The organism is Hymenobacter sp. BT559, assembly GCF_017571525.1.
Classification (GTDB): domain Bacteria; phylum Bacteroidota; class Bacteroidia; order Cytophagales; family Hymenobacteraceae; genus Hymenobacter; species Hymenobacter ginsengisoli.
This window is the reverse complement of sequence record NZ_JAGETY010000009.1, coordinates 115344-173014: the sequence shown is the minus strand read 5'-3', so window position 1 is coordinate 173014 and position 57671 is coordinate 115344. Positions and strand designations below refer to the sequence as shown.

The window sequence follows — 57671 nt, the reverse complement described above, 5'->3', positions numbered from 1 at the left end:
CGGGCTTACTGGGCCGAGCTGTGGCAAGTGGGCTGGAACACCCAGGCCCGTGGCGAGCTGCCGCTGCAAAATGGCAACGATGGCGCCCTGCGCCCTTTTTCGGTGTCGATGAATGTGCTCACATTCAGCGGCACACCCACGCTGGCTGTGCTGCTGGCCGATATGTCGGCACGCAAGGAAATTTCGGCCATCCGCTCGGTGGTAGTGAGGCAAAATGAGCTGCTCGACCGTAAAAACGAGGAGCTGGTGCGCCAGCTGGCCGCCCGCCAGGCCGTGGAGCGCACCGCTGCCGAGGCAAACCGCGTGCTCGAAGGCATTCCGCAGATAGCCTGGACGGCCGACACGACGGGCACAACTACTTACCTCAACCACCGTTGGTTTGACTACGTCGGCGAGCGGGCTATTACGGCCGAGCAGATAGCCAACCGTATTCACCCCGACGACTTTGCGGCCTGTATGCAGAGTTGGGAGCGTAGCCTGTCCACCCAAGAGTCTCTGGAACTGGAGTGCCGCATCTTGAATAGCGAGGGGGAGTATCGCTGGATGCTGGGCCGAGCGCTGCCTTCGCGCAATGAGCAGGGCGAAATAGTGCAATGGATTGGCACCTACACCGATATTCACGAGCACAAGCTGGCCCAGGAGCGCATCAGCCAGGCCCAGCGCCTACTGCGCGACAATAACGAGGAGCTGACCCGTGTGAACGTAGACCTCGATAACTTCATCTACACGGCCTCGCACGACCTCAAAGGCCCGATTACCAATATCGAAGGCCTGCTAGGGGCGCTCACCGACGAGCTGCCCATCGAGGCCCGGCAGCGCCCGCCGGTCAATGACATTCTGGGCATGCTCACCAAGTCGGTCGAGCGCTTTCAGCGCACTATCGGGCAGCTCAGCGACGTGGCCAAGCTGCACCGCGAGCACGGCCTGCCCAGCGCCCCCGTGCTGCTAGCCCCCATGGTACACGATGTGTGCCTCGACCTGGCCCCCCTGATACGCAGTACCGGTGCCCAGCTCGACCTTGAGGTGGCCGACGACGTAGCGGTAAATTTTCTGGAAAAGAACCTGCGTAGCCTCGTGTATAATCTGCTCAGCAACGCCCTCAAGTACCGCGCCCCCGACCGGCTGCCGTGCGTGGCCGTGCGGGCGCGGCCCGAGGGCCGGTACGTGCGCCTGCTGGTGCAAGACAATGGCCTGGGTATCAGCGAGGCTGGCCAGCGTAAGCTGTTTGGCCTGTTTGAGCGCCTGCATAGCCACGTGGAGGGCAGCGGCATCGGCCTGTTTATGGTGAAAAAGATGGTGGAGAATGCCGGTGGGCGCATTGCCGTCGAGAGCGAGCTGGGAGTGGGCTCTACCTTCACGGTGCTGCTGCCGCAGTAGCGGGGCTAGCGGCATTCAAGGCTCGCAGCTACCGCCACTGGAAGTAGCCCAACCCGTTTTTCGGTGCCCCAGCCCTTGTTTCGCTACACCAGCGCAAGTGCCTACTTCGTAACCGGGGCGGCTGGTACGCAGTCGCACAGCAGCTCGTGGGTAGCCGGCGGCACCCGATAGTCGGGCTGCGACACTTCTTTCATGTACACCACGGCCAGGCGGCGCAGCGGCGGGTGCGCCGGGTTTTCGTGCCAGATGCGCAGCAGATAGTTGCAGTAGTAGGGCCGCATCCAGGCATTGTTAACAAACAGGTAGTTCTCGGAATACTTGCGCCAGCGGTCGTTTTTGAAGAGGGCCACCACCGCGGCTGGCTTGGCATACGTGACGGGTGCGCCGCCGCGGTTGAGGTCGATGACCCGGCCGGTGGTAGTTGTGCCTTCGAGCACGTACCAGCCATCGTCTTTGAAAACGGTGGGCGCAAACATGCCCCAATGCTGGTCTACCCGAAACAGGTAGCCGACCCAGCGCGTCGGCTCAGTCATCCAGCCGGCGGGGAGCAGCTTTACATCGTCGAGGCTCCACCAGCACACGTAGAACAGTAGGCTGAAAACCACCGCCTCGCGCACCTGGCGCCCAAGCTGGAGCCAGCCCGGCGTGGCCGGCCGGGTGCGCTCTAGATGCAGCCGCCAAGGCCACTGCCATGCGGGCAGGCGGGCGTGCCAGCGCTGGGCCCGCGCCATGTGCGGCCGCAGGCGCGGGGCTAGCCAGTTGAGGGCCACGGGCGGCAGCAGACCCAGCACCGATACCAGGTTGATGATGAAAAACAGTCCTACGTACAGCGTAAGGCTGATGCCCAGGTGAAACCCGAACAGCACGCCTATCACCAGCAGCCGCCACCAGCGCACCCCCACCGGAATGAACAGCGCAAACGGCAGCAGCAGCTCCACGTACCAGGTACCAAACGTGAGGGCGCGCAGCAGGTCGGGGTGGGGGTAGAGCAGGCGCCCGCCGGGCAGCAGCAGTTGGTCGAGGCTGAGTGCATAGTAAAGCGCGGTGCCATCGTGGGTCCATTCGGCCCCGCTTTTGAGCAGGGCCGTGCACCAGTACACGAGAGCTAGCTGCACTATGTAGGCCACGGTGGCGGCGCTGGCATAGTTGAGCCGGGCTGGTGCGGGCCGCGTGCGCGCATCCCAGGACCACACCCGGCCCCAGGGCAAAAAAATGCCCCAGAACAGCAGCATCCGCAGCAGGTCGTCGCCACCCTGCCCAATGAGTGTATTGCGGTTTTGCACCGATACCAGCAGCACCCACGAGGCTACGGTGGCCAGCCGCGTGTGGTAGCCCAGCAGCAGTGCCCCCGCTAGCCCCGCCGCCAGCCCAAATAGCACCGCCTGCACCTGCCACAGCCCGCTGGCGGCGTGCAGCGAAAACTGGTAGGGCGTCCAGGCGTGTTCCAGGAGGGTGGCCACCGGCAGCACGCCCATATTGGCGTAGTGCGCCTCCAGGTCAGTGCTGCGAATACCCAAATCGAGCAGCACCAAGGCCGCCGTGCCTATGCGCAGCAGAGCCAGCGCCCGCAAGTCGAGTACAAAAGGCCGCCGCACCACAGCCCAGAGCTTGTGCATAAGTAAACTTAATTGATGGTAAGCGATAAAAGGCAAAAACGGCCGGCCAGAAAACCGGCCGGCCGTTGTGCCTCATGTTACTGATATAGGTGCTGCTACTGGTTCGAGCCGCTCGTGCTAGTGCCCGAAGTGCTGCCCGAGCCCGACGTGCTACCCGAAGTGCTCGTGCCGCGGCGGCCCCGGCGCCCCGCGCCCGACGTAGTACCGCTGTTGTGCCCCCGGCCCGAGGTGGTGCTGCCGCTGGTCATCGAGCCTGAGGTACTCATGCTGCCGCTGGTGCTGCCCATAGTGCCCGACGTAGTGCCGCTAGTGCCCATGGTGCCGGTGCCCGAAGTACTGCCACTGGTAGTGCCCATGGTAGTCGAGCCCGAGGTGCTGCCGCCCGTGGTTTGCGCGTGGGCGGTGGTAGTGGCCAGGCCCAGGCCTAGCAGGACGGCGGCCGCCCGAAGCGGTGCTGCAAATTGCGTTTTCATTGGAAAAGGGGAAAAGTGAAAAAGATTACAGTTGAGTGAATTGGCTGGCTTTATTGGCCGGTGCTGCCGCCCGTAGTGCTGCCGGTGCCCGTGCTGCCTGCCCCGCCGCCCGTTGAGCTAGTGGTGCTGCCCGTCGAGCCGCTCATGCTGCCTGCGGTTGAGCCGGTTGTGCTGCCGGTACCGCCGGCCGTCGAGCCACCCGTGCTCATATCGCCAGAGCCGGCCGTAGTGCCACCCGTGCTGCCGCTGCCCGCGCCGCTGGTGCTCATGGCCCCGCCGCTAGCCCCGGCCGAGTCGCTGCTCATGCTGCTATCGGTGGTGTTGCTGGTGGTGCTGGTGGTAGAGGTATCGCTTTGGCTACTGCCGCAGCCGCTGAGCAGCGTGGCCCCCAAGGCCAGGGCAGCTAAGACTATAGAAAATGATGACTTCTGCATAAAATGACGCTAAGAGGAAAATGGTCTGCCCGGTATACGTTTGATTTACAGCGGGCATTTGTGCGATTATCACTTATTTCTCTCAGGAAACACGTAGGGAGAAACACGCAAAATTTAGTTTTTCTTCAGACTCGGGAGGTGCAGCACGCCAGCCAGCGCGGGCGCTAGCCTGCGTAAATTTGTGTGCGTGACGCCCTCCTTGCCGCCCGCTGAGCCGCGCAAAATCATTCACCTCGACATGGACGCGTTTTACGCCTCCGTGGAGCAGCGCGACGACCCTGCCCTGCGCGGCCGGCCCCTGGCCGTGGGTGGCACCCGCGAACGCGGCGTGGTGATGGCCGCCAGCTACGAGGCCCGGCAATACGGCGTGCGCTCGGCCATGCCGGCCAGCACCGCCCGGCGGCTGTGCCCCAAGCTGCTGTTTGTGCCGCCGCGCTTTGAGGTCTACAAAGAAGTGTCGGGCCAGGTGCGCGAAATCATGGCCGAGTACACGCCGCTCATCGAGCCCGTAGCGCTCGACGAGGCCTACCTCGACGTGACCCACAACCTCAAGCACGAGCCGCTGGCCAGCCAGGTAGCGCGCGACATTCGGGCGGCCATCCTGGCGCGCACCCAGCTCACGGCCTCGGCCGGCATTTCCTACAATAAGTTTCTGGCCAAGCTGGCCTCCGACCACCGCAAGCCCAATGGCCAGTACGTGATTCCGCCCGGCCGCGGGCTAGCCTTTGTGGAGAAGCTGACGGTGGGGCAGTTTCACGGTATCGGGCCCGCCACGGCGGGGCGGCTACACGCGCTGGGCATCTTCACTGGGGCCGACCTGCGCGCCCAGCCCGAGGCGTTTTTGCGCCAGCACTTTGGCAAAGCTGGCGGCTACTACCACGCCATTGCCCACGCCGAAGACCACCGCCCCGTGCAGCCCGACCGCCAGCGCAAGTCGGTGGGCGCCGAAACCACCTTTGCCCACGATTTGCACGAGCAGCCCGAGTTGCTGGCGGCCCTGCTGCCCGTAGCGGCCAAGGTGTGGAGCTATTGCCAGCGCACCGGCCAGTCGGGCCGCACGCTCACGTTGAAAGTAAAATTCGCTGACTTTCAGCAGATAACCCGCAGCCGCACGCTGCTAGCCTCGGTGCCCGACGAAGCTTCGCTGCTGCGCACCTGCCAGGATATCCTGACGGCGCTGCTGCCGCTGCCCAAGGGCGTGCGCCTGCTCGGGCTGTCGCTGTCGAACCTTGATGGCGAGGCGCCGCCGGCTAGCCCCGGCGGGCAACTGACCTTGTTTTAAGCGCTTGCCAGAGGCGCCTGACGTTCTTTTGCAGTGGCCAACCTTCCGGCCAGTACTCCTTACTTCCTCCAAATGTCTGCCATCCAAGAAATTGAACAACTGGAGCGCCGCCGCTTCGACGCGCAAGTTGCCAAAGACCTGCCTACGCTCGAATCCATCTTCGCCGACGACCTCATTTACACGCACTCCAACGGCCACCAGGACAACAAGGCGAGCTACATTGCCTCCATCGCCAGCGGCCAGAGCCGCTACGATAAGGTTGATATCGAGAACATGGTGGTGCGCCCCTACAACGACGACCGCACGGCCATCGTCAACGCGCTCATCGAGATTAACCTCGGCCCCGGCGCCGACGGCCAGCCCAGCTTCACGCGCATCAAGTACGTGGTCGTTTACATCAAAGACGAAGCAAAAGGCTGGCAGCTAGTGCTCTGGCACGCCCAGAAGCAAGCTAGCTAAATCGGCACCCTGCTTAGCTTTACAAGAACGTCATGCTGAGCTTGTCGAAGCATCTCTACCGTGCCGCTAGGGTATCATTCGGTAGAGATGCTTCGACAGGCTCAGCATGACGTTCTTATTTGTTCCTAACTAAGTAATAAGTACAGCCAAGCCTTGTGTGCTTACTGCCAGCTGGTGAGTAGGCCGCCGCTTTTACCCAGCAGCGGGTCGGTGCTGGGGAGGGGCAGGGCGGCGATGTTTTTATCGGTCTGGGGGCGCTCGCCGGGCAGGCCGCGGTTTACGTCCCAGTGGCGGCCGTCGGGGTAGGCGCCCACTATGCCGAGGTTATCGCTACCGAGGTTTTTGTGGCCCACGCCCGCCGGAATCACGATGATGTCGCCGGCTTGCACGCGCACCTTCTGTCCCTTTTCGCCGCCCAGGTGTAGCAGCGCCGAGCCCGCATACACGCCCAGCACCTCGTGCGAAGTGCTGTGGTAGTGGTGAAACGGGTATACGCCATTGCGCCAGGAGTTGGTCCAGTTATTCATCGCAAAGTGGCTTTCCAGCCACGCCGCGCCGGCCGCCTCGCGGGCTGCAAACGCCTGCCGGTACAGCAGCAACGGATAGTGGCTGTTGGGGATGGTGCCGTCGTCTTTGAAATACAGTTTTTCGGGTTGCATAGGGCGAGTATGGCGCAGGCTAGCAGCGGCCAGGCCCAGGGGCGCTAGCCCCAGCAGCGGAATAAAGTGTCGCCGTTTCATAGGCATTCTTGTACGGCCGGCGCGTGGATAGGGTCGGCCTACTGCCCCAGCACTGGCAGCGTGAGGCTGGAGGCGTGACCAGCCTCGTGGTACACCCGAATGGTAGCCTTCTTAAAGTCGCTGGCCTCGGCGGTGGAGATATTGATGAACTGCTGCGGGTTGCGGTCCACGAGCGGAAACCACGTGCTTTGCACCTGTACCAGCAGGCGATGGCCCTTTTTGAAGGTGTGCAGCACGTCGTTCAACTCGTATTTCACCTCAGTGGGCACATTGGGCTGAAAGGCTTCGGGCTTCTCGAAGCCAGTGCGGTAGCGGCCCCGAAACACATCGGCTCGCACCAGGCGCTGGGTGCCGGGCAGCGTGGTGCTGGGGGTGGCGCCGGGCGCGGGGTCGGCCACGGCATCGTCGGGCAGCACGTCGATGAGCTTCACGATAAAGTCGGCGTCGGTGCCCGAGGTGCTTACCCATAGGTCAACCCCTAGCGGGCCAGCTACGGTAAGGTCCTGGGCTAGGGGCTCAGTTTTAAAGGAAAGCACATCGGGCCGTTGGGCCGCAAAGCGCTGGTCCTGTATCATGTACTCGCTGTTGCGGCTGCTCAGGATGCCCTCGGCATAGGGCACCGGGTGAGCCGGGTCGCTGATGTATTCATCGGCGGGCGCCGTAGTGGGCGCCGTGGTAAGCTGGCCGGCCCCACCCAGATAAAATGGCCGTGGCTGGCTAGCCTTCGGCGGCCAGGCCGGGTAGGTTTTCCACTCATTGGTGCCCGTGTCAAAAACCGTGGCCTCAGCCGCGTTGAAATTGCCTTTGTCTTTTAGGTAATAATTGAAAAACGGCGTTTCCAGCTGCTGGCGGTAGTAGGCAGCGGTGTTCTGCCCAAAATTGAGCGGGCCAAATTTGCTCCAGTCGGGGCGGCTCCAGGCGCCGTGGGTCCAAGGGCCCATCACGAGGCGGTTGGTAGCGCCGGGGTTCTGTTTTTCGATGGCCTGGTAGGTGTGCAGGGCGCCAAATAGGTCCTCGGCATCGTACCAGCCGCCTACCACGAGCACGGCCGGCTTCACGCCCGTGAGGTGCGAGCGGATGTTGCGCGCCTGCCAGTAAGCATCGTAAGTGTCGTGGGCCAGGTACTCGTTCCAGATGCGCGCCCGCTGGTTGAAGTACTTGGGCTGATTGGCGTTTTTAAGGGGCCCCAGGTCCAGAAAAAACTGGTAGGCATCGCTGATTTTCAGCGGAAATAACTCCGCGTATTCGGCCAGTGGCTTGGGCCGGGGCACGTCGAAGTAGTTGGTGAAGTCGAAGTTATCGAGCAGAAAAAACGCGCCGTTGTGCCGGGCATCGTCGCCGATAAACTCATCGGTAACTGGTGCCTGCGGCGATACGGCCTTGAGGGCCGGGTGGGCATACGGCAGGCTTGCGCTGGCATAAAAGCCGGGGTACGAGATGCCCATGATGCCAACGCGGCCATTGTTGCCGGCCACATTCTTGAGCAGCCACTCGATGGTATCGTAGGTGTCGGTGCTTTCGTCGTGGGGCGCGTTTTTGGCTTTGGCAGTCTTGGCCGGGTGGCTAGCCAGGGCAGGCGTCATTTCCTCAAACTGACCCTCGCTGAGGTAGCGGCCGCGCACATCCTGGTACACAAAAATGTATTTTTCCTGGCTCAGCTCGCGGCTAGGGCCGGGGCCGCGGGTGGCGTAGTTGGCGGCCCCGCGCGGGCCGGCCGAGTAGGGCGTGCGCTCCATCAGGAAGGGGTAGGGGCGGGCCGGCGAGGCATCGAGGGGCACGTAAAGGATGGTGGCTAGCCGGGTGCCGTCGCGCATCGGAATGAGCTGCTCGACCTTGCGGTAATTCTGGCGCACAAAGACCGAATCTTGGGCGCGGGTGGCAGCGGTGGTTTGGGCGGCGGCGGGGCCAGCAGCGAGGGCTAGCCCGGCCAGGCCAAGCAGAAATAGAAAGCGGGACATAGAGCCGCAAAGTAGCGGATGGTAGCCCATAGTTGCCGCTGTGCCGTACTCAAATCCGGCTGTCATGGCGAGCTTGCGAAGCCATCGCATCAGAACGATACCCAAACGACTCGTACGGGTGCGATGGCATCGCTTTGGTCGCTATGACAAACGATTGGTAGTTTTCACGCTTCATTCCCCCTATTCCTCATGACCTACCTGGCCAGCCCCACCCGCTACGACACCATGGAATACCGCCGCAGCGGCCGCAGCGGCCTGCAATTGCCCGCCATCTCGGTGGGCTTGTGGCAAAATTTTGGTGAAGTGAATGCCCTAGCCGGCTGCCGCGACATCCTGCGCACGGCCTTCGACGCGGGCGTGACGCACTTTGACCTGGCCAACAACTACGGCCCGCCCCCCGGCGCGGCCGAAGAAACGTTTGGCCGCTTGTATAAGTCTGATTTCAAGCCGTATCGCGACGAGCTCATCATCTCCACCAAAGCCGGCTACGGCATGTGGCCCGGCCCCTACGGCGACGGCGGCTCGCGCAAATACCTGGTGGCTAGCCTCGACCAAAGCCTGCGCCGCATGGGCCTCGACTACGTCGATATCTACTACCACCACCGGCCCGACCCTGCCACGCCCATCGAGGAAAGCATGGCCGCGCTCGACCAGCTCGTGCGGCAGGGTAAGGCCCTGTACGTGGGCCTGAGCAGCTACTCGCCCGAAGAAATGCGCCGGGCCTGCGCCGTGCTGCGCGAGTTGGGCACGCCCTGCCTCATTCATCAGCCCAAGTACTCGCTACTGGTGCGCGATGTCGAAGAGGGCCTGCTCGACACCCTAGCCGAAGAAGGCGTGGGCTGCATCGCGTTCTCGTCGCTAGCCCAAGGCGTGCTCACTGACAAGTACTTGCAGGGTGTGCCGCCCGATTCGCGCGCTGCCCGCAAGCTCGGCAACGGCGCCATCGACGAAAGCCAGCTCAACCCGGCCAATATTGAGAAAGCCCGCAAGCTCAACGAGTTGGCGAAGCAGCGCGGCCAATCGATGGCGCAATTTGCCCTGGCCTGGGTGCTGAAAGACCCACGCATGACCTCCGTCATCATCGGCGCCAGCAAGCCCCAGCAAGTGCTCGACGCCGTAGGCTGCCTGAAAAATTACCAGTTCAGCGCCGATGAGCTGGCCCAGATTGAGGTGATTCTGAAGGGCTAGTGGCCTGCACCGCTACTTAAACTGCCGCCAAATGAGCGCCCTGCTCACTTGGCGGCAGTTTGTCGAAGCATCTCTACCGGGCCGCTAGGGGCACTATCCTAACGATTCGAGCGAGATGCCTCGATAAGCGGACGCCAGCTGAGCAGGATGTGCTATCTATGGGTAGCCAACTCGCTACTCTGTGCTGCTAGGGGCGGTAGCTACCTTAGGCTGCGGAGCCGCCAGCGGCGAGCCCGGCAGCAGGCGCAGGGTGGTATCGAGACGCTGGGTGATAACCAGCTGCCGAAACTGCCGGCGCAGCGTGGCCTGGGCCTCGCGCTGCTCCTGCTTCTGAAAAACCTTGAGGTGGTATTTGGTGTGGGGCGCGTCGCGGCTCAGGTTGACGTAGCTGAGCTTGGCATCGCGGCGCGTGGTGGCCTCGCCGGCCTGGATGCGGGCAATGCGCTTGTTGTTGCTGCCCAGCAGCGCGTGCAGCGGGTTCATGCCGATGTAGAGGTCGGCGCGGCCGTCGAGGTCGTAGCGGCCATTTACTTGCAGCTCGGTGAGGTTGCTGTTGAGGCGCAGGCTAGGGATGAGCAGCTCGCCCCGGCTCAAGGCAAACTCGCTGCTTACGGGCTCAAAATACAAGTGGCTGGTGCGCTTTTTAAAGAACTTAAACGCGTCTTCGAGCGCCTCCACGTTTACCAGCTCCAGGTTGTGCAGGTCGGCCTTGAGGTAAGCATTCGTGTTGTCGATGTTCGGAATAAACTTCTCGTCGAGGTCGGTGCGCAGGGCCGCCGCGCAGCGCAGCGTACCCCGAATGTTGTCGGTACTCAGCACATTGAGGTGCATGGCCGTGGCCGTGCCAAAGAGCTCGGGCAGTTGAATATCCTCCAGCAGCGCCTGCACCTGCAAGGGGTGATGCTGGCGGCCCGCGTTGGTAATGAGTCGCCCGCGTAGCGTCATACGCCCCCCTAGCGCATTCACCGTACAATCGTCCAGAATGGCTTCGCCGGCCTGTAAGTGTGTCACGAGCTGGAAGTTAGTGCCCTGCACGGCCGAATAGCGCACGTGGTCGGCCTCCACGCGCAGCAGCGCCGTGAAGCGCCCGCTGCTCATAAGCGAGCCTGGTGCTGCGCCGGCCCCTAGCCGCCGGGCGCGCCGGGCCGCCCGCAGGGCGCGGCGCGCGGCCAGCGCCGCCGAATCGGAGCGGGGTGGGGCCACGCTGGCCAGCATCCGCAGCAGCTGCGGCACGTCGAGCGTGGGGTAGCGCAGGTAGAGGTTGGCGTCGGCGTGGGCGAGGCGCATTCCCTCAACCCGCGCCGTGGCCGAGCCGCTGCCGATGCCACCCTGCGGCGCCACAAAGTACACGTACGGCAGATTCAGCACCGGGCCCTGCTTGTCGAAGCGCAGGCGCAGGTCGCGCACCCGTTCGCCATTAGGCAGCAGCAGTGAGTTGATTTCGTAGCTCAGCTTGCCGTTGGCGGCCAGCAGCAGCTCCCTGATGGCGGGGCTGCCCGGCGAGGTGCGCGAGCGCCGGGGCGGCCGCGAAAGCCGCTCCAGCAAGGATTTATAATTGAGAGTATCAAAATGAAAGTCAATATCATAGGCGACCGGCACTACTCGATTAGCCGAGTCGGTGGGCCACTGCGCCTCGCCGCGCACCTCGCCATCCCAGAGCTTGCCCCTGATGCCAGTGAGTTGTACGCGCTCGCCGTCGTGGCGAATGCGCACGGCCATGTCGCGCAGGGTGTCGGTAGCCAGGGCTAGCCGGCCGCAGCGCAGGGCCACGTCGAGGTGCATGCCCTCCGGAATAAGGTGGCTGCCCAGCGTGGTGGCAATGCGGCGCCGGTCGGCCAGGCTGCGAGTGGGGCGGCGCTGGCGGGCTAGCAGGGGACCCGATGCGCCGGGCTTCAGCAGCTGCCGCAGTCGGCCCAGGTCCAGCTCATCGACGGCAAAGGTGCCTTTGATATCGGTGGTAGGGTGCTGGCCGGTGAAATAGTCGAGCAGGTAAGTAGTAGTAGCCGAGGCTTTGAAGTTCATGCCTGCCAGCACCCCCGAGGCGTTGGAAAGCTGCCAGAGGCTGTCCTTCAAGCCAATGCGCACGTTGAGACTGTGCAAGTCGCCCTGGTGGCCGGCCAGCTCAAAGGCAGCGTTGCGCAGCGTGGCCGTGCCGCGCACGGCCATATCATGCCGAAACAGCCCTAGCTGGCGCTGGCGCTGGCCCACGGCGGGCAGCAGGCCGTGCAGCTGCACATCGAGGTCGGCAATGCCGCTGCGGGCATACCAGTGCTCGGGCGAGAGCAGCGCCATGAGGGCTGGCAGCTCGGTGCGGCCATGCAGGCGGCCCTGCACGTAGGGCCGCTGAAAGTTGCGCAGCAAAAAGGCCATGTCGAGCTGCCCGGCCGGCGAATACACGCGGCACTGGCTCAGGCTCAAGGACATCGTTTGCGGAGCGTGGGCGGGGCCGTTGTCGTAGGTGCCCTGCAAGTCCCAGCGGTCGATGCGCCGCGCCGAGTCGGGCCACTGAATGCGGGCATTGCGCATGCCGAAGTGCAGCACAATACGCGGGCGCACCTGCGGTCCGCTCAGCCCCGACATCAAGTACTCAATCTGGGCTTTGCTAGGGCTGGTGGCCCCGTGTAAGATGGGCCGCAGCGTGGGCGGCAGCGTGGCGTGCAACACGGCCAGCAGCGGCTGGCTGCCCGCAAAGCGCAGGTTGAGCACGGTGCCGCGCGGCGGCCCGTCGCCGACTGCCATATCGGCCGTGTGGGTGCCGCTGATGCGGATGGTATCGCCGTTGAGCGTGGCGTGGCTATTAAAAAACTCGCCCTGGCGCTGCGCAAACCGGTAGCGGTAGTTGAGCCGGGCCTGCACCGGCTCGTTCACCAGCAGGTCGCCGGTGCGGTTGCTGAGCCGGTCGAGGCGGCCCGAGAAGCGGCCGTGCACCGCCAGCACCCCCTGGTGCAGACTGGCCGCCAGCCGCGCCTGAAACACCCGCCCGCGCAAAGCGCTGTGAATAAAATCGTTGCGGGTAAAAATCCCGAAATTATAAATAATAATGGAGTCGAGCGCCAGGTCGATTTTGGGCGGCGGGCCGGTGGCGGTGCGCTTCTTGCCGCGCAGGCCCCAGGTGCGCCCTAGCGAATCGACGCGCTGCCCAATAGCCACGTCGCGCAGCGTGAGGCGCGTTACTTGCACGCGGCGGTGCAGCAGCTCGCGCAGGTTGAAGCGCACATCGGCGCGGCCCAGGCGCAGCACGGGTAGTGTGCGGTGGTGCGAGCTGTCGCGCAGGGTGAGGTGGCTGAGCGTGGCGCTAGGGTAGGGAAAGTCGCGCCACACCGATAGGTTGACATCAAACGAGTCGAGTACCAGCTCCGAGTTGCGCGTCAATTTGTCGCGCACCAGTCGTTTCACATAAGGCTCGGCGTAGCGGGTCGTCAGCAGCCAGCCGCCCAGCCCCAGGGCCAGCAGTAGCAGCAGAAACCCAACTCCCAGCACGCGCCAGATAGGAAACGACTTCATATGGCAAGCTACACTAGCCGAGCTAATACAGCCGGCAACATTCGCCGCCGGCCGGGCGTTCGGCAACATACGTAAGCCGAACAGTTTCGACCAGCTACCCTCCGGCGGGGCTGGCTAGGGGCCAGTTTGTGCAGTTGGCCGGGCGATAGCAGCGCTCGGCCCATCTTTGTAGCTTTGAGTGCCCGTTTAGTTTTCGCTCTTTCCGCTGCTGTATGAATCGTCGCGCCTCCATCACCGACCTCGCCAAGGCCCTGGGCTTGTCTGCTTCGACCATTTCGCGCGCCCTGGCCGACCACCACGACGTGAGCGAGGCCACCAAAGCCCGCGTGCGCCAGCTGGCCAAGGAGTTGCACTACCAGCCCAACCCGCTGGCCGCTGGCCTGCGCCGGGGCCGCAGCAATACCCTGGGAGTAATAGTACCGCACATCACGGGCTATTTTTTTCCGGAAGTCATTCACGGCATTGCCAGCGAGGCCAGCGAGGCGGGCTTCAACGTGATGATATGCCAATCGAACGAAGACGCGCAGCAGGAACGCCAGATTATCGAGCTGCTGATGGGCGCGCAGGTGGCCGGCATCCTGCTTTCGCTCTCCGATACAACTACTGATTTTGAGCATTTTGAAGCAGTGCGCCAGCAGGGCGTGCCGCTCGTGTTCTTCGACCGCGTGGTGCAGGGCTTTAAGGGGACGAACGTGACGTCGGTGACGCTCAACGACTACCTTGGCGCCTACCAGGTGGTGGAGCACCTTATTGCGCAGGGCTGCCGCCGCATTGCGCACTTCACCGGCCCGCTGCACGTCAACATCCACAAAAACCGGCACCAGGGCTACCTCGACGCTCTGGCCGCCCACGGCCTCACGCCCGACCCGCGCCTCACCGCCTTCTGCGAGCTGAGCCAGCAGGGCGGGGCCGCCGCCATGCGCGGCCTCATGCGCCTATCGGCCACGCGCCGGCCCGATGGCGTGTTCAGCTCCAATGACTTAGCCGCCGTGGGCGGCATGCAGGTAGCCAAAAAGCTCGGCTTCCGGGTGCCCGAAGACGTGGCCATCGCAGGCTTCAGCAACGAGGTCTTTACGCAGCTCACCGAGCCGGCTCTCACTACGGTGGACCAGCGCTGCGAGCAAATGGGTCGCACGGCTGTGCAGCAATTGCAAAAAATGCTGCCCAGCCCCGGCCACACGCCGGCCACGCCGCGTGGCATCGTGCTCAAGCCCAAGCTGGTAGTGCGCGACTCGTCGCAGCGCTAGGCAATTACCAGTCGGCTGTCCTTGCTTCGCAGGCTCGCAAAGACAAATAATTCTACGCAATAGGCTAGCTCAGCATCTTGGCAAAATTTACCTTGATTTTTAGCTGGAAATCGGCAATGACTTTGAAAATCTCTTTCAGGGTCACGCGCTCTACCTTGGTTAGCTTCTTGGGGTCGAGGTAGTTATCGGGTGGAAGCTTGTCTTGCATCATCTGGGCGGCCTGCTTCTTGAGGCGCATGCCCATGAGGTAGTAATACGACTGCAAGAGCTCCTGGTATTCCTTCTCGGTAAAGACCCCTAGCTGGCGCAGGGCCACGAGGCGTTGGCCGGTATTGGTGGCAAACACGCGGTTTTTGAGGGCAAACACCCGCACCGCGTCCACGATAGGCGACATGATTTTCTTGAGGTTGACCACCTGCTGGTCGCCCACCGCGAAGGTGCGGATGTTGTTGAAAAACGTGAGCGGCGGCTCGTACTGCAAGGCATTGGTGGCCATGTAGTGCAAAAAGCGGTCGAGCGGCTTTTGCAGCTCGGTATCCAGAAAATCGCGCAGCTCGTCGAGGATGGCCGCCTCGCCATAGAGAAAGCGGATGTCGAAAAACGCCGCGAAGCGCATCACGTTCTCGGGGTTCGACTCGTGCAGCCACTCGGTGTAGTTGCGTTTCCAATGCGAGAGCGAGTGCGTCCACTTCGGGTTTTTGGCCATGAAGCCACCCTCGCAAAAGCTGAAGCCAATCTCGTTAAGCCGGTCCGACACCTCGGTCGAAAAGCCCAGGAAATAGTCGCGCACTTCCTCGCGGTGCTCGTTGGCCTTGTCTTCGTAAATGATGGCGTTGTCCTGGTCGGTGAGCAGCGTTTGCTCCTGCCGGCCCTCCGACCCTAGCACGATAAACACGAATTTGGCCGGCGGGGGGCCTAGCTCACGTATCACATCCTCAATGACTTTGAGGGCGATAGTATCGGCGACGGTCGTGATTACCTGATTCACGATTTCGGGCTTTACACCCCGGTCGAGCAGCTGAAACACGATGTCGGGCACCTTCTGCCAGTTGCGCCGCAGCTCGCGCAGCGACACCGCCTGCTTTACGCCCTGAATGAACAGAAACGGCGACTGCGCCTGCTCGGCCAGCAGCTTATTGCGCGAGATAAAGCCCCGGTAGCCGCTGCTAGGGCTCTCCACCAGCAGGTAGCGCGTCTTGGTCCGGAACATTAACAGCAACGCCTCATACACAAATGCCTCGCTGCTTACGGCGCGGGTGGGCGAGTCGAGGTAGGTACTGATGGGCAGGCGCGCATCGCCGAGGCTGGCTACTACCTTGTCGCGCAAGGTGATATCAGTCACGTAGCCTATTATCTGCTGGCCATCGTCGCCGAGCACAAAGTAGCAGCTGCTGCGGGACTTGGCCATGAGGCGCGCTACCTCGTGGGTGGGCGTGCTGCCGGGGCAAGCCAGCACCTCGCGCAGCTCTACGGCGGCCATGCGGCGCGAGTACAGCTCGTCGGCGGCGATAAAATTCTGGGGAGCCTGCGGGCCGGGGTGTACCAGTTGGGCGTATTCCTCATCGAGCATGAGGTGGCCGTAGCGCGTAGTAAAATGCTGGAAAAAAGCATCGTACCCCAGGCACAGGCTGCGAAAGTCGTTGCGGTGCAAGAAGTACACCCGCGTGCCGGCTCGGGCCTGCACCGTGCGCAGCGAGCGCTTCTTATTGAGCAGCACCGACACGCCGCCGTAGCAGGTACTAGGCCCGTAAAACTCGGGCAGGCGCCGCGCCTGCTGGCTATCGAAGAAAAATGTGTCGTAGCCGCCCTCAATAATCAAATCGACGCCGCGCAGCTTGGTCTCACCCTGGTGGTAGATAACGGCCTCGCGTGCGTGCGTCACCTCTTGCAGCAGCGCCGCTACCTCTTCGAGCACCTCGGGCGGCAGCAGGTTAAAGGGCTCGACGGTGCGGAGAAAGGCAAGGCGGTTATCCATAAGAATGCTTGGTAACAAACGGCAAAGAAAGCCTTCGCCAGGACAACCGGTAGTTATAAGTCAAAATTAAATCATGCCCAGCCAGTACTTCCAGAATGGGCGGCGGGTGGCGGCCAGGGCGGCGTGGGTGGGCGGCGGCTTGAGCTGGGGCTGGCTAGCCAGGGTTTCGGCGTCGATGTCGCCGGTGCGGCGCAGCTCAAAAAAGCACTGCGCGGTGGCCTCGGCATCGGCCAGGGCGTCGTGCTGCTTCTGCATAGGCCGCCCAAACTGCCGCTGGTACAAGTCGGCCAGGCGCAGGTACTGCTGGCGCATGGGCTGCCAGAAGCGCTCAGTGAGGCGCATGGTGCAGAAGGTGGGCAGCCCCAGCAGCGCATTGGAGAGGCCCGAGCGGTGGAAGCTCACGCCAACCATGTGGTAATCAAGCTCAATGAAGTGGCCCACTACCAGGGGCCTATAGCGCAGCAGGTCGTCGTGCAGGCGCTGCATCACGGGCAGGCGGGCCTCGCCGTGCTCGTGCAGGTAGGCTAGCGTGAGGCCGTGCACCTGCATGGAGGCCGGCGTGAGGTCGTAGTCGCTAGGCCGGATATAGTGGTTTTCGGTCTTCACCAGCTCGCCGGCGGCCGTGTAGATAAGCCACGCCACCTGCGCCACGTGCGGCCAGGCGCCCGGCTCGGCGTAGGGGCGGCGCCAGTCGGCGGGCAGGCCCGAGGTTTCGGTATCAACGAAAAGCAGGTACTCGGGCACGGCGTGGGCGGGAAGAAGCGGGTAAAAGTAAGCATTTTTAGCCCACCGAAGTTTCCCTGAGCGCAGCTTCGGCGTCAGCTGCTAGGCTGGCTGGGGGCGGGCAGCAGCGGCGCGGCGGCCAGCGTGTGGCACAGCATCCGGATGGCCGGCTCAACGAGGGCCAGGCTGTCCGAAAAAACCAGCTCTTCGCCCAAGCCCCGCAGCCCCGCCAGGATAAGCACCGTGAGCGCCTCCACGCTGTGCGGGCAGGCGCAGGCGGCCAGGCTGCCCTCGGCCCCGGCAAAAATCTGGCGCAGCAGGTCGGCCTGCTGCTGCCGGTAGCACTGCCGGATGTGGTGCACCAGGTCGAGGCTGCGCAGGGCCTCGCCGGCTACCAGGGCATTGAGCGCCGCTTTTTGGCGCTGCTTCTGCAGGCGCGTCATGCAGAAGGTGTACAGTTTTTCCTCCACCGTAGGGGCTAGCGCCACGGCTTGCTCCACCTCAGCCAGCACTTCCCGGATTTCGCGGTCGAGCATGGCCTCAAAAATCTCTTCTTTGCTTTTATAGTAGTAATACAGCGAGCTTTTGCCGCGGCCCAGCGCCCGGGCAATGTCGTCCATGGTCACCTTGTGCAGGCCGTGCTGCTGAAACAGCTGCTGCGCCGCGCACAATATGCGCTCGCGAATCTGTTCTTCTTTGCTAAGCGCGGGCGTTGGCATGTTGAAACAAGGAGGGAGAAGCGACCAAAGATACCAGCTACCCCTAGCGGGGCCAACCGGCCATACGCCCTAACTTATGGGAATACTTGCGAAGCCGCTCATTACTGCTTGCTGCTGAGCTGGCTAGGGCAGCCAGCTCACGGCCACGCCAGTAAAAGGGCCGGTGGTAAACGGCGATAGTCGCGCCTGCCGCCACCACGCCCGCTGCGGCGCTAGGCCCACGGGCCTGCTGGCGGTGCCCACCCGGGTGCGGCCGTGGTACACCGCTATTTTGGCCATTGCATAGCCCAGGGCAATGCCCAGCGGATAGTCGCTGGCCCAGTGCACGCCGTTGTTGAGCATGGCGTAGCCGAGCACGCCCATCAGCGAGTAGCCCACCGGGCGGATGAACCGGTACTCGGGGTAGTTTTCGGCAATGACCGTGACCGTGGCCATCGCCGTAGACAAGTGGCCCGTAGGAAAGGCGTCGTAGTTGGGCACAAAGTGCTGATAGGTATTATAAGCGGGCAGCAAATCCCAGTTGCCACGATTGTGCGTGGCCAGGTAGGGGCTCTGGCGGCCGGTCAGGTGCTTCAGGGTTTGCACCACCAGGCCGGTGCTCAGGATGGCCTCGCCAAGCTGGCTCGACACCTGCAGGGCGCGGTTGTCGCGGTGCGTGCCCCCATACAGCCAAAAGCTGCTCGCAATGGCCAGGTGCGTCCAGCCATCGCCCAGGTAGTAGAAGCAGCTGTTGAGGTTGTCGGGCACGTTGAATTGCAGCGGCAGATTTACGGCCGCCACGTGAAGCGGAACATCTACCAGCGACTTCTGGCTGTCGGTAGCCTTCAGGCCCACGTAGCGGCCAAACTGCTGCGCCCCGTCAATAATGCGCTGGTCGGCCACCCAGAGGGCGGCCGTGCTAGCCACCACCCCCACCAGCGCTGGCACATGGCGGCGCTGAAACGCGTAGCCCGGCAGCTGGCCCACATCGCGCGGAATGTGGTAAAGCCATTGAAAGGGCCGCGGCTTTTCATAATGGTACGTCACACCCGGCGCCACCTCATAGTCGCTGATGCGCGCCGGCACCTCGGCTAGCCTGGCCGTATCGGCCGCCCCACCCTGGGCATGGCCTAGCAGCGGCAGCACGGCGCAGCTTACTAAAAGAGCGCGTTTTATACACTGTAAAGAAGAGCTCATAGTAGATTTTGACTTGTGTAATTATCTGGACGATAAATGGTTGCCTTCGCAAACGCTTCGCTTGATTTTCGCGGCAGGCGTTAAAAACTGCCTTCTATGTAGAATGTTTGACTAAAATTGGCAAATGGTCGAAAAACAGACGTAGGCCGGCCGGTTTTTGGGTGTGCACTACATTCCTACTGCGATAAGTAGGCGTATAAGGCCGCCATTTATTTTAACGCTGTCCTAATTTTTTAGCTGCCGGGGCTAGCCCCCCGGCCAAGTTCAACCAGGCCCTAACTAGTGCGCCCGAGCCCGACTGCCTGCGCAGCCCAAGCCCGGGCGCTTACCCGCCCCGCGCCCTGTAGCCGGCGCGAGCGAGTGAAGTAGTTATAAATTAGTGATTTATCGGTGCCTCAATCAGCAGAAAACGCGTGCCTGGCGTGCTTGCAATGCTGATGCGGTCAGTGTCCCAGATGCCCAGGCTCTCGCGCTCGGCCACGGACTGGCCGTCTACCGTCACGGCCCCGCTCATAACAAACAAGAACAGCAGCTTGTTGAGCGGCTTAAACTGATACTCAACCGTCTGCGCCTCGGTGTAGTACCCTAGCGAGAGCTTGGCGTTCTGGTTTATCCAGCAGTGCGCCTGGCCTTCCTCGTTGCTAACGATGGTCGTGAGCTGGTTTTCGCGCTTGGCTTCCGGAAAGCTGCGGCGCTGGTAGCGCGGGCCGATATTCTGGAGCTTGGGCTCAATCCAGATTTGCAGAAAATTGACGGTATCCTCGCCCACGTTGTGCTCCTCGTGGCGCAGGCCGCTGCCCGCGCTCATTATCTGCACCCAGTCCTGGTGCACTACCTCAGTGTACCCTAGTGTGTCTTTGTGGTTCATGCTGCCAGCCAGCATCACCGAAATGATTTCCATGTTGGCGTGGCCATGAATGCCAAAGCCGCCGCCCGGCTGCACAAAGTCGTCGTTGAATACGCGCAGCAGCCCGAAACCGCTACGCTCGGGGTCGGCATAGGGGCCGAAGCTGAGCGAAAAATTGCTTTGCAGCCAGCCAATGTCTTTGAGGCCGCGCTCGGTGGCGCGGGTGAGGCGGGTTTTCATGGGTGTCTAGGTTGTTTGGAGATAACCAGTAGGGTAGCTTAAAACTGCATCGGAACTTCCATCAGCAGCAGCTCGGCGGCGCTATCGGCTTTGATGTCAAGCTTATCAACTTCCCAGAGGCCGAAGCCGTCGCGGCGATGCAGCGCCTGGCCATTGATGGTCACATCACCTTCCAGCACGAAGGCATACACACCGTTGCCAGCCTTTTTGAGCTGATACTCCGTGCTAAAGCCCTGGTCGAACTTACCAAGGTGAAACCAGGCATCCTGGTTTATCCATACGTCGCCTTCGGCCGCGTTGGGCGACACCACTTGCAGCAGGCGGTTGTGGCGCTCGGCCGGCGGAAAACTTTGCTGCGCGTAACGTGGGGCCGCCCCGCGCTTGTTGGGAAACACCCAGATTTGCAAGAACTTAACGGCCTCGGTAGCGCTGTGGTTTTTTTCACTGTGCGCTACCCCCGTGCCGGCGCTCATCACCTGCACGTCGTTTTGCCGAATCACCGCCTTATTGCCCAGCGAGTCCTGGTGCTCCAGGTCGCCCGAGAGCGGAATGCTGATAATCTCCATGTTATCGTGCGGGTGGCGGCCAAAGCCCATGCCGCCCGCCACGGTATCATCATTAAGAACGCGCAACGCGCCAAAGTGCATCCGGCTAGGGTCCTGGTAGTTAGCGAAGCTGAACGTGTGGTAAGAGTTGAGCCAGCCGTGGTTGGCGTGGCCCCGGCTGCCGGCCGGGTGCAAAACAGATTGTGCCATGAAGGATAGTGTTTGAAGGATTCAGTAGGTAGACAATTGATGTAGGTACATTGTTCCGCTGAAAACACTAAAAAATATCCGTGGTCTGTTGCCAACCACTCGTTTCCTTGTCATACTGCTGCAAGTCAGCAGGTTACTTTCTCTGCTGAGATGTCTTATAAATCAATGGGGTACCGGAAGTGCTGTGGAGTGAGGGGGCTGCCCTCCGCCAGCAAGGCCACGGCGCCCTGGTGACCCACGCCCACCGCAAAGCTGGTGAGCTGGGCGCCGGCCGGCGCTGTGAGCAAGGGCTGGCCGCCCGGCCCCGGCGCCAGCACCGAAAACCCGGCAAAGGGCACTGCCAGGCCCATGCCGAGCGCTTTAGCATAGGCCTCTTTGCGCGTCCAGATAGTGTAAAAAAACGGCCAGTAGGCGGCCGGTGGGGCCACTTGCAGCCCTAGCTGCTCGGTTTCGGAAAAGAGCTCCTTTATCAGCGCCTCTGTATCGGGCAGCAGCCGCAGTTGCTCTACATCGGCTCCCACCGGGCCGGCATTCGAGATGGCCAGCAAAGCCCGCTCACCGCGGTACGACAGGTTGACGTGCAGGTCGGAGCCTAGCAGATAAGGCTTGCCTTTGTACGTCAAGGCAAAAGCTAAGGCATTGGGCGGCAGCTCGGTATAAAGCGATAGTACGGCCCGCATAAAGGCGTGGGCCCGGCCGTATGCCTGGCGCTGAGCCGGGACGTGCAGCCGGGCCTGTCGGGCCATTTCGGCCGGACCCAGGCTGGCTTCGGCGGGCTCCCAGCTAGGGGAGGGGCTAGCTAAGTCGGCCTGCCAGATATGCAAAAAAGACCCCATATAGTCTGCAAGGCGAATAGAAATCCCAGGCGCCTTCTGTCAAAAAGTTGCTGCCTATAGGGGCTAGCGGCTCAGTGCCCACCCCCAATAAAAGAGCTGGGAATACCCTGCCAGCGCGTGTTGGCCGGCAATTGCTCGCCTTTCATAAGCAGCGACAGGCTTTTGAGCGTGGCGCCGGGGCCGATAACCGAGTCGTAGAGCACCACGCACGAGGTACCCACGGTGGCATAGCGGCCGATGCGCAGGTTGGACATTTTCATGACCCGGTCCTCAAACAGATGGGTCTGAATGGTGGAGCCATTATTAAGCACGGCGTGGTCGGCCACCCAGGCCAGGTCAAACTCGGTGATTTCGGTCGTGTCCATGTACACCGAGTGGCCGAAATGGCTGCCCATGAGCTGGAAAAACCAGGTGGCGAAGGGTGTGCCCAGCAAGGCTGCTTCCCAGAAAGGATACACGTAGCTTTCACACAAGGAGTTAACTAGCTCATTGCGCCACACGAAGGATGACCACAGCGGCTTTTCGGAAGGCCGGTAGCGGCCAATCAGCACCCACTTGATGAGGGCGGTCAGGATGGAAAACCCAAAAACCAACCCCACGAAAGCGCCCGTGCCCGCCACCACGCTGCTCCAGAAAGCATAGTGCAGCAGGTGCCAGTGCGAGTAGTGATACAGCACCGCGAAGGTGATGAAGGTGAAAGTGAACGGTAGTACGATTTTGACTAATTCGATGAGGCGCCGCGCCCACACCAGGCGAGCGGGCGGGTCAAACGTCAGCTCGGGGGCGAAGGCCGTGGACACCGGCCGGTTGGGCAGCAGAAATGCCGGCGAGCCCACCCAGGAAGTGCCATCGGGCGGCGTATCGGTAGGCGCTGAGGAGAGCGCGCCAATCAAGTTATTGGTGCCCAGCACGGTGCCGCCGGCCAGCACCGCGCCATTGCCCACGAAGGTGCGCGGCCCCACCACCGTGGGCAGCACCGATACCAGCCCATGCTGCACGCGCGGCGCACCCACGCTCACCGAGTCGGCCAGAAACGAGCCGGGCCCGACGGTGAGCTGCTCGGCCGAAATGTGATTGAGGGTCGAAACCTCGGCCCGGTAGCCAATTTTGGCCCCTAGCAGCCGCAGCCAGAAGGGCGTGTAGATAGTGGCGTAGAGCGATTTAAGCAATTGCAGGCTCTGGGCCAGCACGGCGTCGGCCACCCAGTGGCGCACGTAGGCCAGGCTGTAGAGCGGGAGCGTGCCATCGGCCTGGCGGCCGGCTACGAGGCGCTTGGTGGCGACCAACGCGGCCATCAGCAGCAGCACGTAGAGGGCCGAAAGCGGAAATAGGGAGAGCAGAGAAGGCTCAGCGCCAAAGTATTGTACGCTCTCGTAGAGCAAGGCCAGAATAGGCAGCGAGGCCACCGTAGGCACCAGCAGCATAAGCGCAATGGCCCCAAGCTGGGCCAGCAGGTAGCCTACGCCGGGGCTGGCCGCCGGGCGCAGCGGCGTCACGGGCACCTCGCGCACGCGCCGGGCCGGCGAGCCTAGCCAGCCTTCCTGGGCGGGCACCTGGCGGCCGGCGGGCAGCACCGACAGGTCGTCGAGCTCGGCACCGGCGCCGAGGCTGGTGCCGCCTTCCATGATGGCGCGCAGGCCCACGTAGGCATCGCGGCCTACAGCGGTGGGCCCGATGATAAGGCGGTCGCGCTCCACGCGGTAGCCGAGCAGCGCGGCCTCGCGGGCCACACTAGCCCCGTCGCCGATGGTCAGCAAGTCGAAGCATAGCACGCGGGTGGTGCCTAAGTAGACACTTTTGCCAATTTTTGCCCCTAGCAGGCGGTAAAAGATGGCCAGAAAAGGTGTAGCCGAAAGCAAAGCCACGGGCGTGGCCTCCACTATCTTCTTCACCACCCAGAACCGGTAGTAGTAGAACCCCCACAAGGGGTATTCGCCGGCCCGAAAACGGCCAATAATCAGCCATTTGACTATAATTGCCAACAAGCAGGCCAGTGGTACATACAGCAGCACGGAGGCTGCGCCGAAAAGAACCAGCGTAGGATACGACCACTCGGCAAAGACGGGCCGGAAGTGCAGCGAGACGTTCAGGAAAAATACTGGCACGGCGTAGAAAGCGGCTATCGACACCAGCTGCAAAATGGCCGTAAGCAGCCTGGTGAGGGTGCCGGCGCGCAATAGGGGGCTAGCCAGGGCTGGGTCGGGCGCAGCGCTAGGGGGCGTGCTGGCGGCCTCAGCCGCTACAGATGCCGCCAGCGCCTCAATAGTGCGCTGGGTGTACATCTCCTTTACCGAAAGGCCTTGGAAATCGGGCTGTTGGCGCAGCTCGGAGATGATGAGCGAGGCGAGCAGCGAGTTGCCCCCGATGTCAAAAAAATCGTCGGTAACGCTGATGTCGTTTGTGTCGAAGCGTTTTTGCCAGGCGGCGTAGATGGCGGCTTCGAGCGGATTACGAGGCAGGGTGACCTCGCGGGCGGGCGGCTGGTCGCCACTCACGGGGTAGGGCAGGGCCTTGCGGTCGACCTTGCCGCTGGTGAGCAGCGGAAACGCGGTGAGGGGCACCAGCGCGGCCGGCAGCATGTAGGGGGCTAGCCGCTCGCGCAGGTAGGCCCGCACGGCGCGCTCGTCGAGCAGGTGGTCGGGGGCCAGAATGAGGTAGGCAATGAGCTTTTTAACCCCGTCGGCGCCTTCCTTGAGGGCCACGGCGGCGTTGCGGATGCCGGGCCACTGCAGCAGCAGGCTTTCTATTTCGGCCAACTCAACGCGGAAGCCCCGGATTTTAACCTGCGTATCGATGCGACCCAGAAAGTCAATATTGCCCTCGGCCTCAAAGCGGGCCAAATCGCCGGTGCGGTAGAGGCGCCCGGCAAAGCCGTTCTGCAATTCGCTGACGGTATTGAACTTGGCAGCACTAAGCTCGGGGCGGTTGAGGTAGCCTGCCGCTAGGGCTGGCCCGCCAATGCACAGCTCGCCGGCCTGGCCCAGCGGCACGAGCTGGCCGAGCTGGTCGAGCAGCAGGGTTTCGTAGCCAGCCAGCGGCCGGCCGATGGTGAGGCGCTGGCCGGGCACAAAGTCGGCGGCGGTGGCTACTACGGTGGCCTCGGTGGGGCCGTAGGTGTTCACCACCCGGCACTGCCGGCTAGCCCACTTGGTAAGCAGCTCGGGCGGACACACCTCGCCGCCCAAAATGAGCAGGCGTAGGGTAGGGATGGTGCCCGGCAGCAGCGAAAGCAGCGTGGGCACCGTCGAAAATACCGTGACCTGCTGCTCGACCAGGAAGCCGGGCAGCGCGTCGGGCGCCTTCATCGTTTCTTCGGGCACCGGTACCAGGGTGCCGCCGGCGCCCCAGGCCAGCCACAGCTCTTCGAGCGAGGCATCGAAGGCCACAGAAAAGCCCTGCACCACGCGGTCTTGCGGCGTGGGGTGAAATAGCACCTGCTCGGCCCGAATGAGGTGGCAGATACTGCGGTGCGGAATGAGCACGCCCTTGGGCAGCCCGGTGGTGCCCGACGTGTAAATGACGTAGGCAATGGAATCGGGCCCGCCGGCCACCGGCTCCAAGAATGACGGTACGGCCGGGGCTGCTAGGGTCAGGTCAATCACCTGACCCGGCCAGCCGTCGAAGCCTTCGGGCAGCGGCCGGTTGATGAGCAGGGCCCGCGCCCCACAGTCGCCCAGAATGAACGTGACGCGGTCGGCCGGAAACGACAAGTCGAGTGGCACGTAGGCCGCCCCGGCCTTGAGCACCGCCAGCATCCCCACGTACAGCTCTACCGACTTGGCCATGAGCAAGCCCACGAAGTCGCCGGCCCGCACGCCCTGGCGCTGCAGGCGGGCGGCCAGCTGGTCGGCCTCTTCATTGAGCTGCTGATACGTGCGCGTGTCGGCTAGCCAGTTCAGCGCCACGTTGTTGGGGTAGAGGCGGGCGGTGTCTTCAAATAAGTGGTGCAGCTGCTGCGGGCCGCCCTCGGCCACCTGCTGCGGCACGGTGCGAAACTGGCGCAGCAGGCTCACTTCCTCATCGGCCAGGAAGAAGACGTAGCCCACTGGCGTCGTAGGGTTTTGACTGATTTGCTCGAACACCCGCTGCACGTGTGCCGGCAAGTAGGCCGAGCCCCAGGGCCCCGGCAGCCCGGCCGTGCAGGCAAAGCTGACGGCCACTTTATGGTCAGCGGCAAAGTCGAGGGTCACGCACCACTCGTGGTCGGGGTTTTGAGCTTCGGGCGCCGGAAACGAGATGCGGCACCTGGTAATAGCTGCTCCGAGCTGCTCGCCCACGCCGGCTAGCCCCATCACCAGCTGGCCCGCCGCTTCGGCCTCCACTTCAGTCAGCGTAAGGGTGTCGCTGAGGGTAAGGAGCGCCGTGGCGGGCGGAAAAGCAGCTACAGCGTTTTCGACCCGCAGGGTAGCTTGCAGCTGGGCGGGGCTGCGCTCGGCTGGCTGGCGGTAGTACACCACCGCGAAGGCAGCCAGGTAGCTGGCTATGAGCGTTTCCTTATGCTGAAAGGCAAGCTGAAAATCAGCGGGCTTTGCGGAGCTTTCGGGCTCCGGGGCCGGAGCAAGGGGCAGGTCGGTGGTCGGGGTCATAGAGAGGCGAAAAACACCACGGGCCGCGCGGGCGGCCGGCTAGGCGGTCGGGCTTCAAATAGCGCGTTGGAACGTGAACCAGGCATGAGGTCTTGGCGAAAGAGCTGCTGCCTGAGCCACCTACGCCGAACCACCGTGCTAGGATGCTGGATGCCGCCAGGCAAGCACTGGCTGAGAGGCGCAGGCAACCCCAAGGATTGAATACGTAGCCGCGCTGCCAGCGGGTAGTGGGTGCACATCGGTAAGACTACGAGGCCACAAAAAACAAAAACGGCCCCGTTTACACGGGGCCGTTTTTAGCAAAAAAACGCGCGAGCGTTATTGCTTATATTGGTAGTAGCGCACGTAGTCGACCTGCATTTGCTGCGGAAACGTGTTGGCGCCGTCGATGGTGGCGGGGCTGGGGTTGCTTACAAAATCGCCGCCCACCGCCACGTTTAGCACTACGAAAAAGTTGTTGTTGAACGGGTAGGGGTTCGAGCCGGTAGTGCCACTCGTAAAGGTGTAGTACAGCTTGCCGTCGAGGTAAAAGCGAATCTGGTCCTTGCTGCGCACCGCCGAGTAGGTATGGAAATCGTTGGCAAAGCTGCTACCATCGGGCAGCTTTACCGACGGAATGCCGGCCTGCTGGTGGTTGCCCGACCCATCGGCAAAGTGCATGGTGGTCAGAATTTCGGAAGGATTCTGCCCGCGCAGCTCCATCATGTCGATTTCGCCGCACTTAGGCCAGTTGTTCTGGTCGATGTCGCTGCCCAGCATCCAGATGGCAGGCCACATGCCCAAGCCCTGCGGCACCTTGGCCCGCACATCGATGCGGCCAAACATGAAATCCTTCTTGCCCTTGGTGAGCACGCGGCCCGAGGTATAGGCCGGGCTCCCGCTAGGCTCCTTCATCGCCTGAATGATGAGGTTGCCGCCGTTTTGAAAGACGTTGTTGGTCGAGGTGGTATAGGTTTCCAGCTCCCGGTTGCCCCAGCCCCCGCCGCCGGTATCGTAGGTCCACTTAGAGGCATCAAGCGCCCCGGCACCGTTAAAATCGTCGCTCCACACCAGCTCGGTGTAGTCGGCATAGTCCTTGGCGTCGGCGTTGGTCACGGTGGGTGGGGCCACGGGCGCCGGAATGTTGGGCGTCTTATTTTCGGTGCAGGAGGGGCCTAGCAGCACCAGCGCCAGCGCCAGGCTTGTGCCGGCCATACGCAACGGGAATGGGGTGGATAGCAATACCATAGGAGTAAGAAAAAAGGCCCGGTGAACAACTCACCGGGCCTTTGGCAACACGGTTTATTGAAAAAATAATCTACTTAGCTACCAGCTTTATGGTGAATACCGTGCCGCCATTCTTGCCAGTGCCGGCGCGCAGCAGCATTGCCTTGTCGCTGATGGAAAGAATGCGATACGTCAGGTCCGGAGCATCCGTAACCCCGATGAACGTGCCCGGCGTGCTAAGTACGAACTGGGCGAGGCCCGCCCCATCGGCCGCCGTGAGGGTAAACGGCGTCGAGCCGGAGCGGGGCGCCTGGCACGAGCCCGGGCTGCCTGCTACGAATGTTTCGGCCTTGGCATCATAGGTGTACACGTTAGCGGCTGAGAACGTAAACTCGTCATCGGCCTGGCAGGCGGGCAGCTGCCCCCCGGCCGTGTTGCCGGCGTAGTACTGGTCTGGCTTACTCTCGGTGCCTACCAGAATAGGCGCTGCCGATACGTTGTCCAGCATCCAGGTCTTCTGGGTGCCGCCAGTCAGCAGCTGCTTCACGCGGGTCACGGCATCGAAGGGCACCAGGGTTACTTCGGTTTTGGTACCGTCGGCTAGGGTGCCGCGCAGGCGCAGCACCGTGCTGCTGGCCTCGATGATGTCGTAGGTCAGGTTATTCACTGCCACGGGCTCGCCGATGAAGGTGCCAGCCTTGCTAAGAATAATCTGGCCCAGCCCGGCGGCCCCGCCCCCGGGCTTGTACGTATACGAGCCATTGCCCGACTGCGACGCCCCGCACGCCCCGCCGGTATACGTGCCGCCGTTGGCTTCATACGTATAGCTGGCCGAGGTGCCGCTGAACGTAAACTGGTCGTCGGCCTGGCACGAGGTGAGCGAGTTGGCCGCCGAGGAAGAAATAACGTTGTTGCTGGCATCGAGGCGCTTCACGGCGCCCGCATCGTTGGAGTAGGTGAAGACCCGCGTGCCGGCCGCGTTACTCTGGCAGTTGGTCAGGGCCGAGAAGCCCGCGTTGCCGCACAGCGACGGAATCACTACGGCCGTCTGAGGCGTTGACCCAGTGCCGCCCCGGCCCGACTCAACAAGGCGCACCTGGTAGGTGCCGGCCTGCGTGTAGGTGTGGGTTACGGTTTTGCCCGTGCCGGTGGTGCCATCGCCAAACTCCCACTGGTTTATAAACCCGTCGGTGCTGTTATCGGTAAAAGTAACCGTAACGGGGTATTGCGACGAGTTGATAGCAGTCGTGAAGCTGGCGGCTGGTACAGCCCCTTGCAGGCTGCCCTTGTCGTTTTTGCTGCACGCGCCCAGTACCAGGGGGCTAGCCAGCAGCGCCCAGGCAGCTTTGTTCCAAGTATTTTTCATGATAGGCTAAGCTGAATTAGGTAAACAAAGCGGCTTAGTAGCCTGGGTTTTGCACGAGTTTGGGATTGGCGTCAAGTTCCGATTGTGGAATGGGCAGCACGTAGTTCTTCTCCGTCGGAATACCGCGTCTCACGCCCACCGTGGCCAGATAGGCCGATTGAGCCGTCATGCCCGAGATGAGCGTTTTGGTGCGCTTCATATCAAACCAGCGGTCAAACTCGAACGCCAGCTCGTACTTCCGCTCCCGGATTACCGCATCTTGGAAGTTGTTTACGCCGACCATGCTCAGGTTCGAGGCGTTGAGGTCGTGCACAGCGTCGGGCGTGTTATAGTCGGCGGCCCCGAAAGCGCGGCGGCGCACCTTGTTCAGGGCTTCGAAGCCGTCGGGGGTAGCGCCTTTGCCTTCGGCTACAATCAGGTACATCTCGGCCAGACGCAGCACGGGCACGTTCTGGGGCGAGTCCCAGATGTTGGTGTTTACCATACCCACAAACCACTTCTTGCAGTCGAAGCCGAAGGGCGAGCCGGGCAGACTCTTGGGCTGAATGCTGCCGTTGGGCGATACATCGCCGGGTACCCACACGCTCACGGCCTTGCGGGTATCGCCGGGCTCGTAGCCGGCCACGAAGTCGGGCTCGGGCACGTTGAAGCCGTAGCCATCGCCAGCCGGCACGAGGCCGCCGCGGCGCGGCGCGAAAAACTGGTTCATCGACGAGCCCACGTTGTTGCGGTCGTACTGGTTGCGGCCGTTGGTAAACTGCACCTCAAACAGCGATTCCTTGGCGTTGTTGTTCTCGTTGGCTACTACGAAGTTATCGCCATATTTGGCCCACATCGTCTTGCCCGAGCCATCGATAACGGCTTGCGCCTGCGTAACGGCGTTGGCCTTGTCGCCCATAGTCAGGTAGACCTTCGCCAGCAGGCCCTGAGCGGCCCATTTGGTGGCACGGCCCAAGTCGGCACCGCTGTACGAGGCCGGCAGGTTGCCGATAGCGGCAGTCAGGTCGCTCACAATCACCTTGTACACATCGGCCTGCGGCGAGCGGGCAATGTTTACCTGGTCGAGGCCAACGGGAGGAGCAGTATACAGCGGCACATCGCCAAACGCCCGCACCAGGTCAAAATACATCTTGGCCCGGATAAACTGCGCCTCGCCCAGGCAGCGCTTCTGGATGGCGGGGTCCATGCCCGTGATGAGCGGCACCTTTTGCAGCACAATGTTGGCGCGCTGCAGCGCAATGAACGAGCCCTGCCACAGACGCTGGCACACGAAGTTGGTCGACGGGGTATTGTAGTCGTCAATCTGGGTGTACTCGATGCCGTCGCTGCCGCCGCCACCGCCAGTGGTCGAAATGTCGGCCCCGATGTCCATAGCCCACAAAGCGGCGTTGTACTGGCCTTCTTTGGTCAGCTCGCTATAAGCGGCCGTTACGGCCTGAATAGCATCGTTTTGCGTTTTGTAGAAGTTGGCGTCCGTTATCTGGTCCGAAGGCGACTCTTCCAGGAATTTACTGGTGCACCCGGCCGAGCCTGCCAGCAGGCCTAGCGTTAGCAAGAATGCACCACGTGAGTAGTTAAAAGTAAACATTGTTGAGTGGGAATAGACGAGAGCGTGAATGTTAGAATCCGATATTTACGCCGCCCGTGAACACCCGCGACTGCGGGTAAATTCCCAGGTCAACGCCGCTGGCGCTCACTTCCGGGTCGAAGCCCGTGTAATGCGTCAACGTGATGAGATTCTGGCCCGTAACGTAGAAGCGAATCTGCTTCGATGAGATGCGGCTCAGCAGGCTGGCGGGCAGGGTGTAGCCCAGCGTCACGTTTTTGAGGCGCACAAACGAGCCGTCTTCCACAAAGTGGCTCGACACGCGCAGGTTGCGGTTAGGGTCCGAGTCGATAGCGCGGGGCACATCGTTGCTGGTGCCGGGACCGGTCCAGCGGTTGAGCGTAATGGTACCGCCGCTGAAGCTACCATAGAGCGCACTCTCAAGCAGGTAGCGGTTCTGGTTGTAAATCTGGTTGCCCTGCGAGCCGTTGATGAAGAAGCTGAAATCGAAGCCTTTGTAGTTGAACGTGTTGGTGATGCCAAACGTGAAGTTGGGGTTAGGCTTGCCAATGAACGTTTTGTCGGCTGCCGTAATCATGCCATCGCCGTTCAGGTCCTTAAAGCGGATGTCGCCGGGAGCCGTGCCGTTTTCCTGCTTGGGAGCCTTGGCTACCTCGTCAGCCGTCTGGAACAGGCCGTCGGCTACATAGCCGTAGAAGGAGCCGAAGGGCTGGCCCGCGGCGTAGCGCACGATGGGGTCGCCGGCTAGGGTGTTGCCACCGTTGTAAGGCACGCCAGCACCTAGCGACTCAAGCTTGGTTTTGAAGGCCGACAGCGTAACCGAGGTCGTCCAGCTGAAACCGCCATTCGAGCCAATGAAGTTGCGGGTCGTCAGCGAGAAGTCGATACCGCGGTTGTAAGCCGAGGCCGCGTTAGTGTTCACGCTCTCGTAGGTGCCCGAGGCGTACGATACCGGTACCGGCGCAATCAGGTTGGGCGAGTTGCGGTTGTAGAAGTCAATTGAGGCCTCAATGCGATTGTCCAGGAAGCCCAGGTCGATACCAACGTTGGCCTGGTTGTTATTCTCCCAGCGCAGCAGGGGGTTAGACAGGCGCGTGGGGGCACCACCTGTGTTGATGGTCTGTGGCTCAGGTCCGAACGGATACGTGATGCCGAAGTTAATCGAGTACAGATAAGCAAAGCGACCAGCATTCAGAGGGTTGCCCACCCGGCCGTAGCCGGCGCGCAGCTTCAGGTTGCTGATAGCGCGGTTGCCTTTCAGGAAAGGCTCTTCTGAGATGCGCCAGCCTACCGAAGCGCCAGGGAAGAAGCCGAACTTCTCGCCGGGAGGGAATACGGATGAGCCGTCGTAGCGGGCTATGGCCGAGAATAGGTACTTGCCGGCAAACTCATAGTTGAGGCGGCCGAAGTAGCTGGCCAGGTGCTGCGGTGAGTTGATAGTGCCAGCGTTGGCCAGCAACGTGTTAATGGGTCCGGCATTGATTACCCGCAGGTCGTTGCGCAGGTAGCCGGTGCGGTAAGCCTCTACGTTGCTGTAGTTGAACTCCTGGGCCGACTGACCGAGCAGGAAGGTTACCTGGTGCTTATCGGCAATGAGCTTATCGTACGTTGCCGTGTTCTCAATCAGGTAGCTGGGAACATACGACGAAGTAGCCGAGGCACCTGCCGTGGCATAGCGCGACGTAACGCCGGGAAACGGCGGGGCGGACGGCGCGAAGGAGTTGAAGGTGCTGAAAAGCAGGTCAGCCCCCACGTTGGTGCGGAAGCGCAAGCCTTTCAGCGGCTCCAGCTCAGCGTAGAAGGTGGTGAGTATCCGGTTTTGCACGTAGCGCTGGTCGTTGCGCTGAGCGCTGGCCAGGGGGTTCTCCTCAATGAAGTTATCGGTGCTGCCGGTAGGCTCATACCAATACCCATCTGAGCGGTAAGGCTGGATAATGGCCGGAATGCGGATAAGCTGCTGAATAGTGCCGTATTCGCCGCTGTTGGTAGTTACTTGACGGTCAGAGAGGTGCGTGAGCTGAATGTTGTTGCCCACCTTTAGCAGGCGGCCCAGCTTGACTTCGCCGTTGGCGCGCAGCGTATAGCGCTCGAAATTGGTACCGATAATGATACCGTCTTGCTGGAAGTAAGAGGCTGACAAGGCGTAGCTAGCCTTGTCGCTGCCCCCATTCACCCCTAGCGAATAGTTCTGAATCCGAGCGCGGCGGAATACCAGGTCCTGCCAGTCGGTGCCAGTACCTAGCGATGCCGGGTCGCGCAGGCGGTCTACTACTATGGGCTTGCCAGCGGCTATGCGGCTTTCATTGTTGATTACCGCATATTCCTGCGCGTTCAACAGATTCAGGCGACGGGCTACCGATTGAACACCATTATAGGCGTTAACATTGACATTCGATTGGCCAGCCTTGCCGTGCTTGGTCGTAATCAATACTACCCCGTTGGCAGCGCGCACACCGTAAATGGCGGTAGCTGATGCATCTTTCAGGATGTCAATGGTTTCGATATCGTCGGGGCTGATGCCTTGCAGCTCGTTGCCAGAGTCAGACGAGCCAATCGGAAAGCCATCAATAACGTAGAGGGGGTTGTTATTGCCGGCCGAGGTTATCCCGCGAACACGCACCGAGCTACCGGCAGAGCCACCAGGCGTGCCGCCATTAGAGGTAATCGTTACACCGGCTACTTTGCCTTGCAGCGCCTGCGTCACATCGGGCACGGGCTGCTTGGCTAGCTCCGCGCCGTTTACCGACGAGATGGCGCCCGTTACGCTGCCGCGTTCCTGGGTGCCATAGCCCACTACTACTACCTCATTGAGCTTCTGCGTGTCTTCACGCATCGTCACGCTCACATTCGAGGCGTTGGCGCTTGTCACTACTACCGGCTGGCCGATGTAGCCAATGAAGCTGAACAGCAGCGTGCTACCCTCCGGGGCGCGGAGTGCGAAGCGGCCATCCGCATCGGTCGTGCCCCCTACGGTAGTGCCACGCACCAATACCGTTACGCCGGGTAGCGGTTTGCCATCGGGCCCTACTACCCGGCCTGTCACCGGCACATCGACTAAGACGTGCAACGCCGATGTAGGAAGCAGGTGTGGAGTAGTGGCCCCCGCGGCTACTGGCAGCCCACAGGCCAGCAGTATTGCCGTATGTCGAAAAGACGGGGCTAGGTAAAGCTTTCGCTTCATACTGTGAATAAAAAAGGGTGGGAAAGGAAATAAAAACAGGCCGGCTAGCCAGGCTAGCGATGGGAGGCCAACGTTTCAGCACAAAAGGACTGCAATCGGTTGCGGAGCTGGCAACGATTGCGGTAGCGAAGAAGAACTACTGAGAGTAGCCTCTAAAAAGTAAGTTTAGCAACCGCGTCTACCAGCCAAAAGTAGCAGAAGTGTTTTGTAAAGAAACAAGCCTATTCCCTTCAAAATAGCGCAAAATGGCCCTTTTGTCACTTTGACACTACCCTCAATTACACCTAAGGCACACGTGAAAAGTGGGCTGGCGAAGGTTTGAAAGTCATAAGCCCCGTTTCGTGTGCAAAGCAGGCCGGGCTAAAAAACAACGCGCAAAAACCGATTTTTTTTAGAAAAATGGTCGCTGTGATTTCACAGCAGTTTTTAGCCAGCGGCTGCTTCCGGCGCCGGCTCGGCTTAGGCCGTTTCGAGCAGCGTTTCCATGTCGGCGTTGGCCGTGTCGTCGAACAGCACATGCGTCCACGATTCTCCTTCCTCGTAGTCGGGGGCCTGGCGGCGGCGTTCCAGCGCCGCGAGCACTTTCTGGGCGAAAGCCCAACTTGTGGCTGGGCGCAGCTCCAGCACCCTAGCCAGCTCGGCCGGGGCGTAGCGGCCCCGGTGTGCATGAAGCAAGAACACCGCATACAGCGCTTTCACAATGGGGAACTTGCACTTTTGGAGCAGGGTACCCGTAGTAGCCGACTCGACGTAGCGGCACCGGGTGCAGCGGCGGGCAAACGGCTCGCGGGCCTCGCAGCTCTTTTCGTGGTTGCACTTGCGGCAGCGGTAGCCGTGCTGCCACTTGAGGTCGGCGAGGTAGCGCAGGCAGGCGTCCTTATCGGGATAAAGCTGGCTGAACTCACCAAAGTCGAACTCGCGGGCTTGCAGCCGGGCTTCCTTCTGGTCTTGCAGGTCGCGGCTCAGGTCGTGGTTGAGCTGCTCGATGGCGGCCGACTGCAGGGCTAGCAGACTATTGGTTTCGAGCAGCTCGCGGTTTTGAGCCGCGATGGTTTCATTCTGCTGCCGCAGCTCGTCGGTACGCTGGGCCACGAGGGCCTCCAGCTCGGTGTTGAGCTGGTCTTTGAGCGCCTGGTTTTCGCGCAGCTGCTCCACCAGCTGGTCCTGGGCCTGATGGCGCTTGCGTAGCTGCTTAAGCAGGCGGCGCTGCGTCAGCAAGGTGGTGTCCATCAGGCTCTTTATCTTGTCGGCCAGGGCATAGCTGAGCACGGCTACCTCCACCACAAAGGCCACGTTGAGGCTGTAGACAGTGTAGGCATTGTTGTAAAACTCAATGCCCAGCTTGCGGCTGATGAGAAAGCCCAGGCTGCCAGCCACCAGCGCCTGAGCCAGCAGCAAGTAGCGCGCCGCCCGCAGTCCGCCCCGGTAGGCCTGCCAAGCCGCGTAGTACAGCAACCCATAGGGCAGCAAGTAAAGCCAGAAGCTAAAGCCCGAGTGAATAACTGCCGCATCGAGTACCAGCAGCGCCCCGCTCAGCGACACCACCCAGTGAATAGTGCGGTCGAGGTGAGGCAGGCGGGCCGCGCTATCGAGAAAAGAGCGGGCGTACTGCGCAAAGGTGAGCAGCAGCAGCACCGGTGCGGCCACCGCAATGAGGTGATTGACGGCCGCGCTGCCCGGCCACAGGTATTGGAACCCTAGCCCGTCTTCCGACAAAAACAGCAGCGCCCCGCTCAGCACGTAGAATACGTAATAGAGATACGACTTTTCCTGCAAGAAGAAATACAGGAAAAGGTTGTAAACCAGCATGATGAATAATATGCCGTAGAAGCCGCCCAGCAGCCAGTACTGCAGGCTCATCTCGGGTAGCAGGCCGGGGCCGCTGTGCAGCATGGCCCGGAAGCTGGTGGGCGAGTCGGAGTGCAGGCGCAGATAGTACGTCACGGGCCGGCCGTGGCGCAGGGGCAGGTCAAACAGGAAGTTCTTGTAGGGCAGCGGGCGGGTAGCAAACGGATAGTTGGCCCCCGTCAGCACGCTATCGTAGGCTTGGGCCTGGTTGGGAATGGCATTGCCCAGCGGCCGGAACAGGGTAGCCGCCCCAATGTGCGAGTCGTAGAGCTCCAGGTACCAGTCGCTGGCCGGCCCTTCATCGGCCCGCACTGTAAAGCGCAGCCAGTATATGCTGCGTGGGTGCTGAATATTGGGGGGCAGCGGGGTACCGGCCAGCGTGGCAAAGCGGCTGGCGTACGCCGGGCTGCTCACTTGGCTGATGGGCAGGCGGCCGCTAGGGTCCTCAAACACGCTGTAGTAGCGGTCTTCGACAAACTGGGCGGGGTGGGCGGGGCTAGCTACCAGAATATCCTCGGGGGTGGCAGCGGCCGGGCGCGCCAGCCCAAGCAGCAGGAGCAAGCCTGCCAGCAGCTGCGCCCAGGCCGCCCGGCTATGGCCGGGCAAGCAGCGGCTGCCCCAGCGGGCCAGCCAGCCAAACGAAAGGTGGAAAAGTAACAAGAGCGAAGTGCGATTGGGTGGGAGAAAAGCGCACAAGGAAGCAGGGTAGTAAAAGTAGTACAAAAATGATGACTTGCTGAACGGGGAAAGTGGGAGCGCAGTCGGCACAATCGGCCCGATGGTCGGGTGCAGGGGCGGGCGGGCGCAGGGGCGGGCTACTTTTGGCTTGCTTCATTTCAGTTACCATGTCTGCTTTCTCTTTCCGGCGGTCTCTCACGCCGCTGATTCACGTGCTGGCGTGGGGGCTGCTGGCCCTGGCGCTGCTCATCCTGCAGCCCATGCAGGGCCGGGTGGTACTGCCCGTGCAGTACTGGGTGCGGCAGGGGGCGCTGCTAGCGCTCTGGATAAGCGCTTTTTATGCAACCACGCGGGTGAGCGTGCCGCGCCTGCTGCTACGGGGCCGCACCAGCTGGTTTGTGCTGGCGCTGGCGGCCACCGTGGCCGGCATCCTGCTGCTAAGCCGCGTAATCGACTCGACCCTGCACCTCTCCGACCTGATGCACCAAGCGTTTCATGCCGCCGAGCAGGCCGAGCGCCGGGCGGGGCCGGCGGCGGCGCCGCACCCGCGCGGCAGCCGCTTCGATTTGGTGGGGCTGCTCATTACGCTGCTGGTGCTGGGCATTGGCACCGCCATCACGGTGGTGCAGCACTGGCAGCAGGAAGCCCGCCTCCGCGAGCGCCTCGACCAGCAGCGCACCGAGGCCGAACTGAGCCTGCTCAAAGCCCAAATCAACCCGCATTTCTTCTTTAACACCCTCAACAACATCTACTCGCTCACGCTCATAGACGGCGAGCGGGCCCGCGCCGCGCTGCACCGCCTCTCGCGCATGATGCGCTACGTGCTCTACGACACGGCCTCGGGCCACGCCCAGCTTAGCCAGGAGGTGGCGTTTATTCAGGACTACATCACCCTCATGCAGCTGCGCCTCACCGACCGCGTGCAGGTCACCTTCGAGCACCCCGAGCCGGTGCGCGAGGTGCTCATCGCACCCATGATACTGCTGCCGTTTGTGGAAAATGCCTTCAAGCACGGCGTAGCGGCCACCGCCCCTAGTTGCATCTACATCGGCCTGCGCCAGCCCACTGCCCAGCAGCTCGAAATAGACGTGCGCAATACCCTGCTGCCGACCGCCGGCACCGACCTGGCTGGCTCCAACGGCATCGGCCTCACCAATACCCAGCGCCGCCTCGACCTGCTGTATCCCGGCCGCTACTCGTTGCAGGTGACGCCCAAAACGCCCGCCAACGAGTTTGAGGTAAAACTGAAAATCCTTATTTCGGGTACCTCCGTTTCGGGCTAGGCCACCCGCGCACGCTTTGCGTGGGAAACACTACGCCAGCCATTCACCGCATCTTGCAAGCCATGACTCCTGTTACCTGCATTGCCATCGACGACGAGCCCCTGGCGCTAGCCCTGCTCTGCACCTTCATCGAGCAAACTCCTTTTCTCAAGCTGATGGGCCGCTACGGCAGCGGCGTCGAAGCCCTCAAAGGCCTGCACGAGCTGGCCGAAAAGGTCGACGTGGCCTTCGTTGATATCCAGATGCAGGAGCTGACGGGCCTGGAGCTGGCCCGGGTGCTGGGCCAGCAGGCCGCGCCCCCGCGCATCATCTTCACCACCGCCTTCCCGCAGTATGCGCTGGACGGCTACAAAGTCGATGCGCTCGACTACCTGGTGAAGCCCTTCAACTACGAGGAGTTTCTCAGGGCTGCCAACAAGGCCCGCACCTATGCCGAGCTAACCCACGCCAGTGCTGAGGCGGCCACCCCGCCCGTGCCGGCTCCCGAGGAGGAGCATATTTTTCTGAAGGTAGAGTATCAGCTTGTGCGCGTGGCTCTTAGCGATATACTTTATGTGGAGGGGCTGAAAGACTACGTGAAGGTGCACCTCAAGAGCACGCCGCGCGCCCTGCTCTCGCTCATGAGCTTGCGGGCCATGGAAGAAAAGCTGCCCGCCCGGCGCTTTCTGCGCATTCACCGCTCGTTTATCGTGGCGCTCGATAAAATCGAGGCCGTGCGCCGCCTCACCGTGCAAATCGGTAACGAGACTATCCCGGTAGGCGAGCAATATAAAGAAGCCTTCAGCCAGTTCTTAAACCGCTGGACGTGAGGTAGTGAGCAGTTAACAGTGAGTAGTGAACAATAGAACTGTTCACTACTCACTGTTAACTGCTCACTTCATCCTACTGCCCCGGCACGCGCATCTCGGGCAGGGGGCGGCTGGGCTTGAGGCCGCGCAGCTCCTGGTACTTGTCGCGCTGCTCGGGCGAGAGCACGGCCTGAATCTTGGTTTCGAAGTCGGCTTCTTCGGCCTGGCGGCGCGCGTGCTCGGTTTCATCGGGGCGGCGGGTGAGGCGCTGCTTGTGCAGGGCTTTGTTTTCGTCGATGAGGGTGTTGATGCGGGCTACCTGCGCGGGCGTCAGGTGCAGCTGGCGCAGCACGCCGGTATGCTTGCCCGCGTGCCCGAGCACGACCACCTCGGGTAGGGCCTGGGCGTGCAGGCTGGCACGGCTCAGCGTAGCCGTTAGCAATACAAGCCAAAAAAGGAAGGAGCGCATAAGTAGAAACGGAAAAGCCTAGCTAGCAGCGCACTGCCAGCACATACCTTAAAGATACCGCTAGCCCGGCCAAGAGCTGCAAAGCCAACGGTAGGGTGAAGCGGCGATGAGGAGGTAAAAATGCCCTTGAGAAAGAAAACCTCAACTCGTGAAACCTCGTCTACCCTCGCAGCCCCCGGCCGACGGCTGGCCGGCAGAGGCTTTTTCTTTCGCAAGCAGTATCTATGCCTACTTCCACTTCTGCCCGCTTGGCCGGGCAATTTGCCCTCGTTACGGGGGCTAGCTCAGGTATTGGCGCGGCCGTGGCGGTGGCGCTGGGTGCCCACGGCGCGGCCGTGGCCGTCAACTACGGCCACGACGCCGACGGTGCCAATGCCACCGTCAAAACCATTACCGATGCCGGGGGCACCGCCTTTGCCGTGCAGGCCGATGTAAGCAAGGAAGACCAGGTGCAGGCCATGTTTCAGCAGGCCATCGAACGCCTTGGCGGCTTGCACATTGTCGTGTCGAATGCGGGTATTCAGGTGGATGCAGCGCTGGTAGACATGACCCTGGAGCAGTGGCAGAAGGTTATCGATGTGAACCTGACCGGCCAGTTCTTGTGCGTGCGCGAGGCGGCCCGCACGTTTATCAAGCGTGGCATGCAGCCCGATGTGAGCAAGGCACTGGGTAAAATAATCTGCATGAGCAGCGTGCACGAAGTCATTCCGTGGGCCGGGCACGTCAACTACGCCACCAGCAAAGGCGGCATTATGCAGCTCATGAAAAGCAGCGCTCAGGAGCTGGCTCCGCACAAAATCCGGGTGAACAGCATCGGGCCGGGCGCTATCAAAACCCACATCAACACCGCCGCCTGGGATACGCCCGAGGCCGAGGCCAGCCTGCTCAAACTCATCCCGTATGCCCGCGTGGGTGAGCCCGACGACATCGGCCAGCTCGCCGCCTGGCTAGCTTCTGACGAGGCCGACTATATTACCGGCCAAACCATTTTTATGGACGGCGGCATGACCCTGTATCCCGGCTTCGCGGCCGGCGGCTAGGCCCCGCTAGGGTTATCATTGCGCGCGCAGCGAAGCAATCGCACCCGAACGACCGGCAGCCGGCGCGTTCATCCGGATGGTTCTGGTGCGATTGCTTCGCTGCGCGCGCAATGACAGTCTTTTTTGCTTTTACCAGTTGACCCCCGAACACCAACGCCTTTTCGACGCCGACACCGACCAGCAGCCCTGGCGGCTGTTTGGCCCTTATTTAGCTGAGCGCCAGTGGGGCACGGTGCGCGAAGACTACTCGGCTGGTGGCGATGCCTGGAACTACACCACGCACGACCAGGCCCGCAGCCGCGCCTACCGCTGGGGCGAGGAAGGCCTGGCTGGCTTCTGCGACAGCGGCCAGCGCCTGTGCCTGGCGCTAGCCCTCTGGAATGGCCAGGACCCCTACCTAAAGGAGCAGCTTTTTGGCCTGAGCGGGCCACAGGGCAACCACGGCGAAGACGTGAAGGAAATCTACTATTTCCTTGATAACACGCCTACGCACTCTTATCAAAAGCTGCTTTACAAGTATCCACAGCGGGCTTTTCCGTACGAACAGCTGCTAGCTGAGAACAGGAAGCGCACCCGCAAAGACCCCGAGTTTGAGCTGCTCGATACCGGCATTTTTGCCGACGGCCGCTATTTCGACGTGTTTGTGGAATATGCTAAGGCTGGCCCCGAAGACCTGCTCATCCGCTACACCATCGTAAACCGCGGCCCCGACGAAGCTCCCCTGCACGTGCTGCCGCAGCTTTGGTTTCGCAACACCTGGGCCTGGGGCTACGACGACTACCGCCCCAGCCTCACGGCGCAGCCCGACGGCGCCGTGCAGGTGCGCCACCAGGAGCTAACCGAGCTTACCTGCTATACCGAGGGCAGCCCCGAGTGGCTGTTTTGCGACAATAACACGAACTGCCAGCGGCTGTACAATGCGACCTCAGCCGAGCAGTTTTTCAAGGATGGGGTCAATGATTATCTGGTTGATGGTCAAAAAAATAAGGTTAACCCTGCCCGCACCGGCAGCAAGGCCGCGGCCCACTACGCCCTCACGCTGGCGGCCGGGGCTAGCCAGCAAGTGCGGCTGCGGCTAGGGCCCGACGGGCTGGCCGAGCCCTTCGCCGATTTCGACGAGATTTTTGCTCAGCGCCAAGCCGACGCCGATGCGTTTTACGCAGAGATTCAGGCAGATATTCCCGATGCTGATGCCCGGCTGGTTCAGCGGCAGGCCTTCGCGGGCATGCTGTGGAGCAAGCAGTTTTACCACTACAGCGTGCCACGCTGGCTGGCCGGCGACCCCGCCCAGCCTGCCCCGCCGCCCGAGCGCCTGGTGGGCCGCAACGCTGACTGGAAAAGCCTGGACAACAGTGATATCATCTCTATGCCTGATACCTGGGAATACCCGTGGTATGCGGCCTGGGACCTGGCTTTTCACTGCATTCCGCTAGCCCAACTCGACCCGGCCTTCGCCAAAAACCAGCTCGGGCTGCTGTGCCTCGACTGGTATATGCACCCCAATGGCCAATTGCCGGCCTACGAATGGCGCTTTGGCGACGTGAACCCGCCGGTGCACGCCTGGGCTGCCTTCCGGGTGTATAAAATGGACCAGAAACGGCGCGGCGATGGCGGCGACGTGGCCTTTCTGCAAACCGTTTTTCACCGCCTGCTGCTCAATTTTACGTGGTGGGTCAACCGTAAGGACCGCGACGGGCGCAACATCTTCGAGGGCGGCTTTTTGGGGCTCGACAACATCGGCGTGTTCGACCGCTCGGCGCCGCTGCCCTTCGGCGGCTACCTCGAGCAGGCCGACGGCACGGCCTGGGTAGCCATGTTTGCGCTCAACATGATGCGCATCGCGCTGGAGCTCAGCCGCACCAATCCAGTGTATCAAGACCTGGCGAGCAAGTTTTTCGAGCACTTCCTCTACATCGCCGAGGCTATGACCAACGTGGGCAACGCCGCGCTGAACCTCTGGGACGACGAGGACGAGTTTTACTACGACGCCCTTAACACCCCCGATGGGGGCCACGAGCTGCTGAAAGTGCGCACTATGGTGGGCCTTATCCCCATGTTTGCTGTGGAAGTGCTCGACGAAGACCTGCTGGACAGCGCCCCGCTGTTTCGGGAGCGCATGAACTGGCTGCTCACCAACCGCCCGCACCTGGCGGCCTTAGTCAGCCACTGGCAGGAGCCCGGCAAGGGCGCCCGCCGCCTGCTCAGCCTATTGCGCGGCCACCGGTTGAAACGCCTGCTGTTCAGGATGTTGGATGAGCAGGAGTTTTTGTCGGACTACGGCGTGCGCAGCTTATCACGGGTGTATAAAGACCATCCCTACGTGTTCCGAGACACCAACATTACGGTAAACTACCAGCCGGCCGAGTCGGAAACGGACCTCTTCGGCGGTAATTCTAACTGGCGCGGGCCCATTTGGATGCCGGTTAATTTTCTGCTCGTAGAAGCCTTGCAACGGTTTCACCACTACTTCGGCGAAGATTTTAAGGTGGAATACCCGACCGGCTCGGGGCAGTTTACAACGCTGCTGGCGGTGGCCGACGCCCTGACGGCGCGCCTCACCAAGCTCTTTTTGCGCGACCCTGCCACCGGCCGCCGCGCCTGCTTTGGCGACCGCGACCAGCTGCAGCAAGACCCCAATTTCAAGGACTACCTCACCTTCAACGAATATTTCAACGGCGACACCGGCCACGGCCTGGGGGCTAGCCACCAGACTGGCTGGACGGGCCTCATTGCCAAGCTCTTGCAGCCCAAAGTAATGAATGGCCAACGCCAAGACCAAGAATCCTAAACTCATGCCCGTACCTGCTCCCTGGCTCGACGCCACCACCCCCATTCGCAACCAGATGGTGCACTGGCCCGACAACCTCGGCGTGACCGTGGGCCGCACCCTCAGCCAAGACCGTGGCGATGCGGCCAACGTGACCGAGCTGCACCTGAGCGCCCACACCGGCACCCATGTCGATGCCCCGCTGCACTTCACCACCGGCGCCGGCGACACTACCACCCTCGACCTGGGCCGCCTCATGGGCCCCGCTAGGGTAGTAGCCATCCACGACCCCAAAAGCATCAGTCTGGCCGAGGTACAAGGTATTGACATCAAGCCAGGTGCGCGGCTGCTGTTCAAAACGCGCATCTCGAACAGCGAATGGAGCACCGAGCCCTTCAAGCCCGATTTTGTGGCCTTGGATGGCGACGCCGCCCGCTACCTGCGCGACCTCGGCGTGGTGTGCGTAGGCGTCGATTACCTCTCGGTGGGCAAGGCCGACGCCCACCACGCCCTGCTCGACGCCGGCATCTGCGTGATAGAGGGGCTAGCCTTGCAACACATCGAGCCCGGCGACTACGAGCTGCTGTGCCTGCCGCTCAGCATCGTGGGCAGCGATGGGGCGCCCGCTAGGGTGCTGCTGCGGCCACTTTAGGCAATGGGTGAATGAGCGCAATGGGTGAATGACCTTGTTATCATTCACCCATTGCATCACAGGCTCAATAATTCCCGAAACAACCCCGACTGACTGCGCGAAACTTCCACGTCGGGGCCGTGGCGCAGGCTGATTTTGAGCGTGTTGCTGAACCACGGCTCGATGCCGGCAATCCACTGCAAGTTAATAATTTGCTGGCGGTTGGCCCGAAAAAACACCTTCGGGTCGAGTCGCGCCTCCAGCTGCTGCAAGCTGCGCGGAATGAGCGGCTGGTGCTGCTCGAAATACACCCGCGTGGCCCCGCCGCTGATTTCAAACAGCCGCACGTCGGCCAGCTTCACAAACCAGCACCGCTCGCCTTCCTTCACAAACACCTGGTCTTGGGCCGTGAGCATGGGCGCCGCCGGCTCGGGGGCGGCCGGTGGGGGCGGAACGGGCGCTGGGGCTGGGCCTAGCGACCGTATTTTGGCGAGCGCAGCGGCTAGCCGGCTCTCGCTCACGGGCTTAAGCAGGTAGTCGAGCGCATTGACCTCGAAGGCTTGCAGGGCGTATTGGTCGTAGGCGGTGGTGAAGATGACGTGCGGGGCCGGCCCATCGAGCGAGGCGAGCAGGTCGAAGCCCGTTTGGCCGGGCATATGAATGTCGAGAAACAGCACGTCGGGCCGCAAGTCGCGGATTTGCTGGCGGGCCTCGTCGGCGTGCTTGGCCTCGCCGGCCACCTGCACATCGGGGAAAGCTTGCAGCAGGTGCCGCAGCTCGGTGCGGGCCAGGCGCGAGTCGTCAATAAGTAAGGCGTTCATGAATAGCAGGTTGAGTAGTAGCGACGGGCAGGCGCAGCTCGGCCAGCACGGTGTCGGCCAGCAGCGGGTCGGGGCCGATGCGGAAGGTGGCGGCCGGGCCAAACAGCAGGCCTAGCCGCTCCTGCACGTTGCGCACGCCCACGCCGGGGTGGCCGGGCGCGGGCGCGTAGTGGCCGGTATTGCGCACCGCAATGTGCAGGCTGCCATCGGCCGCAAACTGCGCGCCCAGGGCTAGCCGCCCGCCGGCCGGGCGCGGGGCTAGCCCGTGCTTGATGGCGTTTTCGACTAGCAGCTGCAGTGTCATGGGGGGCAGGCGCACGGGCAAGGCCTCGGGCGCCACGTCGAGGGTATAATGCAGGCGCTCTTCTAGTTGCATAGCTTCGATCTGGAGGTAGTTTTCCACTATGTCGAGCTCGGTGGCTAGGGGTACCTGGGCGGTGCCGTTGCGTTGCATGGTGTAGCGCAGCAGCTCGGCCAGGTGCGTCATCATAGTGCGGGCGCGGGCGGGGTCTTCCATCACCAGCGCCCGGATGTTGTTGAGGCCATTGAAGAGAAAGTGCGGGTTGAGCTGGGCTTGCAGGGTTTGGAGCTCGGCCTCGCGGGCGGCGGCGGCCAGCTTCCAGCGGTCTACCTCGGCCGAGCGGTAGTGGTCGAGGTAGTGCAGCCCAAAGTAGATAGCCGACCACAGGCCCATAGCAAACGAAAGGTTGATGGCGTAGCCCACGTACTGCACCCACGGAAAGCCGCCGCCCAGCTCCTTCGGAAACCATAGCCACAGCACGCCAATGGTGACGACGCCCACAATAATCAGCCCTATCACCACTACCGCCGCAATGGCCGCCACCAGCCGCGGCAGCAGGCGCAGCAACGGCAGCCGCGCCCAGCCGTGGCGCCGCGCCCACAGCCGCAGCCCGTGCGAGAGCCCCAAAAACGTGACCGCCACAATGCTTTCAATCACGACCAGCAGCCAGGCAAACTTCCCGAAAATCGACACCAGCGCGATGCCCGATAAATCCCACAGCCCCCAGCCGGTAAGCTGAAGTGTCCAGTAGAGCCTAGGGCGGTTGGTTAAGGAAGCACTCATGAAGCAGGGTGAAAGGACAAAGCTGATGGAATAGGGCCAGCATCAGGCGGGCACGGCGGCGGGCAAATAGGTTTGCTTCTGCTGGTGGTAAGCCCCTAGCAGCAGCCCGCTCAGGACCAGCAGCGCGCCGGCCACGAAGGCCGCCACCCAGCTGGGCGCCGCCGGCGCCGGGCGCACCCCAATGAGCAGGCAGCCCACCGCAATAACGCCCGCCATCACGGCGTACGCCTTGGTATTGTAAAACCAAGCGTAGGGAAAAAAATGCGCCCCCGTGATAATGCCATAGGTCATGACGAAATACGCCGGGTGCCTGCTGTAAATAAAAATCAAAAACGGAAAGTAAAACAGCTGGGCAAAATTGAGCCACAGGCCCAGCGGCTGAAGCGGATTGTGGGGCAAAAACCAGGTAGTGCGCAGCACTTTAGAGAAAAGCCAGGCTAATGGCAGCATGGCCGGCCCCACAAAAAAGGTGATGTAGCCGAGCCGGGCCGGCGGGTAGGGTAGCGTCCAGACGAAGGCAATGGCGGCCCAGACGAGGCTAGCGGCCAGGATAAAGTTGAGGCCGTTCTTGGCCGTCACGGCCAGTTCCTGGCGCCAGGCGTCGAGTTGTTGCGCTGAGGTCATCTGCTTATTACTTAACGGCCACGGTAGGCTGCTTCAAAAAGGCGTCGGTCTGACTGAAAAACAGCTGCGCGTCGTCGTACATCACGAAGTGCTTGCCGGCCTCTGACATCACCAGCGTGTGGTGCGGCACGGGCGCGTATTGCAGGTCAAACACCTGCTGCACGCCGGCCTTGGTGGCGCCGTAGGCGGCGTAGCCCGCCCAAGTGCCCAGCACCAGCACCGGCTGCTGAATGCGTGCCACCGCGGGCCGCAGGTCGGTAGTATACATATCATACATGGCCTGGCCGGTAGTGGCGGGGTCCGAGGCCTGGCCCCAGCGAGCCACCTGCGTGATACGGGCCGTGTCGGAAACCATGCCGGCTGTCATCTGGCGGCGGGCGGCGAAGGGTAGCTGGCCCTGGCGCATCTGCTGGCGCATGAGCTCGGCCTGCGGGCGGGTGTTCTCAACGGTGGCGGTGGGGTTTTGGGCCACGGGCAGGAAGGGCAGCGAATCCACAATTTCGAGCGGGCCGAGCGCGGTGGGGTCAGTGGCAGCCATCCACAGGGTCAGGAAGCCGCCCAGGCTGTGGCCAATCACAACAGGCCGGTTTAGCTTCTGCGCCTTCACGTAAGCCAAGATTTGGTCGCGCACGTCTTGCAGCAGGTGGGCCGATACCGGCTGCTGCGGGGCCACGCTGCCAAAGCCCGCCAGCGTTATCACGTGGCACTGGTACTGGCCGCGGTAGCGGGCCACGGTTTCGTCCCACACCGCGCCCGTGCAGTTGAGGCCCGGAATGAGCAGCACTGGCCGGCCCTTGCCCACCACCTGCACCACAAAGCTGGGGTGCGCAGCGGGCGCCTGGCTAGGGGTAGCCGGGATAGTTTGGGCCGACGCGGGCCGGCTGGCGAAGGCTGCAACGAAGCTCAGCGCCAGGGCGCAGCGGCGGAAGGGAAGGGCAAACGACATGAGGCAGGGGGCAAAAGTGAAAGAATGCCTCAAACCTAGTGGCGCGATTGCGCCCCCAAAACCCTGGCCCGCACGAACGGTAACAGCGCCCGGCGAGCTGCTAAAAAGCACCCTTGAGCGGACCAGCCGCCCTGAGCCGCACCGCAGGTGGCTAGCCATTTTAAAAGCCCGGCCGTATGTTGGGCCATGCTTAGTTTGTGTTCCACCTCTACTACTCCTTGCGCCCGCTCATGACCCAACCTATCATCCTCATCATGGGCGTATCGGGCTGCGGCAAAACCACCGTGGGAGAGCTGCTAGCCCAGCGCATCGGCCGGCCATTTTACGACGGCGACGACTTCCACTCGGCCGCCAACGTGGCCAAGATGGCCGCCGGCCACCCCCTCACCGACGCCGACCGGGCCGAGTGGCTAGCCACCCTGGCCAAGGACTTTGGCCAATGGGAAGCTGCTGGCGGCGCCGTAGTGGCCTGCTCGGCCCTCAAGGAAAGCTACCGCCAGACCTTGCAGGCCGGGGCTAGCCTGCCCATCGGGTGGGTATTGCTCGATGGCGACCCCGCCGTGCTGCGCGCCCGCCTCGAAGGCCGCCAGGGCCACTACATGAAAGCCGATATGCTCGCCTCGCAGCTGGCTACCCTGGAGCGCCCTAGCTACGGCCTCAAGCTCAACATCGAAGACACGCCCGAGCAGCTGGTGCAGCAGATTATCGACCAGCTGCACCTGACGCCCACCGCCTCGCAGGCCTAGCCGCCTACCAAAACGTGCGCGAAATGCCCACGGTGAGGTAAAAAAAGGAGGTGTCGTAGCCGCCCGCCGGCACGTGCAGCGGCACCAGGTAGCTAGGGGTGGCTGCTATACTGTAGCGCCCGGCCGCCAGCGTAATGGGCACCGAAAACGTGTAGCCCAGCGAGCTGAAAGCCGGCGTGGCTGGCTCTACGCTCTTGGTCACGATGCCGCGCCGCTTGCTGCGCACCTGGCCGGTAGTGGCCAACGAGGAGGCGTAGAAGTGCTGGCTGCCGGCCCCAAACTCTACGGTGGGCTCGATGCTGAGCGTATCGTGGGTTAGCACGGGCAGCTTGAACTGGTGGCTCAGGTCGAAGGTCAGGACTACGTCGTGGGTGCTGCCTACGAAGATATCGGCGCTGGCGCTGGCCGTCACGAGCCCAAAAAACTGCGTAACGCTGGCGCTGAAATCGTTGCGCAGGGAACTTTGCACCAGCGCGCTCTCGCCAGACACAAACAGGTGCGTGTACTGCACCGTCCAGTAGGTGTCGGAGTTGCTCACCGACTGCCAGCCCGCCATCAGCTCGCCGTAGTTGATAAACGGCTCGTGCAGCGTTTGGAAGCTATACGAATGGTTGAGGTAGAGCGAGCCGATAAAGCCACTCGGCGCCTGGTAGGTGAGGGTGGTGCTCAGGTAGCCTTTGTCGTCTTCGGGCATGGGCGCCCGCTGCAAATACGTGGTGCGCGTGGCCGAAGTAAAGCCTAAGGTGAGCCGCGGCGGGGCAGTAGGCTGGGTGGTCAGCGAGTCGGGCGGCAGCAGGGCAGTAGCCGAGCCTACGTGGCTAGCCAGCAAGGCCAGCAGCAAGCTGCTAAAAAATGCGCGGGGCATGAAAGCAAGATAGGAGAGCAGAAAAAAGGCAATGTTCGGCGGCAAAGCATGGGGCACCGATGAAGCCCGCCGCTCGCTACGCTAAAACTACGCGCTGGCTAGGATGCGCCGGCGGCTTCAAGGTTTAACTACCCAAAAAAAGCGCGGCCGTGTTGGCCTGTATCCTTCTTTGGGCGGACCTTTGCCCCGCTATTCGTGCTTCCTCATGCTGAAAAAATACGGGCTACTAACGCTGTTTTTGCTGCTTGCCGCCGGCTGGCTAGCCCCCGGCAGTGCCCGGGCCCAGGGCTCGGCGCCCACTACGCCGCTCTTGCGCAGCTTCTCGCTCACCTTCGACACGGTGCGCTACAGCCTGGGCGAGCAGATGCTGACGGTGGCCGGCGAGCCGCGCCTCTACTTCTATTACCACAACGACGACCAGGTGGCCGAACTGCGGCTGGTGCCCGCGCAGCCCGGCCGCCGGCCGCCGCGCCTGCTGCCCTCGCCCGATTTCGTGCTGCAAGACTCGCTCGTGGCGGGCCCCACCGGCGAGTACCGGGGCATGCTGCACTTTCGCAACCTCACCGGCGCGCCCTTTGTGCGGCTGGCCTTTGCCCCACCCGCCGACTCGGCCGGGCAGCCCGCCCGCGCCCAGCAGATTGTGAGCCTGCTGCCCCTCACGCGCACTACCCTTGATGCTCGCCTGGCTAGCCCCGAATTATTCATCGGGGAAGAGAAAGTGCTGGAAGTGAGTACCAACAATGTAGCCAATGTGCGCGTCAGCAACGAGTGGACGAAGAATCAAGACATCGACTACAAGCTGACGCGGGAGAAAAACGGCTTGTTTTTGCACCTCGTGCCCAACACGCTCGGGGCGCACACGGTGCTGGTGCGAGCCCTGGCCGAGCGCCCGCATCTCGACGGCGCCGGCCGCCTCACCTACCAGCTGCCGCCGCTGCGCCTCGACTTTGTAGTGAAGGCCAGCCGCCTGCGCTTCCTCACGGCCGAGCGCAAAGACGTGACCTACGACGACGCCGGCCGCAGCCAGGGCAGCGAGTTTGTGCTCGACGATGGCCACAACTTTGAGCTGCACCGCACCTACCGCGTCGAGGCCCAGCAAGAGCCGGGCGGCGCGCTCGTGGCCGAGCTGTACACCCGCAGCTACTTATCTAATGACCGGGTGCTGTGCCAGTTGCGTGTCTATAATACCCACCGCCAGGCCGATGGCTACCTCTTTATCAAAGATGGCGACGTGGCCAAGTACATCACCAACTTTGACATTACGCCCCGGCCGCGCATTATGAACATCAGTGTGCTGCACCGGGGCGGCGACTGGGGCGGCAACACTACCGTGAGCCCCGGCGAAACGGTAGACGTGCGCCTCGAAGGGGAGTCGCTGCTGAAAGGGCGCTACCACTTCGACGGCGCCAACATCATCCCCTCCGACTCCTCAACGCGCTCCGAGAAGGTCGTTATCTACCGGGTGCAGGTGCCGCTGAGCAGCGTGCGCAAGCGCATCGTGGTATTCGACGGCAGCACCCCCACCGACTACGGCCTGAACGTGAAGGAGGCCCAGCGGCCCCACCCGCTCAACTTCGTGCAGGTGAACTACGGCAACGGCCCGCATCCTGCCACTCAGCTCAACGGTCCCATTCTCTACGACAAGACCATCCCGGACGTGGTGTTCAGCTTCAACACCAACGCCATCGATGAGAGCGGCAACCTCTACGGCCGCCAGTACCTGACGATGGATGTGCGCACCGTGGACGACAAGGGTAACCTCATCGACCAGCGCTCGGTTGACCAGCTCGTAATCTGCCCCGGCGAGTCGTCGCCGCGCTACGCCTATTACCAGGGCAACGACTGCCAGGTGGGCAATTTCAGCCTCAACAGCCTGCTAGGCCGCAAAACCTACGACCTCGACGCCTGGTATCGCATCATCATCACCGTGCACCACGATGCCCGGCAGTATGGCAGCAAAGGGTTTTCGCAGCAGATAGAGCTGGTGCTGCGCCGCCACGTCAACTTCGACATCAGCGTGAGCTTTCCGGCCGGCCTGCTCACCAAATACGCCGGCCAGTCGAGCTACACCAGCTTCGGCGGCATCAGCCTGGCCACGCTGGCGCAGCTCAGCTTCTACGCCCCCGACCGCATCAACCGCCTGCGGCCCTACCGTATCGGCGCCGGCTTTGTGGCGCTTAATGCCTTTAATCTGTCGAATGATCAGAGTGTGCAGCGCGACCTAGGCATTGTTATCATTGGTTCGGTGGTGCCGGTGCGCACGGGGGCGCGGCTCACGTTTCCGCTTTATCTGGGCGGGGGCTACCTGCTCACGCAACGCTTGCCCTTCCTGCTCTTCGGGCCGGGCATCGGCGTTACGTTGTAGGCTAGCCCCCGCTACCAGCGCCAGCCCGCCAGCACCCCAGCGTAGTAGTTGCGGCCCGGCGCGGGCTGGAAGTACCGCCCGCCAAAGGCGTTCAGGTCGTTGCCGAGGCTGTAGCGGCGGTCAGTAGCATTTTCCACGCCGCCGTACACATCGAGGCTGAGGCGGCCGGCCAGGGTGCGGCGCCAGCCCGCACGGCTGCCGAAGACCCAGTAGCCGGCCGCATAGTCGGTATTGGCGTCGTTGAGCGGAATGTTGGCTTGGTGGCCCACGGTTGGGCTGAGGTAGACTCCAAGTTGCTGGCTGAAATCCAGCCCCGCACTGAGCGTGTGCGGCGCCGTGCCCGTGAGCTGATTGCCGCCGTACTGCTGCCCCGTGGCCGACTCGTAGCTGCCAAAGCGAAACCGGTTGTAGGCGTAGCTGGCCCACAGGCGCAGGCCGGCCGCCGGGCTAGCCCCCTTGGCGGGCGCGGCGGGCTGCCACAGCCAGCCGCTGGCTGCTACCTCGGCCCCGCGCTGGTGGGTGTCGCCGGCATTGGCAAAAAGCTGGATGCCCTGCGCATTAGAGCGCGACACGATGGTATTGCGCAATTCTAAATCAAACACGGCCACGTCGAACGTAAGCCGGCCGCCCAGCAAAGTACCTCGGCTGCCCACCTCGTAGCTAGTGCCGCGCTCGGCCTGCAAGTCCTGGCTGATGGTGCCATCGGAGGGCCGCAGCTCGGCCTCGCTGGGCGGCGAAAAACCGGTGCTCACGCTGGCATAGGCCGATATGTTAGCCGAAAGCTCCTTGAGCAGGGCTAGCCGAGGCGACACCTGGGGCTGAAAATCGCGGGCCACGCCGTAGCCCGCGGGGTTGGTGGCGGCCGACGAAATGCGGGCTATCTGGTAGCGCAGGCGGTTGTAGCTGGCTCCGGCCGTCAGCAAAAAGCCGGCGGGCAGCTCGTAGTCGGCCTGGACAAAGACGAAGCCCGTGCGGGTCGTTATCTCGTCATCATAGCGCAGGGTAGTAGGCACGCCGCCCACGTTGAGGTAGCTGCGCGAGTCGGTAAACGACGCCTGAAACTCACCGCCGCCCTGCACCCGCAGCGTGCGCCCCGCCAGCAGGCCCCGGTAGTTGAGCGCCACCCGGCCGCCGCCCCCCAGAATGGCATCGCGCTCCCAGTCCACGAGGTAGGGGGTAGCCACGTGGGTGCTGCGGCCATACACCGTAGCCGTGCTGCGCCATTTATCCGAAAACCGGTACTCGTGCGTAATGCCCAGCAGCCCAGTCTGGGAAGCGTAGCTGGCTTGTTGCGTTACCGTGCCGGGCGCCGCGGGCGTGCCCGGCCGCGCCTGCCGTGGGTCCTGCTCGTACTGCGCGCGGGTGAGGCCGCCCGGCAGCTGGTAGTAGAGGTCGGTATAGAGCGCGTGCACGGCCAGCGTTTGCCGGTCAGAAGGCGAGGTCTGGCCATCCACGGCAAACACGTCGCGGCGCAAGGCGCTCTGCTCGCGGTAGCCGTGCAGCTGCTGGTGGGCGTATTGCGCCCGCCAGTAGTCACCGTTGGCCTTGCTGGCCTCGGCCGAAGCCGTGAAGCGTCGCAGCCCATACGAGCCCACCGAGTAGCCTATTTGCGCCTGGCCCTGGCCGGCCGCCCCCGTGGGGGTAGGGCGGCGGTTTTCGAGGCGCACCACGCCGCCCGTTCCGGCCCCGTACACGCTTCCCGCCGGCCCCTTCAGCACCTCAATGCGCCCGAGCTGCGCGGGGTCTAGGATATTGAGCGGGCTCGTACCATTCGCCTCCGTGAAAGGAATGTCGAAGTAGTACAGCTTCACATTGCGCACCCCAAATGGTGAGCGCAGCGTACTGCCCCGCACGCTGATGCGGTAGCTGCCCGTGGCTCGCTCTTCCAGCCGCACGCCCGGCAGCGTATTCACCGCCGAGGCCAGCGAATTCTCATTAAAGCGCTGAATAATCGTGTTGTCGAGTACACTCACTCCGGCCGCCGTGCGGCGCAGCGGCAGCCGCTGGCCGTAGCCCACCACCGTAGCGGCGGGCAGAGCGTGGGCATTAAGGGTGTCGGGAGCACCGGGAGCCTGTTGCGCCGCCAGGCGCAGGGCCGGCGTGGCAAACAGGGCTAGCAGCAGGTAGCGAAGCAGCATGAAGGCGTGGCGAGGTTGCTACGCCAAACGGCCAAGGTGGGGTAGGGGTTTGCAGGAGATGCCGCGTGCAGTAGATTTCGCTACCAGACCACCAGACCAAAATCGGTCAATAGCTGACAAACGCGGCCTTGCGCATCAAAGCCGATATATGTAGCGTAGCAGCCGTCGCCAAATCCGGTGAGGAAAGTAGCCAGATTACCAGCGCCAAAGCTGTAGATGTATCCCTTGTAGCCTGGCTGTTCGGGCTTCCGCATAAATATCTTATCCCAAGTGGCTTGGCTTTGCTCCGCAAGGTGCCGATTCGTGACAGAATTAATAAAGGCACCCATGCCAGCATCGACGCCGTAGCAATAAAAGGAGCTGTCTTTCAAGGCAAGCGGCTTCTCGCCGGGCAGCCGTGCAAGCTCCCACTTGGCCACACGGGCAGTGGAGAACAAAACGCGGGCAAAGCCAACCCGCTCATCATTCGTCAGCTTGGCTAGGGCCAACTGCACTGGAAAGCTACCTACTGGGAAACGCTGGGTAAATGCTGGTCTATCGGTTAATACGATAGGGTCGCCGGCTACCAGCTTGCCACTCAAACTGGTTAGCCTTCCGAGGTCGTAGGTGCTAAAAGTGTACCTAGCAGAGTCTTGCTTGATGATAGCTCCTTTAAGAAAAGCCGCCCCAAATACTTTTGGAAAAGCCAAGCTGTCAGCAACCTTAGGTAACAATATAGTGCCAGGCTTGGGCGGAACACGCGCGGCTAGTTGAGTAATAGCGGGAGTAGTGGGGCTGCTACAGGCTACTGCTGCAGCCAGGCTGCTCAGCAGTATGCAGTTGTTAAAAGACCGCATATAACTTGAAATAGAAGGCCCAGCAACCGGAAAAATAGCGCCGCCCCATTGCGAAAGACGTCCTGCTGTGAGGCAAAAGTAGCAGCACCCCCGCTTTGGCTTGGTGCGGCGGTCGCCGTCCAAATCGCCACAGAATCGGCCGGTAGTTTTGGCGCCTGTTAAGGATTAGTCATGTTGTTTGTTGAAAGAATTGCCGGGCCGCTAGCCCTGCTGGCGCTGCTGAGCGTGCCCGCGCTGGCCCAAACATCCGCCGGCGCCGTGCGCGGCACGCTGCTCGATGCCGCTACCGGCCAGCCGGTGCCCTTTGCCTCGGTGGTGCTGCTGCACCTGCCCGACTCCACGGTCGTGGCCGATGCCCAAACGACCGAGGCCGGCGTTTTTGCCCTCGAAAAACTGCGGCTAGGCGCCTACGTGCTGCGCGCCAACGTGCTAGGCTACCGCGTGGGCCGCCGCGCCCTAAGCCTGACCACGGCCGCGCCGGTGGCGCAGCTCGGCAGCCTGCGCCTGCGCCCAGCCGCCACCCAGCTCACCGAAGTAGTGGTGCAGGGCGAGCGCCCGCCCATCACCACCGACCTCGACAAGCGGGTGGTGAACGTGGCCAAAGACCTCACCGCCGTGGGCGGCACCGCTACCGATGTGCTCCAGAACGTGCCCTCGGTGGCCGTGGACCAAACCGGCGCCGTGAGCTTGCGCGGCAAAGCGGGCGTCACCATCTTCATCGACGGCAAGCCCACCGGGGCGGCCGGCGGCGCGGGCGGCGGCAGCCTCGACCAGATTCCGGCCAGCAGCATCGACCGGATTGAGGTCATTACCAATCCTTCGGCGCGCTACGACGCGGCCGGCTCGGCGGGTATTATCAACATCATTCTCAAGAAAAACCAGCGCGACGGGCTTAATGGCGTGGTCGCAGGGGGGGTAGGGACGCGCGATAAGTACAACACTTCCCTGACCCTCAACTACCGCAAGGGCAAGCTGAACCTCTTTGGCTCGTATGATTTCCGGCGCGACCAGCGCTTCACCAACGGCAGCCTCGACCAGACGACCACCGGCCCGGTGCTCGACCCCGCCACCGGCCAGCCCACCGCCGACTCGCACACCCTATACCTGCGCCAAAGCCGCGACGGGCTTTCGACCCAAATCTCGCACGCCGTGCGCCTGGGCCTGGAGTACGCCCTACCCCACGACCAAACCCTGACCCTGGCCGCGCAGCCGCGCTTCAACATCTACCAGAATGACGAAGCCATCTTGTCGCGCCAGCAGGACCAGACCCTCAGCCAGCCGGTGTACGTGGGCAGCAGCGACCGCCAGAACGCCAGCCTGGGCCACAACAACTCCGCCGATTTTACCCTCGACTACCGCCGCGTGTGGCCCGCCAAGCCCGGCCGCGAGCTCACGGCTGGCGCCGTGTACACGCCGCTTTCGGCCGACAATGCCCTAGCTGCCGACCTGCGCTACCTCGGCGACGGCGCACGCGCTACCCAGCAGCAAGTCTTCCATACCTACCTGCACCAGGGCGCGGCGCAAGTCGATTTTACGCAGCCGCTAGGGGAGAAGGGCCGCTTCGAAACCGGCCTTAAGAGCATCTGGCAGCGCTCCGACAACCGCTACGACTTTAGCAGCACCAGCCCGGCGCTCACGCAGCAATCGGTTTTTCTGTACCAGGAGTATGTGCAGGCGGCTTATGCCAGCCTGGGCGGCGAGCTGGGTAAGCTGCACTACCAGGGTGGCCTGCGCCTGGAGCAAACCAACACCCACGGCCTGCAGCAGCAAACGGGGGCAGAGTTTAGCCGCAGCTACCTCAACCTGTTTCCGAGCGGCACACTGGCCTACGACCTGCCGCGTGAGCAGCAGCTGCAGCTCAGCTACTCGCGCAGGGTGCAGCGCCCCAACCAAGGCGAACTCAACCCGTTTCTCGACCGCTCCGACCCGCTAAACCTGCGCGCCGGCAACCCCGCGCTGCTGCCCGAGTATGAGGGCCAGACCGAACTGGGCTACCAGAAAGGCTTTGCCAACAAAGCCTCGGTGGCCGTTACGGGCTTCTACAGCCTCGAAACGCAGACCATTACCAGCTTCCGCCAGGTTATCAGCGACCCGCTCACCGGCAACCAGGTCACGAGCACCAGCCGCCTCAACATCGGCCAGGAAACCAACTACGGCCTGGAGCTGGTGGGCTCCCTACCCCTCGCCGCGTGGTGGAAGGTGAGCGGCACGGCCTCGGCCTTCCGCCGCCTCGTGCGCACCACGCTACTGGCCTCCGACTACACCAACAGCAACATCGTGGGCACGGCCCGCCTCAACTCGACCTTCACGCCCGCCAAGAAGTTCGACATCCAGGTGTCGCTCAACTACCGCTCGCCGGTGGTTACGGCGCAGGGCCGCCGCCTCACGTCGTTCAACACCGACTTGGCCGCCAAGTATACCTTCCTGGCCCAGGACCGCGGCACGCTCACGCTGCGCGTGTCCGACGTGTTCAATACGCTGCAATTCAACTTCCTGGCCTACGCGCCCGGCCTCGACTCGCAGAGCTACAATAAGCGCGAGTCGCGGGTGGCCTTCCTTAATCTTAGCTACCGCTTCGGCCGCGATGGCGAGGCCGCCAAGTCGAAGCGCAAAGAGGAAAAGGAGGACGTCGGGCGGGGGTTTGAGTAGGAGGTAGCCTTTTCTATTTAGCTAAAAGCGGTTTCGCACCACGGGTGTGAGCTATGCTGCCGCTTACTGTTTCTGAAACAAGGCTTGGCCTCGCAGCAGCACGCGCAGAGTTTTGCGCTTAAGCTGAATATGCGGGCCCCGCATACCGTCATCTTCGAGGCGGTTTTTGTAGGCCGCCAGAATGTCGCGATACGAAATCACGCCTTTTACCTGGGGTAGGCCACCAGGCGACACCACGGGCAGCACATCCACGTTTTCGCGGGCCATGCGCTCCACGGCCGTGCGCAGCGAGTCGGTGGCCAGCACGGCGGCCGTGCGCGGCTGCAGCAGCGTGCTAATGGGTGCGCTGTCATCGTTGTGCCAGCCCGCCAGTGTCACGAGGCTAACGATACCCGCAAAGCTGCCATCCGGGTTCATGGTGACCAGGTGGGGGGTAATGCCCTCCAGCTCGTGCTCGCTCCACTCGCGTACTTCGCCGATGGTGTTGTCGGTGCTGATGGCCATCATATTGCTTTGTAGCACTCGCTCCACGTTCACTTTGTCGAGCAAGTCAGGCTCGTAGTCGACGGGCGTTTTTACGCCGCGGCGGGCTATTTTCTCCGTCATAATCGTGTTGCCCATCAGCAGAAACGACACCAGGTAAGCGCCCGTGCAGGCGCCCAGCAGCGGCAGCAGCGCCTCAGCCTGGCCTGTCGACTCGACGGCAAAGACGATGGACGTAAGCAGTGCCCGCGAGGCACCCGCAAACATGGCTGCCATGCCCACCAGCGCCGCTAGGGGCAGCACAATGTCGGAAGCGGGAATGAAGTGCTTGATGGCTAGCCCCATCAGCGCCCCAGCTGCTCCCCCAATCGTGAGCAGCGGAGCCAGTGTGCCGCCCGACGTGCCGCTGCCCAGCGAGATAGCCCACGAGGCAAACTTCAGGAAGCACAGGCCCAGCAACAGGCCTAGTGGCGCGTGGCCCGACAATATGGACGAGATATTTTCGTAGCCTACCCCCAGCGTGTGCGGCGCAAAGTACCCGATGACGCCCACAGCCAGGCCGCCCAGCGCGGGCCACCACGCCCAGTGCAGAGGTAGCTCTTCAAACAGGTCCTCGATGAGATAAACCAGCTTGGTTACCCCAACCGAAGCCAGGCCTATCAGCAGCCCAATGATGCTGTAGGTGGCTAGCGCGCCGTTGCTAGGGGCCGCCAGGGCGGGCATCTCAAACACGGGGCCCTGCTCGAAAAGCAGATGGTGGCCAGCCGCGCCGGTAATGCAGGCCAGCGCTACTGGCAGCAGCGAGCGGGGCGAAAACTCAAACAGCAGCAGCTCGATAGCCAGGAACACGGCCGCGATAGGGGTGCCAAAAATGGCCGACATACCCGCCGTGGCGCCCGCTGCCAGCAGCACTTTGCGCTCGTGGTGCGTGATGGTGATAAGCTGGCCCAGCGTGGAGCCCAGGGCACCACCCGTGGCGATAATCGGGCCCTCAGCCCCGAAAGGCCCCCCGGTACCGATGGCAACTGCCGCCGATAGCGGCTTGAGGTACATAATGGAAGGCTTGATGCGACTCTGATTGGTCAAAATTTGCTCCATTGCCTCCGGAATGCCGTGGCCCCGAATAGCCTTAGAGCCATACAGCGCCATGAGGCT

The 57671-nt window shown here is 62.4% G+C and carries 41 protein-coding genes (2 of these 41 cut by a window edge); 13 read left to right on the top strand and 28 right to left on the bottom strand.

Features of this window, described 5'->3' with window-relative positions; translation table 11 throughout:
- Positions 1-1377, top strand: the 3' portion of a protein-coding gene (locus J4D99_RS13875) for a PAS domain-containing sensor histidine kinase (RefSeq protein WP_208132323.1). It extends 324 nt beyond the left edge of the window; only the last 1377 of its 1701 coding nucleotides appear in the window; its start codon lies off the left edge, out of view; its stop codon occupies positions 1375-1377.
- Positions 1378-1478: 101 nt separating this feature from the next.
- Here J4D99_RS13875 and J4D99_RS13870 read toward each other — a convergent pair whose 3' ends face one another.
- The 3 genes from J4D99_RS13870 to J4D99_RS13860 all read right to left on the bottom strand — a co-directional run bounded on the left by J4D99_RS13870 (position 1479) and on the right by J4D99_RS13860 (position 3900).
- Positions 1479-2993 (bottom strand): HTTM domain-containing protein, encoded by a 1515-nt coding sequence (locus J4D99_RS13870; protein WP_208132322.1) that lies wholly within the window; start codon positions 2991-2993, stop codon positions 1479-1481.
- 95 nt (positions 2994-3088) lie between these two features.
- Positions 3089-3466 carry a hypothetical protein gene (locus J4D99_RS13865; RefSeq protein WP_208132321.1) on the bottom strand — a complete coding sequence of 126 codons (378 nt, stop codon included), beginning with the start codon at positions 3464-3466 and terminating at the stop codon, positions 3089-3091.
- Positions 3467-3516: 50 nt separating this feature from the next.
- The gene (locus J4D99_RS13860) at positions 3517-3900 is read right to left on the bottom strand and encodes a hypothetical protein (RefSeq protein ID WP_208132320.1); all 384 of its coding nucleotides are present in this window, start codon (positions 3898-3900) and stop codon (positions 3517-3519) included.
- Between the two features lie 187 nt (positions 3901-4087).
- On the opposite strand from J4D99_RS13860, the gene dinB reads away from it, so the two are divergent.
- Together dinB and J4D99_RS13850 are read left to right on the top strand one after the other, a co-directional pair.
- Positions 4088-5182, top strand: coding sequence for a DNA polymerase IV (gene dinB, locus J4D99_RS13855; protein WP_208132319.1), 1095 nt, complete (start codon positions 4088-4090; stop codon positions 5180-5182).
- Between the two features lie 72 nt (positions 5183-5254).
- Positions 5255-5641, top strand: coding sequence for a nuclear transport factor 2 family protein (locus J4D99_RS13850; RefSeq protein ID WP_208132318.1), 387 nt, complete (start codon positions 5255-5257; stop codon positions 5639-5641).
- A gap of 161 nt (positions 5642-5802) precedes the next feature.
- On the opposite strand, the gene J4D99_RS13845 is transcribed toward J4D99_RS13850, so the two are convergent.
- Together J4D99_RS13845 and J4D99_RS13840 are read right to left on the bottom strand one after the other, a co-directional pair.
- Positions 5803-6381 carry a cupin domain-containing protein gene (locus tag J4D99_RS13845; RefSeq protein ID WP_208132317.1) on the bottom strand — a complete coding sequence of 193 codons (579 nt, stop codon included), beginning with the start codon at positions 6379-6381 and terminating at the stop codon, positions 5803-5805.
- Between the two features lie 38 nt (positions 6382-6419).
- Entirely contained in the window at positions 6420-8339 is a 1920-nt protein-coding gene (locus tag J4D99_RS13840; protein ID WP_208132316.1) for a CocE/NonD family hydrolase, read from the bottom strand.
- 189 nt (positions 8340-8528) lie between these two features.
- Between J4D99_RS13840 and mgrA the strand changes: the two genes are divergently transcribed.
- Positions 8529-9527: an L-glyceraldehyde 3-phosphate reductase gene (mgrA, locus tag J4D99_RS13835; protein WP_208132315.1), complete on the top strand. Its 999-nt coding sequence runs from the start codon at positions 8529-8531 to the stop codon at positions 9525-9527.
- Between the two features lie 174 nt (positions 9528-9701).
- Here the strand turns inward: mgrA and J4D99_RS13830 are convergent, their stop codons facing one another.
- Positions 9702-13031, bottom strand: a complete 3330-nt coding sequence (locus J4D99_RS13830) for an AsmA-like C-terminal region-containing protein (RefSeq protein ID WP_208132314.1) — start codon at positions 13029-13031, stop codon at positions 9702-9704.
- A gap of 212 nt (positions 13032-13243) precedes the next feature.
- Between J4D99_RS13830 and J4D99_RS13825 the strand changes: the two genes are divergently transcribed.
- A complete protein-coding gene (locus J4D99_RS13825) occupies positions 13244-14278 on the top strand; it encodes a LacI family DNA-binding transcriptional regulator (RefSeq protein ID WP_208132313.1) in 1035 nt (344 codons plus the stop codon).
- A gap of 64 nt (positions 14279-14342) precedes the next feature.
- Here the strand turns inward: J4D99_RS13825 and J4D99_RS13820 are convergent, their stop codons facing one another.
- The 13 genes from J4D99_RS13820 to J4D99_RS13760 all read right to left on the bottom strand — a co-directional run bounded on the left by J4D99_RS13820 (position 14343) and on the right by J4D99_RS13760 (position 35963).
- Positions 14343-16253, bottom strand: a complete 1911-nt coding sequence (locus tag J4D99_RS13820) for a DUF294 nucleotidyltransferase-like domain-containing protein (RefSeq protein ID WP_208132312.1) — start codon at positions 16251-16253, stop codon at positions 14343-14345.
- A gap of 66 nt (positions 16254-16319) precedes the next feature.
- A complete protein-coding gene (locus J4D99_RS13815) occupies positions 16320-16997 on the bottom strand; it encodes an exonuclease domain-containing protein (RefSeq protein ID WP_208132311.1) in 678 nt (225 codons plus the stop codon).
- Positions 16998-17071: 74 nt separating this feature from the next.
- Complete coding sequence (locus tag J4D99_RS13810; RefSeq protein ID WP_208132310.1) at positions 17072-17695, bottom strand: TetR/AcrR family transcriptional regulator; 624 nt, start codon at positions 17693-17695, stop codon at positions 17072-17074.
- 123 nt (positions 17696-17818) lie between these two features.
- A complete protein-coding gene (locus tag J4D99_RS13805; RefSeq protein WP_208132309.1) occupies positions 17819-18820 on the bottom strand; it encodes a phosphatase PAP2 family protein in 1002 nt (333 codons plus the stop codon).
- Positions 18821-19247: 427 nt separating this feature from the next.
- Positions 19248-19958 carry a pirin family protein gene (locus J4D99_RS13800; protein ID WP_208132308.1) on the bottom strand — a complete coding sequence of 237 codons (711 nt, stop codon included), beginning with the start codon at positions 19956-19958 and terminating at the stop codon, positions 19248-19250.
- A 38-nt stretch (positions 19959-19996) separates the two neighbouring features.
- The gene (locus tag J4D99_RS13795) at positions 19997-20713 is read right to left on the bottom strand and encodes a pirin family protein (RefSeq protein ID WP_208132307.1); all 717 of its coding nucleotides are present in this window, start codon (positions 20711-20713) and stop codon (positions 19997-19999) included.
- A 155-nt stretch (positions 20714-20868) separates the two neighbouring features.
- Positions 20869-21549 (bottom strand): 4'-phosphopantetheinyl transferase family protein, encoded by a 681-nt coding sequence (locus J4D99_RS13790; RefSeq protein ID WP_208132306.1) that lies wholly within the window; start codon positions 21547-21549, stop codon positions 20869-20871.
- Positions 21550-21620: 71 nt separating this feature from the next.
- Positions 21621-26135: a Pls/PosA family non-ribosomal peptide synthetase gene (locus J4D99_RS13785; protein ID WP_208132305.1), complete on the bottom strand. Its 4515-nt coding sequence runs from the start codon at positions 26133-26135 to the stop codon at positions 21621-21623.
- Positions 26136-26453: 318 nt separating this feature from the next.
- The gene (locus J4D99_RS13780; protein ID WP_208132304.1) at positions 26454-27362 is read right to left on the bottom strand and encodes a glycoside hydrolase family 16 protein; all 909 of its coding nucleotides are present in this window, start codon (positions 27360-27362) and stop codon (positions 26454-26456) included.
- A 70-nt stretch (positions 27363-27432) separates the two neighbouring features.
- Entirely contained in the window at positions 27433-28707 is a 1275-nt protein-coding gene (locus J4D99_RS13775; RefSeq protein WP_208132303.1) for a PKD domain-containing protein, read from the bottom strand.
- A gap of 34 nt (positions 28708-28741) precedes the next feature.
- Positions 28742-30295 (bottom strand): RagB/SusD family nutrient uptake outer membrane protein, encoded by a 1554-nt coding sequence (locus J4D99_RS13770; protein ID WP_208132302.1) that lies wholly within the window; start codon positions 30293-30295, stop codon positions 28742-28744.
- Positions 30296-30326: 31 nt separating this feature from the next.
- On the bottom strand, positions 30327-33455 hold the full coding sequence (locus tag J4D99_RS13765; protein ID WP_208132301.1) for a SusC/RagA family TonB-linked outer membrane protein: 3129 nt from the start codon (positions 33453-33455) through the stop codon (positions 30327-30329).
- A 459-nt stretch (positions 33456-33914) separates the two neighbouring features.
- Complete coding sequence (locus J4D99_RS13760; RefSeq protein WP_208132300.1) at positions 33915-35963, bottom strand: 7TM diverse intracellular signaling domain-containing protein; 2049 nt, start codon at positions 35961-35963, stop codon at positions 33915-33917.
- Between the two features lie 185 nt (positions 35964-36148).
- Here J4D99_RS13760 and J4D99_RS13755 point away from each other — a divergent pair, with 185 nt between their 5' ends.
- On the top strand, positions 36149-37264 hold the full coding sequence (locus J4D99_RS13755) for a sensor histidine kinase (protein ID WP_208132299.1): 1116 nt from the start codon (positions 36149-36151) through the stop codon (positions 37262-37264).
- 62 nt (positions 37265-37326) lie between these two features.
- Complete coding sequence (locus tag J4D99_RS13750) at positions 37327-38073, top strand: LytR/AlgR family response regulator transcription factor (protein WP_208132298.1); 747 nt, start codon at positions 37327-37329, stop codon at positions 38071-38073.
- A gap of 73 nt (positions 38074-38146) precedes the next feature.
- Here the strand turns inward: J4D99_RS13750 and J4D99_RS13745 are convergent, their stop codons facing one another.
- On the bottom strand, positions 38147-38521 hold the full coding sequence (locus J4D99_RS13745) for a hypothetical protein (protein ID WP_208132297.1): 375 nt from the start codon (positions 38519-38521) through the stop codon (positions 38147-38149).
- 224 nt (positions 38522-38745) lie between these two features.
- On the opposite strand from J4D99_RS13745, the gene J4D99_RS13740 reads away from it, so the two are divergent.
- From J4D99_RS13740 to J4D99_RS13730, 3 genes are all read left to right on the top strand, one after another.
- On the top strand, positions 38746-39561 hold the full coding sequence (locus J4D99_RS13740; protein ID WP_208132296.1) for an SDR family oxidoreductase: 816 nt from the start codon (positions 38746-38748) through the stop codon (positions 39559-39561).
- Between the two features lie 136 nt (positions 39562-39697).
- Complete coding sequence (locus J4D99_RS13735; RefSeq protein ID WP_236018661.1) at positions 39698-42349, top strand: MGH1-like glycoside hydrolase domain-containing protein; 2652 nt, start codon at positions 39698-39700, stop codon at positions 42347-42349.
- 4 nt (positions 42350-42353) lie between these two features.
- Positions 42354-42980, top strand: a complete 627-nt coding sequence (locus J4D99_RS13730) for a cyclase family protein (protein WP_208132294.1) — start codon at positions 42354-42356, stop codon at positions 42978-42980.
- Positions 42981-43036: 56 nt separating this feature from the next.
- On the opposite strand, the gene J4D99_RS13725 is transcribed toward J4D99_RS13730, so the two are convergent.
- Genes J4D99_RS13725 through J4D99_RS13710 form a run of 4 tightly spaced genes read right to left on the bottom strand, consistent with a single transcriptional unit; the run spans position 43037 to position 46434 of the window.
- On the bottom strand, positions 43037-43780 hold the full coding sequence (locus tag J4D99_RS13725; protein ID WP_208132293.1) for a LytR/AlgR family response regulator transcription factor: 744 nt from the start codon (positions 43778-43780) through the stop codon (positions 43037-43039).
- Positions 43761-44864, bottom strand: a complete 1104-nt coding sequence (locus J4D99_RS13720) for a sensor histidine kinase (protein WP_208132292.1) — start codon at positions 44862-44864, stop codon at positions 43761-43763. The genes J4D99_RS13725 and J4D99_RS13720 overlap by 20 nt, the downstream gene beginning before the upstream one ends.
- 42 nt (positions 44865-44906) lie before the next feature.
- Positions 44907-45488, bottom strand: coding sequence for a DUF7010 family protein (locus J4D99_RS13715; protein ID WP_208132291.1), 582 nt, complete (start codon positions 45486-45488; stop codon positions 44907-44909).
- A gap of 7 nt (positions 45489-45495) precedes the next feature.
- Complete coding sequence (locus J4D99_RS13710; RefSeq protein ID WP_208132290.1) at positions 45496-46434, bottom strand: alpha/beta fold hydrolase; 939 nt, start codon at positions 46432-46434, stop codon at positions 45496-45498.
- A 197-nt stretch (positions 46435-46631) separates the two neighbouring features.
- On the opposite strand from J4D99_RS13710, the gene J4D99_RS13705 reads away from it, so the two are divergent.
- A complete protein-coding gene (locus tag J4D99_RS13705; protein ID WP_309509586.1) occupies positions 46632-47180 on the top strand; it encodes a gluconokinase in 549 nt (182 codons plus the stop codon).
- 4 nt (positions 47181-47184) lie between these two features.
- Here J4D99_RS13705 and J4D99_RS13700 read toward each other — a convergent pair whose 3' ends face one another.
- The gene (locus J4D99_RS13700) at positions 47185-48045 is read right to left on the bottom strand and encodes a hypothetical protein (protein WP_208132289.1); all 861 of its coding nucleotides are present in this window, start codon (positions 48043-48045) and stop codon (positions 47185-47187) included.
- Between the two features lie 205 nt (positions 48046-48250).
- Here J4D99_RS13700 and J4D99_RS13695 point away from each other — a divergent pair, with 205 nt between their 5' ends.
- Positions 48251-50410 carry a hypothetical protein gene (locus J4D99_RS13695; protein WP_208132288.1) on the top strand — a complete coding sequence of 720 codons (2160 nt, stop codon included), beginning with the start codon at positions 48251-48253 and terminating at the stop codon, positions 50408-50410.
- A gap of 11 nt (positions 50411-50421) precedes the next feature.
- Here J4D99_RS13695 and J4D99_RS13690 read toward each other — a convergent pair whose 3' ends face one another.
- A complete protein-coding gene (locus J4D99_RS13690; RefSeq protein WP_208132287.1) occupies positions 50422-52548 on the bottom strand; it encodes a TonB-dependent receptor family protein in 2127 nt (708 codons plus the stop codon).
- Between the two features lie 80 nt (positions 52549-52628).
- Positions 52629-53261, bottom strand: a complete 633-nt coding sequence (locus J4D99_RS13685) for a DUF4241 domain-containing protein (protein WP_208132286.1) — start codon at positions 53259-53261, stop codon at positions 52629-52631.
- A 294-nt stretch (positions 53262-53555) separates the two neighbouring features.
- Between J4D99_RS13685 and J4D99_RS13680 the strand changes: the two genes are divergently transcribed.
- Positions 53556-56033, top strand: coding sequence for a TonB-dependent receptor (locus tag J4D99_RS13680; protein ID WP_208132285.1), 2478 nt, complete (start codon positions 53556-53558; stop codon positions 56031-56033).
- Positions 56034-56096: 63 nt separating this feature from the next.
- On the opposite strand, the gene J4D99_RS13675 is transcribed toward J4D99_RS13680, so the two are convergent.
- Positions 56097-57671 carry the 3' portion of a chloride channel protein gene (locus J4D99_RS13675; protein WP_208132284.1) on the bottom strand. The gene runs 303 nt beyond the window's last position, so 1575 of the gene's 1878 nt are visible here — the last part of the coding sequence; its start codon lies beyond the right edge, outside the window — the gene reads right to left on this strand; its stop codon occupies positions 56097-56099.

Bases quoted from the DNA above. Each gene is read 5' to 3' on its own strand.
- J4D99_RS13770 (WP_208132302.1), bottom strand. From the start codon at position 30,295: ATGTTTACTTTTAACTACTCACGTGGTGCATTCTTGCTAACGCTAGGC.
- J4D99_RS13865 (WP_208132321.1), bottom strand. From the start codon at position 3,466: ATGAAAACGCAATTTGCAGCACCGCTTCGGGCGGCCGCCGTCCTGCTA.
- J4D99_RS13845 (WP_208132317.1), bottom strand. From the start codon at position 6,381: ATGAAACGGCGACACTTTATTCCGCTGCTGGGGCTAGCGCCCCTGGGC.
- J4D99_RS13745 (WP_208132297.1), bottom strand. From the start codon at position 38,521: ATGCGCTCCTTCCTTTTTTGGCTTGTATTGCTAACGGCTACGCTGAGC.
- J4D99_RS13810 (WP_208132310.1), bottom strand. From the start codon at position 17,695: ATGCCAACGCCCGCGCTTAGCAAAGAAGAACAGATTCGCGAGCGCATA.
- J4D99_RS13695 (WP_208132288.1), top strand. From the start codon at position 48,251: ATGCTGAAAAAATACGGGCTACTAACGCTGTTTTTGCTGCTTGCCGCC.
- J4D99_RS13715 (WP_208132291.1), bottom strand. From the start codon at position 45,488: ATGACCTCAGCGCAACAACTCGACGCCTGGCGCCAGGAACTGGCCGTG.
- J4D99_RS13765 (WP_208132301.1), bottom strand. From the start codon at position 33,455: ATGAAGCGAAAGCTTTACCTAGCCCCGTCTTTTCGACATACGGCAATA.
- J4D99_RS13740 (WP_208132296.1), top strand. From the start codon at position 38,746: ATGCCTACTTCCACTTCTGCCCGCTTGGCCGGGCAATTTGCCCTCGTT.
- mgrA (WP_208132315.1), top strand. From the start codon at position 8,529: ATGACCTACCTGGCCAGCCCCACCCGCTACGACACCATGGAATACCGC.
- J4D99_RS13820 (WP_208132312.1), bottom strand. From the start codon at position 16,253: ATGGATAACCGCCTTGCCTTTCTCCGCACCGTCGAGCCCTTTAACCTG.
- J4D99_RS13780 (WP_208132304.1), bottom strand. From the start codon at position 27,362: ATGGTATTGCTATCCACCCCATTCCCGTTGCGTATGGCCGGCACAAGC.
- J4D99_RS13830 (WP_208132314.1), bottom strand. From the start codon at position 13,031: ATGAAGTCGTTTCCTATCTGGCGCGTGCTGGGAGTTGGGTTTCTGCTG.
- J4D99_RS13840 (WP_208132316.1), bottom strand. From the start codon at position 8,339: ATGTCCCGCTTTCTATTTCTGCTTGGCCTGGCCGGGCTAGCCCTCGCT.
- J4D99_RS13720 (WP_208132292.1), bottom strand. From the start codon at position 44,864: ATGAGTGCTTCCTTAACCAACCGCCCTAGGCTCTACTGGACACTTCAG.
- J4D99_RS13860 (WP_208132320.1), bottom strand. From the start codon at position 3,900: ATGCAGAAGTCATCATTTTCTATAGTCTTAGCTGCCCTGGCCTTGGGG.
- J4D99_RS13755 (WP_208132299.1), top strand. From the start codon at position 36,149: ATGTCTGCTTTCTCTTTCCGGCGGTCTCTCACGCCGCTGATTCACGTG.
- J4D99_RS13750 (WP_208132298.1), top strand. From the start codon at position 37,327: ATGACTCCTGTTACCTGCATTGCCATCGACGACGAGCCCCTGGCGCTA.
- J4D99_RS13870 (WP_208132322.1), bottom strand. From the start codon at position 2,993: ATGCACAAGCTCTGGGCTGTGGTGCGGCGGCCTTTTGTACTCGACTTG.
- J4D99_RS13785 (WP_208132305.1), bottom strand. From the start codon at position 26,135: ATGACCCCGACCACCGACCTGCCCCTTGCTCCGGCCCCGGAGCCCGAA.
- J4D99_RS13825 (WP_208132313.1), top strand. From the start codon at position 13,244: ATGAATCGTCGCGCCTCCATCACCGACCTCGCCAAGGCCCTGGGCTTG.
- J4D99_RS13850 (WP_208132318.1), top strand. From the start codon at position 5,255: ATGTCTGCCATCCAAGAAATTGAACAACTGGAGCGCCGCCGCTTCGAC.
- J4D99_RS13680 (WP_208132285.1), top strand. From the start codon at position 53,556: ATGTTGTTTGTTGAAAGAATTGCCGGGCCGCTAGCCCTGCTGGCGCTG.
- J4D99_RS13790 (WP_208132306.1), bottom strand. From the start codon at position 21,549: ATGGGGTCTTTTTTGCATATCTGGCAGGCCGACTTAGCTAGCCCCTCC.
- J4D99_RS13725 (WP_208132293.1), bottom strand. From the start codon at position 43,780: ATGAACGCCTTACTTATTGACGACTCGCGCCTGGCCCGCACCGAGCTG.
- J4D99_RS13795 (WP_208132307.1), bottom strand. From the start codon at position 20,713: ATGGCACAATCTGTTTTGCACCCGGCCGGCAGCCGGGGCCACGCCAAC.
- J4D99_RS13690 (WP_208132287.1), bottom strand. From the start codon at position 52,548: ATGCTGCTTCGCTACCTGCTGCTAGCCCTGTTTGCCACGCCGGCCCTG.
- J4D99_RS13710 (WP_208132290.1), bottom strand. From the start codon at position 46,434: ATGTCGTTTGCCCTTCCCTTCCGCCGCTGCGCCCTGGCGCTGAGCTTC.
- J4D99_RS13700 (WP_208132289.1), bottom strand. From the start codon at position 48,045: ATGCCCCGCGCATTTTTTAGCAGCTTGCTGCTGGCCTTGCTGGCTAGC.
- J4D99_RS13800 (WP_208132308.1), bottom strand. From the start codon at position 19,958: ATGAAAACCCGCCTCACCCGCGCCACCGAGCGCGGCCTCAAAGACATT.
- J4D99_RS13730 (WP_208132294.1), top strand. From the start codon at position 42,354: ATGCCCGTACCTGCTCCCTGGCTCGACGCCACCACCCCCATTCGCAAC.
- J4D99_RS13775 (WP_208132303.1), bottom strand. From the start codon at position 28,707: ATGAAAAATACTTGGAACAAAGCTGCCTGGGCGCTGCTGGCTAGCCCC.